Source organism: Pseudomonas sp. PICF6 (assembly GCF_009831705.1).
Lineage (GTDB): Bacteria > Pseudomonadota > Gammaproteobacteria > Pseudomonadales > Pseudomonadaceae > Aquipseudomonas > Aquipseudomonas rhizophila.
The window spans coordinates 159,352-211,559 of the sequence record NZ_WUUD01000022.1 but is presented as its reverse complement, the minus strand read 5'-3'; the positions used below and the strand labels follow the sequence as shown (position 1 = coordinate 211,559).

At 60.4% G+C, this 52,208-nt stretch carries 47 protein-coding genes and 1 pseudogene; 30 read left to right on the top strand and 18 right to left on the bottom strand.

Annotation, left to right across the window (positions count from 1 at the left end; genetic code table 11):
• The 7 genes and pseudogenes from GSM73_RS27380 to gcl all read right to left on the bottom strand — a co-directional run.
• Window positions 1-106, bottom strand: a pseudogene (locus tag GSM73_RS27380) (ion transporter); the annotation flags it as partial.
• A 21-nt stretch (window positions 107-127) separates the two neighbouring features.
• Window positions 128-1,030, bottom strand: coding sequence for an urea transporter (locus GSM73_RS15315; protein ID WP_076383803.1), 903 nt, complete (start codon window positions 1,028-1,030; stop codon window positions 128-130).
• Between the two features lie 124 nt (window positions 1,031-1,154).
• The gene (gene pyk / locus GSM73_RS15310; protein WP_160893120.1) at window positions 1,155-2,570 is read right to left on the bottom strand and encodes a pyruvate kinase; all 1,416 of its coding nucleotides are present in this window, start codon (window positions 2,568-2,570) and stop codon (window positions 1,155-1,157) included.
• Window positions 2,560-3,840 (bottom strand): glycerate kinase, encoded by a 1,281-nt coding sequence (locus GSM73_RS15305; protein WP_160893118.1) that lies wholly within the window; start codon window positions 3,838-3,840, stop codon window positions 2,560-2,562. The genes pyk and GSM73_RS15305 overlap by 11 nt, the downstream gene beginning before the upstream one ends.
• A gap of 150 nt (window positions 3,841-3,990) precedes the next feature.
• Window positions 3,991-4,881, bottom strand: a complete 891-nt coding sequence (locus tag GSM73_RS15300; RefSeq protein WP_047229608.1) for a 2-hydroxy-3-oxopropionate reductase — start codon at window positions 4,879-4,881, stop codon at window positions 3,991-3,993.
• 155 nt (window positions 4,882-5,036) lie between these two features.
• Window positions 5,037-5,819 (bottom strand): hydroxypyruvate isomerase, encoded by a 783-nt coding sequence (gene hyi / locus GSM73_RS15295; protein ID WP_160893116.1) that lies wholly within the window; start codon window positions 5,817-5,819, stop codon window positions 5,037-5,039.
• A 137-nt stretch (window positions 5,820-5,956) separates the two neighbouring features.
• Entirely contained in the window at window positions 5,957-7,732 is a 1,776-nt protein-coding gene (gene gcl, locus GSM73_RS15290; RefSeq protein WP_160893114.1) for a glyoxylate carboligase, read from the bottom strand.
• A 266-nt stretch (window positions 7,733-7,998) separates the two neighbouring features.
• Between gcl and GSM73_RS15285 the strand changes: the two genes are divergently transcribed.
• Window positions 7,999-8,436 carry a heme-binding protein gene (locus tag GSM73_RS15285; RefSeq protein WP_160893112.1) on the top strand — a complete coding sequence of 146 codons (438 nt, stop codon included), beginning with the start codon at window positions 7,999-8,001 and terminating at the stop codon, window positions 8,434-8,436.
• Between the two features lie 211 nt (window positions 8,437-8,647).
• Window positions 8,648-9,106: a transposase gene (locus tag GSM73_RS15280; protein WP_160893110.1), complete on the top strand. Its 459-nt coding sequence runs from the start codon at window positions 8,648-8,650 to the stop codon at window positions 9,104-9,106.
• A 216-nt stretch (window positions 9,107-9,322) separates the two neighbouring features.
• Here the strand turns inward: GSM73_RS15280 and GSM73_RS15275 are convergent, their stop codons facing one another.
• Entirely contained in the window at window positions 9,323-9,931 is a 609-nt protein-coding gene (locus GSM73_RS15275) for a TetR/AcrR family transcriptional regulator (protein WP_047229604.1), read from the bottom strand.
• Between the two features lie 131 nt (window positions 9,932-10,062).
• Here GSM73_RS15275 and GSM73_RS15270 point away from each other — a divergent pair, with 131 nt between their 5' ends.
• A complete protein-coding gene (locus tag GSM73_RS15270) occupies window positions 10,063-10,977 on the top strand; it encodes a DUF808 domain-containing protein (RefSeq protein ID WP_160893108.1) in 915 nt (304 codons plus the stop codon).
• Between the two features lie 133 nt (window positions 10,978-11,110).
• Here the strand turns inward: GSM73_RS15270 and GSM73_RS15265 are convergent, their stop codons facing one another.
• Both GSM73_RS15265 and GSM73_RS15260 read right to left on the bottom strand, forming a co-directional pair.
• Window positions 11,111-11,899: a VacJ family lipoprotein gene (locus GSM73_RS15265; RefSeq protein ID WP_076383809.1), complete on the bottom strand. Its 789-nt coding sequence runs from the start codon at window positions 11,897-11,899 to the stop codon at window positions 11,111-11,113.
• Window positions 11,892-13,190, bottom strand: coding sequence for a serine/threonine protein kinase (locus tag GSM73_RS15260; RefSeq protein WP_160893106.1), 1,299 nt, complete (start codon window positions 13,188-13,190; stop codon window positions 11,892-11,894). The genes GSM73_RS15265 and GSM73_RS15260 overlap by 8 nt, the downstream gene beginning before the upstream one ends.
• 440 nt (window positions 13,191-13,630) lie before the next feature.
• Here GSM73_RS15260 and GSM73_RS15255 point away from each other — a divergent pair, with 440 nt between their 5' ends.
• The 3 genes from GSM73_RS15255 to GSM73_RS15245 all read left to right on the top strand — a co-directional run bounded on the left by GSM73_RS15255 (window position 13,631) and on the right by GSM73_RS15245 (window position 16,759).
• Complete coding sequence (locus tag GSM73_RS15255) at window positions 13,631-14,485, top strand: glycine betaine ABC transporter substrate-binding protein (RefSeq protein ID WP_107321776.1); 855 nt, start codon at window positions 13,631-13,633, stop codon at window positions 14,483-14,485.
• A gap of 307 nt (window positions 14,486-14,792) precedes the next feature.
• A complete protein-coding gene (locus GSM73_RS15250; RefSeq protein WP_047229599.1) occupies window positions 14,793-15,104 on the top strand; it encodes a DUF485 domain-containing protein in 312 nt (103 codons plus the stop codon).
• Complete coding sequence (locus tag GSM73_RS15245) at window positions 15,101-16,759, top strand: cation acetate symporter (protein WP_047229598.1); 1,659 nt, start codon at window positions 15,101-15,103, stop codon at window positions 16,757-16,759. The genes GSM73_RS15250 and GSM73_RS15245 overlap by 4 nt, the downstream gene beginning before the upstream one ends.
• A gap of 306 nt (window positions 16,760-17,065) precedes the next feature.
• Here GSM73_RS15245 and gltA read toward each other — a convergent pair whose 3' ends face one another.
• Window positions 17,066-18,355 carry a citrate synthase gene (gene gltA, locus GSM73_RS15240; RefSeq protein WP_003204440.1) on the bottom strand — a complete coding sequence of 430 codons (1,290 nt, stop codon included), beginning with the start codon at window positions 18,353-18,355 and terminating at the stop codon, window positions 17,066-17,068.
• A gap of 364 nt (window positions 18,356-18,719) precedes the next feature.
• On the opposite strand from gltA, the gene sdhC reads away from it, so the two are divergent.
• The 11 genes from sdhC (at window position 18,720) to GSM73_RS15185 (ending at window position 32,685) form a co-directional block, all read left to right on the top strand.
• A complete protein-coding gene (gene sdhC / locus GSM73_RS15235) occupies window positions 18,720-19,094 on the top strand; it encodes a succinate dehydrogenase, cytochrome b556 subunit (RefSeq protein WP_024780620.1) in 375 nt (124 codons plus the stop codon).
• Complete coding sequence (gene sdhD / locus GSM73_RS15230) at window positions 19,088-19,456, top strand: succinate dehydrogenase, hydrophobic membrane anchor protein (protein ID WP_047230490.1); 369 nt, start codon at window positions 19,088-19,090, stop codon at window positions 19,454-19,456. The genes sdhC and sdhD overlap by 7 nt, the downstream gene beginning before the upstream one ends.
• Window positions 19,457-19,459: 3 nt before the next feature.
• Window positions 19,460-21,232, top strand: coding sequence for a succinate dehydrogenase flavoprotein subunit (gene sdhA / locus GSM73_RS15225; protein ID WP_047230489.1), 1,773 nt, complete (start codon window positions 19,460-19,462; stop codon window positions 21,230-21,232).
• 11 nt (window positions 21,233-21,243) lie between these two features.
• Window positions 21,244-21,948: a succinate dehydrogenase iron-sulfur subunit gene (locus GSM73_RS15220; protein WP_047230491.1), complete on the top strand. Its 705-nt coding sequence runs from the start codon at window positions 21,244-21,246 to the stop codon at window positions 21,946-21,948.
• Between the two features lie 262 nt (window positions 21,949-22,210).
• On the top strand, window positions 22,211-25,042 hold the full coding sequence (locus tag GSM73_RS15215) for a 2-oxoglutarate dehydrogenase E1 component (RefSeq protein ID WP_047230488.1): 2,832 nt from the start codon (window positions 22,211-22,213) through the stop codon (window positions 25,040-25,042).
• Between the two features lie 42 nt (window positions 25,043-25,084).
• Window positions 25,085-26,308, top strand: a complete 1,224-nt coding sequence (gene odhB, locus GSM73_RS15210) for a 2-oxoglutarate dehydrogenase complex dihydrolipoyllysine-residue succinyltransferase (protein ID WP_047230487.1) — start codon at window positions 25,085-25,087, stop codon at window positions 26,306-26,308.
• Between the two features lie 109 nt (window positions 26,309-26,417).
• The gene (lpdA, locus tag GSM73_RS15205) at window positions 26,418-27,863 is read left to right on the top strand and encodes a dihydrolipoyl dehydrogenase (protein ID WP_047230486.1); all 1,446 of its coding nucleotides are present in this window, start codon (window positions 26,418-26,420) and stop codon (window positions 27,861-27,863) included.
• Between the two features lie 196 nt (window positions 27,864-28,059).
• Window positions 28,060-29,226, top strand: a complete 1,167-nt coding sequence (gene sucC, locus GSM73_RS15200) for an ADP-forming succinate--CoA ligase subunit beta (protein ID WP_003179235.1) — start codon at window positions 28,060-28,062, stop codon at window positions 29,224-29,226.
• Window positions 29,226-30,110, top strand: a complete 885-nt coding sequence (gene sucD / locus GSM73_RS15195) for a succinate--CoA ligase subunit alpha (protein ID WP_014339581.1) — start codon at window positions 29,226-29,228, stop codon at window positions 30,108-30,110. The genes sucC and sucD overlap by 1 nt, the downstream gene beginning before the upstream one ends.
• A 316-nt stretch (window positions 30,111-30,426) precedes the next feature.
• Window positions 30,427-31,740, top strand: a complete 1,314-nt coding sequence (gene brnQ / locus GSM73_RS15190) for a branched-chain amino acid transport system II carrier protein (protein WP_047230485.1) — start codon at window positions 30,427-30,429, stop codon at window positions 31,738-31,740.
• A gap of 207 nt (window positions 31,741-31,947) precedes the next feature.
• Complete coding sequence (locus GSM73_RS15185) at window positions 31,948-32,685, top strand: DUF599 domain-containing protein (protein WP_160893104.1); 738 nt, start codon at window positions 31,948-31,950, stop codon at window positions 32,683-32,685.
• A 74-nt stretch (window positions 32,686-32,759) separates the two neighbouring features.
• On the opposite strand, the gene GSM73_RS15180 is transcribed toward GSM73_RS15185, so the two are convergent.
• Window positions 32,760-33,023 (bottom strand): hypothetical protein, encoded by a 264-nt coding sequence (locus GSM73_RS15180; protein WP_047230330.1) that lies wholly within the window; start codon window positions 33,021-33,023, stop codon window positions 32,760-32,762.
• Between the two features lie 158 nt (window positions 33,024-33,181).
• Here GSM73_RS15180 and GSM73_RS15175 point away from each other — a divergent pair, with 158 nt between their 5' ends.
• From GSM73_RS15175 to GSM73_RS15160, 4 genes are all read left to right on the top strand, one after another.
• Window positions 33,182-33,658, top strand: a complete 477-nt coding sequence (locus GSM73_RS15175) for a PaaI family thioesterase (RefSeq protein ID WP_047230331.1) — start codon at window positions 33,182-33,184, stop codon at window positions 33,656-33,658.
• Window positions 33,655-34,116, top strand: coding sequence for a PaaI family thioesterase (locus GSM73_RS15170; protein WP_047230332.1), 462 nt, complete (start codon window positions 33,655-33,657; stop codon window positions 34,114-34,116). The genes GSM73_RS15175 and GSM73_RS15170 overlap by 4 nt, the downstream gene beginning before the upstream one ends.
• An 87-nt stretch (window positions 34,117-34,203) precedes the next feature.
• Window positions 34,204-36,108 (top strand): molecular chaperone HtpG, encoded by a 1,905-nt coding sequence (htpG, locus tag GSM73_RS15165; protein WP_047230356.1) that lies wholly within the window; start codon window positions 34,204-34,206, stop codon window positions 36,106-36,108.
• A gap of 70 nt (window positions 36,109-36,178) precedes the next feature.
• The gene (locus GSM73_RS15160; protein ID WP_047230333.1) at window positions 36,179-36,907 is read left to right on the top strand and encodes a dienelactone hydrolase family protein; all 729 of its coding nucleotides are present in this window, start codon (window positions 36,179-36,181) and stop codon (window positions 36,905-36,907) included.
• A 160-nt stretch (window positions 36,908-37,067) separates the two neighbouring features.
• Here the strand turns inward: GSM73_RS15160 and GSM73_RS15155 are convergent, their stop codons facing one another.
• Window positions 37,068-37,928, bottom strand: coding sequence for a pirin family protein (locus GSM73_RS15155; RefSeq protein WP_160893160.1), 861 nt, complete (start codon window positions 37,926-37,928; stop codon window positions 37,068-37,070).
• Window positions 37,929-38,061: 133 nt separating this feature from the next.
• Between GSM73_RS15155 and GSM73_RS15150 the strand changes: the two genes are divergently transcribed.
• Together GSM73_RS15150 and GSM73_RS15145 are read left to right on the top strand one after the other, a co-directional pair.
• On the top strand, window positions 38,062-39,072 hold the full coding sequence (locus tag GSM73_RS15150) for an amidohydrolase family protein (protein WP_160893158.1): 1,011 nt from the start codon (window positions 38,062-38,064) through the stop codon (window positions 39,070-39,072).
• Window positions 39,073-39,223: 151 nt separating this feature from the next.
• The gene (locus GSM73_RS15145; RefSeq protein ID WP_047230336.1) at window positions 39,224-39,688 is read left to right on the top strand and encodes a DUF3859 domain-containing protein; all 465 of its coding nucleotides are present in this window, start codon (window positions 39,224-39,226) and stop codon (window positions 39,686-39,688) included.
• Window positions 39,689-39,877: 189 nt separating this feature from the next.
• Here GSM73_RS15145 and fabB read toward each other — a convergent pair whose 3' ends face one another.
• The 5 genes from fabB to GSM73_RS15120 all read right to left on the bottom strand — a co-directional run bounded on the left by fabB (window position 39,878) and on the right by GSM73_RS15120 (window position 46,870).
• Window positions 39,878-41,098: a beta-ketoacyl-ACP synthase I gene (gene fabB / locus GSM73_RS15140; RefSeq protein ID WP_047230337.1), complete on the bottom strand. Its 1,221-nt coding sequence runs from the start codon at window positions 41,096-41,098 to the stop codon at window positions 39,878-39,880.
• 11 nt (window positions 41,099-41,109) lie between these two features.
• Entirely contained in the window at window positions 41,110-41,625 is a 516-nt protein-coding gene (fabA, locus tag GSM73_RS15135; protein ID WP_047230338.1) for a 3-hydroxyacyl-[acyl-carrier-protein] dehydratase FabA, read from the bottom strand.
• A 248-nt stretch (window positions 41,626-41,873) separates the two neighbouring features.
• Window positions 41,874-43,781 (bottom strand): ATP-binding protein, encoded by a 1,908-nt coding sequence (locus tag GSM73_RS15130; RefSeq protein ID WP_076383815.1) that lies wholly within the window; start codon window positions 43,779-43,781, stop codon window positions 41,874-41,876.
• Entirely contained in the window at window positions 43,778-44,710 is a 933-nt protein-coding gene (locus GSM73_RS15125) for an ABC transporter substrate-binding protein (RefSeq protein WP_047230340.1), read from the bottom strand. The genes GSM73_RS15130 and GSM73_RS15125 overlap by 4 nt, the downstream gene beginning before the upstream one ends.
• Window positions 44,711-46,870, bottom strand: coding sequence for a TonB-dependent siderophore receptor (locus GSM73_RS15120; RefSeq protein ID WP_230682659.1), 2,160 nt, complete (start codon window positions 46,868-46,870; stop codon window positions 44,711-44,713).
• A 163-nt stretch (window positions 46,871-47,033) separates the two neighbouring features.
• On the opposite strand from GSM73_RS15120, the gene GSM73_RS15115 reads away from it, so the two are divergent.
• From GSM73_RS15115 to GSM73_RS15085, 7 genes are all read left to right on the top strand, one after another.
• On the top strand, window positions 47,034-48,059 hold the full coding sequence (locus tag GSM73_RS15115; RefSeq protein ID WP_047230341.1) for an NAD(P)H-dependent glycerol-3-phosphate dehydrogenase: 1,026 nt from the start codon (window positions 47,034-47,036) through the stop codon (window positions 48,057-48,059).
• A gap of 30 nt (window positions 48,060-48,089) precedes the next feature.
• On the top strand, window positions 48,090-48,437 hold the full coding sequence (locus tag GSM73_RS15110; RefSeq protein ID WP_047230342.1) for a DUF4389 domain-containing protein: 348 nt from the start codon (window positions 48,090-48,092) through the stop codon (window positions 48,435-48,437).
• Complete coding sequence (sixA, locus tag GSM73_RS15105) at window positions 48,434-48,886, top strand: phosphohistidine phosphatase SixA (protein ID WP_047230343.1); 453 nt, start codon at window positions 48,434-48,436, stop codon at window positions 48,884-48,886. The genes GSM73_RS15110 and sixA overlap by 4 nt, the downstream gene beginning before the upstream one ends.
• 54 nt (window positions 48,887-48,940) lie before the next feature.
• Window positions 48,941-49,384 (top strand): hotdog fold thioesterase, encoded by a 444-nt coding sequence (locus GSM73_RS15100; RefSeq protein WP_047230344.1) that lies wholly within the window; start codon window positions 48,941-48,943, stop codon window positions 49,382-49,384.
• A gap of 274 nt (window positions 49,385-49,658) precedes the next feature.
• Entirely contained in the window at window positions 49,659-50,453 is a 795-nt protein-coding gene (locus GSM73_RS15095) for an alpha/beta fold hydrolase (protein ID WP_047230345.1), read from the top strand.
• Window positions 50,450-51,301: an alpha/beta hydrolase gene (locus GSM73_RS15090; protein WP_047230346.1), complete on the top strand. Its 852-nt coding sequence runs from the start codon at window positions 50,450-50,452 to the stop codon at window positions 51,299-51,301. Before GSM73_RS15095 ends, GSM73_RS15090 begins: the two co-directional genes overlap by 4 nt.
• A gap of 143 nt (window positions 51,302-51,444) precedes the next feature.
• On the top strand, window positions 51,445-52,208 hold a 764-nt coding region (locus GSM73_RS15085; RefSeq protein WP_160893156.1), incomplete at its 3' end, for a DUF4892 domain-containing protein.

Sequence of the window (52,208 nt, the reverse complement as noted above, 5' to 3'; positions counted from 1 at the left end):
TGGCGAGGATGATCAACAGCAGTGTGCTGTCGAAGCGCCGGCCGGCCACGGTGTCGGTCTGGAAAATGATCACGTAGAGGCGTTCACGCCAGTTGCTGCTATCCATAACCTTCGCCTGAACCAATAGTCAGCGAAGCCTAGGGTGATTGCCCCGCAAAGCGCAAGGCGCAGTGTCCCGACTGGCCTGTTGCCACACTCGGTGGGTGGCATGAACCAGCCAGCAGGCCAGGATGAAGGGCGCGGTCAGCGGCGCCAGACCGAGGGCAAGAAAGCCCGGTGTGAGTATGAGCGCCAGCACAATACCCGCCAGCGGCAACCATCGCTGGCGGCGTTGTTGGCTGAGGGCCAGCGCCACCAGGGCCGGGTTATAACCGCCGAGCCCCGACAGGGCTTGGGTCGTGTCGTGATGCAGCAGGGAGAACCCCAGGCCAGCGGCTGAACCCAGCATCGCCCACCCGGCGGCGCGTGGATTGGCAATCAACAATCCCACAGCGATCAGCGCACCGGCGAATGGCTGGTCGAGAAACATGACCTGACCGAGTCCGCTCCAACAAGCGGCCAGCAAATTGGCCATCGTCAGTTCAACCGAAACGGGTGATGGCTGTGCCGGGGCAAAACTCAGCAGCAACCAGCCCAGCGCCACGAACGGCGCGGTGTAGGCGGGCAGGCACTGAGGGCCACGGCTGCGCTTGAGCCATTGCTCGGTCAACATCGCGCTGAGGCCGCCGCTGGCAATAATCAATGGCGGCAACACGGCTGACCAGGGTAACGCGAGGCTCAATAGCAAGCCCAGCAGGATGCCGTTGTAACTGAACAGTCCGGCCTGTCGATCAACCTTGGCATAACCGCGTCGCTGGGCGGTGAGCAACCCGGCCACGCCGCCGAGCAACGCACCGCCAAACAAGGCGGGTGCGGTGAAGAGAATCGCCAGCAGGCACAGCAGACCGCACAGCGGATGACGCTGGAGGAAAATCTGGCTGAAGCCGTTGAGCAGGGCGGTGGCCCAGTCGGGGCAGTGGGTGTAGGGCATGGCTAGGCGTGTCTGAGAGACCGAGTGGGTTTCATCGCGAGCAGGCTCGCTCCCACACTGGATCTGTGGTGTTCACAAAACCCCTGTGGGAGCGAGCCTGCTCGCGATGAGGCCGATACAGGCGCTAAATCAACGTCTCAATGCGCAGCGAATTAGTCGACCCCGGCTGCCCGAACGGCACGCCGGCTGTGATCAGTAGGGTGTCGCCCCGCTGGGCCATGCCCTGGGCCTGGGCGATTTCCAGGGCCGTAGAGCACACTTCGTCCACTTGGCGCAGCCGATCGTTGACCACCGAATGCACGCCCCAGGCCACCGTCAGACGGCGGGCTGCTTGCAGGTTGGGCGTGAGGTTGAGGATCGGCACCGTCGGCCGCTCCCGCGCCGCCCGCAGGCTGGAGCTGCCCGATTCGCTGTAGTTCACCAGCACCGCCACCGGCAGCACGTTGCTGATACGCCGGATTGCGCAACTGATGGCGTCCGACGCCGTGGCTTCGGCCTTCGGCCGGCTGACATCCAACTGCGCCTGGTAATCCGGGCCGTTCTCCACCTGGCGGATGATCTTGCTCATCATCTGCACGGCTTCGAGGGGGTAATCGCCCGACGCGGTTTCCGCCGACAGCATCACTGCATCGGCCCCTTCAGCCACGGCGTTGGCCACGTCGGTGACTTCGGCTCGGGTGGGTGCGGGAGAAAAACGCATGGATTCGAGCATCTGCGTGGCCACCACCACCGGTTTACCAAGGGCGCGGCAGGTGCCGATGATGTTCTTCTGGATCTGCGGCACGCTTTCGGCCGGCACTTCGACACCCAAGTCACCCCGGGCAACCATGATCGCGTCGCTCAGTTCGGTGATCTCCCGAAGCTGGGTCACCGCCGACGGTTTCTCGATCTTGGCCATCAGGAATGCCTTGTCGCCAATCAACGCACGCGCCTCGCGGATGTCCTCGGGGCGCTGCACGAACGACAGCGCCACCCAGTCCACGCCCAGCTCCAGGCCAAAGCTCAAGTCGCGACGGTCCTTGGCGGTCAGCGGGCTCATGTCGAGCACGGCCTGGGGCACATTCACGCCTTTGCGGTCTGACAGTTCGCCGCCGTTGAGCACTTGGGTGTCGATGGCATCGGCGTGTTTGGTGGTCACACGCAGGCGCAGCTTGCCGTCGTCCAGCAGCAGGTCCATGCCCGGCTCCAGGGCCGCGATGATCTGTGGGTGGGGCAGGTTGACCCGCTGTTCATCGCCGGGCGTGGCGTCCAGATCCAGGCGCAGGGCCTGGCCGCGTTGCAGCAGCACTTTGCCGTCGGCGAATGTACCCACGCGAAGTTTCGGGCCCTGCAAGTCCATCAGAATGCCCAGTGGGTAGTTGAGCTGCTGCTCGACGTCACGAATCCACTGGTAGCGCTGGGCGTGGTCGGCATGCTCGCCGTGGCTGAAGTTCAGGCGGAAAATATTCACGCCGGCTTGCACCAGTTCACGGATGTCATCGATCCCACGGGTTGCGGGGCCAAGGGTCGCGAGAATCTTGACCTTTTTATCAGGCGTCATGTTTGGGGTTCTCAAGAATCAGGATGGCGCGAAAGTCGTTGACGTTGGTGCGCGTCGGCTCGGTAACGATCAACGCCTCCAGCGCGGCGAAGTAGCCGTAGCCATTGTTATTGTCCAGCTCGTCGCTGGCGCTCAGGCCCAGTTCGGCGGCTCGGCGATAGCTGTCCGGGGTCATGATGGCGCCGGCGTTGTCTTCGGAACCGTCGATGCCGTCCGTGTCACCGGCCAGTGCGTAGATGCCGGGATGGCCCTTGAGGCTGTCGGTCAAGCTGAGCAGGAATTCTGCGTTGCGTCCGCCCCGGCCATTGCCGCGCACGGTGACCGTGGTTTCGCCGCCGGAAAGGATCACGCATGGCGCCGCCAGAGGCTGGCCGTGCAGGGCGATTTGCCGGGCGATACCGGCGTGGACTTTGGCCACCTCCCGGGATTCGCCTTCCAGGTCGCCGAGGATCAACGGGCTGAAACCGGCCTGGCGGGCTTTCACCGCTGCTGCTTCCAGTGATTGCTGGGGGCGGGCGATCAATTGGAAGTGACTGCGGGCCAGGCGCGGGTCGCCGGGTTTGACGGTTTCCGATTCCGGGCTTTGCAACCAGTTGCGCACCGAGGCCGGTACTTCAATGTTGTAGCGCTTGAGGATCGCCAAGGCTTCGGCCGACGTACTGGGGTCGGCCACGGTGGGGCCCGAGGCGATGACCGTGGCGAGGTCGCCGGGCACATCGGAAATCGCGTAGGTGTAGACCGTCGCCGGCCAGCAGGCCTTGCCCAGGCGCCCGCCCTTGATTGCCGAGAGATGTTTGCGCACGCAATTCATCTCGCCGATGGTGGCACCGGACTTGAGCAAAGCCTTGTTGATCGATTGCTTGTCGGCCAGGGTGATGCCTGCTGCCGGCAGCGCCAGCAACGCCGAGCCGCCGCCGGACAGCAGGAAAATAACCCGGTCGTCTTCGTTGAGGTTGCTGACCAGCTCCAGCACCCGTTGGGCCACCGCCAGGCCCGCCGCATCAGGCACCGGGTGAGCGGCTTCCACTACTTCGATCTTCTGGCAAGGCGCGCCATGGCCGTAGCGGGTCACCACCAAACCGGTGACGTCGCCTTGCCAGCAGCGCTCGACCACCTGCGCCATCGCCGCGGCGGCCTTGCCGGCGCCGATGACGATCACCCGGCCGCTGCGATCGCTGGGCAGATACTGTTCAAGGACATGCTGCGGATGGGCCGCATCGATGGCTGTGGCAAACAGCTCGCGCAGCAATTGTTGCGGATCGACCGACATGGCGGACTCCCGATTTTTATTATTGGATGAAGCGACTCGATTCCCTGTGGGAGCGAGCCTGCTCGCGATGGCGTTAATCCAGTCACTTTATGTGTTGAATGTAAGACCGCTATCGCGAGCAGGCTCGCTCCCACAGGGGTTAGTGCAGGTTTACTTGTCGCGAATCGAGAAATTCGCCATGTGCTCCAACCCCTTGATCAACGCCGAGTGATCCCAGTTGCTGCCGCCGATGGCCGCGCAGGTGCTGAAAACTTGCTGGGCGTTGGCGGTGTTGGGCAGGTTGATGTTCAGCTCCTTGGCGCCTTGCAGGGCCAGGTTCAGGTCCTTCTGGTGCAGGCTGATGCGGAAGCCCGGATCGAAGGTGCCCTTGATCATGCGCTCGCCGTGTACTTCCAGGATCTTCGAAGAGGCAAAACCGCCCATCAGCGCTTCGCGAACCTTGGCCGGATCGGCGCCGTTTTTCGCGGCGAACAGCAGGGCTTCGGCCACGGCCTGGATGTTCAGCGCGACGATGATCTGGTTCGCCACTTTCGCGGTCTGGCCGTCGCCGTTGCCACCCACCAGGGTGATGTTCTTGCCCATGGCCTGGAACAGCGGCAGGGCGCGCTCGAAAGCGCCGCTGTCGCCGCCGACCATGATGCTCAGTGTGGCGGCCTTGGCGCCGACTTCACCACCGGACACGGGGGCATCGAGGTATTGCGCGCCTTTTTCATTGATCCTGGCCGCGAACGCCTTGGTGGCGGTGGGGGAGATCGAGCTCATGTCGATGACCACCTTGCCCGTGCCCACGCCCGCCGCGACGCCATCGGCGCGAAACAGCACGTCATCGACCTGCGGGGTGTCCGGGACCATGACGATGATGAACTCGGCTTCCTGGGCGACTTCCTTCGGGTTGGCCAGCGCCACCGCGCCGCCGGCCAGCAGATCGGCGGGGGCCGGGTCGTGGTGCTGGCTCAGGAACAGACTGTGCCCGGCCTTTTGCAGGTTCATTGCCATGGGGTGGCCCATGATGCCGGTGCCGATGAATCCGATTTTAGCCATGAGAAAATCCTCTTGTTTTTATTGCCGCTTCAGCAAATGAGACTGCTTTTCTGTGGGAGCGAGCCTGCTCGCGATGTCGGTTTCACATTCAACGAATAGGTTGGCTGGACTACAGCTATCGCGAGCAGGCTCGCTCCCACAGGGAATTTTTTGGGTCAGACTGCGTTATGGCTTTTCAGCCACCCCAGACCCGCTTCCGTGCTGGTCAGCGGCTTGTATTCGCAGCCGACCCAGCCCTGGTAACCGATGCGGTCCAAGTGTTCGAACAGGAAGCGGTAGTTGATCTCGCCGGTTCCCGGCTCGTTGCGTCCCGGGTTGTCCGCCACTTGCACATGGTTGATCTGACCCAGGTGCGCCGACAGGGTCCGGGCCAGGTCGCCTTCCATGATTTGCATGTGGTAGATGTCGTATTGCAGGAACAGGTTGGCGCTGCCCACCTGCTCGCGGATCGACAGGGCCTGGGCGGTGTTGTTCAAGTAGAAACCGGGAATGTCGCGGGTGTTGATGGCTTCCATCACCAGCTTGATGCCTTTGGCCTGCAGCTTCTCGGCAGCGTATTTCAGGTTGGCGACGAAGGTTTTCTCCACCAGGGCCTTGTCGCAGTTCTGCGGACAAATGCCGGCCAGGCAGTTGACCTGGGTGTTGCCCAGCACCTGGGCATAAGCGATCGCCAGGTCAACGCCCGAGCGGAACTCTTCAACCCGGTCCGGCAGACAGGCAATGCCGCGCTCGCCCTTGGCCCAGTCGCCGGCCGGCAGGTTGAACAACACCTGGGTCAGGCCATTGGCCTGGAGCAGCGCCTTGAGCTCGGCGGAGCTGTAGTCATAAGGGAACAGGTATTCGACACCCGTGAAACCGGCCTTGGCGGCCGCTTCGAAACGGGCGAGGAAATCCTGCTCGGTGAACAGCATGGACAGGTTGGCTGCAAAACGCGGCATGGTGGTCTCCTATAAATAGTTGGCAGGCCCCCTGTGGGAGCGAGCTTGCTCGCGATAGCGGTGTGTCTGCTTGCATCCATGTTGAATGTAGCGCCGTCATCGCGAGCAAGCTCGCTCCCACAGGAGTGCGTCGGCATTCAATCGAGCAACGAAATCGCTGTCGGCGCATCGTTGCCCACCAGCGCCAGATCTTCGAATTCGTTGACGGCGTTGATCTCGGTGCCCATGGAAATGTTGGTCACCCGTTCCAGGATGATCTCGACGATCACCGGCACCTTGAACTCCTCGATCAGTTCCTGGGCCTTGCGCAGCGCCGGCTGGATGCCGGACGGTTCGAACACCCGCAGCGCCTTGCAACCCAGGCCCTCGGCTACGGCGACGTGGTCCACGCCATAACCGTTGAGTTCCGGGGCGTTGAGGTTGTCGAAGGACAGCTGCACGCAGTAGTCCATGTCGAACCCGCGCTGGGCCTGGCGGATCAACCCCAGGTAGGAGTTGTTCACCACCACGTGGATGTACGGCAGCTTGAACTGCGCGCCTACCGCCAGTTCTTCGATCATGAACTGGAAGTCATAGTCGCCCGACAACGCCACGACCTTGCGGCTCGGGTCGGCCTTGACCACCCCCAGTGCCGCCGGAATGGTCCAGCCCAACGGGCCGGCCTGGCCGCAGTTGATCCAGTGGCGCGGTTTGTAGACGTGCAGGAACTGCGCCCCGGCGATCTGCGACAGCCCGATGGTGCTGACGTAGCAGGTGTCCTTGCCGAAGACCTGGTTCATTTCTTCGTACACACGCTGGGGCTTGACCGGTACGTTGTCGAAGTGAGTCTTGCGCTGCAGGCTGGCCTTGCGCTGTTGGCAGTCCCGCAGCCAGGCGCTGCGGTTTTTCAGTTTGCCGGCGGCTTGCCATTCGCGGGCGACTTCGATGAACGCCGTCAGTGCCGAAGCGGCGTCGGACACGATGCCCAGGTCGGGGGTAAACACACGGCCGATCTGGGTCGGCTCGATGTCCACATGAATGAAGGTGCGGCCTTCGGTGTAGACATCCACCGAACCGGTGTGGCGGTTAGCCCAGCGGTTGCCGATACCCAGCACCACGTCCGATTTGAGCAGCGTCGCATTGCCATAGCGGTGGGAGGTTTGCAGGCCGACCATGCCGACCATCAGCGGGTGATCGTCAGGGATGGTGCCCCAGCCCATCAAGGTAGGGATGACTGGGATGCCGGTCAGTTCAGCGAACTCCACCAGCAGCTCGCTGGCATCGGCGTTGATGATCCCGCCGCCGGCCACCAGCAAGGGGCGCTCGGCCTGATCGAGCATGGCCAGGGCCTTTTCGATCTGTACGCGGTTGGCGGCGGGTTTGGCCAGGGGCAGCGGTTGGTAGGCGTCGATGTCGAACTCGATCTCGGCCATCTGCACGTCGAACGGCAGGTCGATCAACACCGGGCCCGGCCGGCCGGAGCGCATCTCAAAGAAGGCTTTCTGGAAAGCGTACGGCACCTGGCCCGGTTCCAGAACGGTGGTGGCCCACTTGGTCACCGGTTTGACGATGCTGGTGATATCCACAGCCTGGAAATCTTCCTTGTGCAGGCGGGCGCGGGGCGCTTGGCCGGTGATGCACAGGATCGGGATCGAGTCGGCCGAAGCGCTGTAGAGCCCCGTCACCATATCGGTCCCCGCCGGCCCCGAGGTGCCGATGCACACGCCAATGTTACCGGCCTTGGTGCGGGTGTAGCCCTCGGCCATGTGGGAGGCGCCTTCAACGTGGCGAGCGAGGACATGATCGATGCCACCCACCTTTTGCAGGGCAGAGTACAGCGGGTTGATCGCGGCACCCGGGATGCCGAAGGCGGTGTCCACGCCTTCACGGCGCATCACCAGAACGGCGGCTTCGATTGCTCTCATTTTGCTCATGATTTTGTGCCTCTTACGTTTTGTAATTGTATACAAGTGGCTTTGCGCTGAGTGTATTCACGGCGGACGGCGCAGGTCAATCCATTTCCTCAAGCACCTGTTTCATTCGTCGGAAGGCCGTAAATGCTGTGGCTTTTCGTCGATAAGGTTATGTTGTTGGATTTATTGTATACAAAAAATGTTATCATTGTGTTCTATTGTTTGCGTCTGGTTTTGCCAAAGGCAATGCCAGGAACGTTTCCCACAACAAAAAAAGGACAGCACCCATGAGCGCTTTAACCTTGAAAGTCGCCGTCAGCCTGACGGGGCAAGCCCTTGCCGCAGGCCGTGAAATCAGCGCTGCACCGCTGACCATTGCGGTCCTGGACAGCGGCGGCCATCTGATTGCCTTGCAACGCGAAGACGGCGCGAGCCTGCTTCGCCCTCAGATCGCTTTCGGTAAGGCTTGGGGCGCCATCGCCCTGGGCAAGGGCTCACGCCTGCTCGCCCAGGACGCCCAACAACGCCCGGCCTTCTTCGCCGCGTTGAACGGCCTGGGGCAGGGCAGCGTCGTGCCGGTACCGGGAGGCGTGTTGATCAGGGACCAGGAGGGGCGCGTGCTGGGCGCCATCGGCATCAGTGGCGATACCTCGGATGTTGATGAGCAGGTTGCGATCAGGGCCGTGGAGGGAGTGGGGTTGATGGCGGATGCGGGGGTGGCTTGATGTATTGACTGACCTATTGCTATCGCGAGCAGGCTCGCTCCCACAGGTGGACTTGGGCGGACACAATATGTATGGGCACCGCAAATCCCCTGTGGGAGCGAGCCTACTCGCGATAGCAATCCAGCAGACACATCCAGCTAAAAGTTTGCCTCCTATCCAGGCATGCACAGATCTAGCCTTCTTCATGAGTCAATCATCAAAGGGGCAAGGAATGCCTGGTTCACCTGCTTCACATAGACTGCGCCTCGGTCGCTCCGCCGAATCCAGTCGGGTCTATTTACTGACCACCAACACATTTGGCCGCATACCAATTTTTAAGGACGTTATCCTGGGTAGATTGGTCGTTGAGCAATTTCGAAAAGCTCAGGAGCAAGGCTGGGCCGACTCATTGGCTTGGGTGGTCATGCCTGATCATTTCCATTGGTTGATCGAGTTGCGAAGGGGATCTTTGAGTGAGTTGATGCAAAGGATCAAATCATTGAGTACCAAAGCTGTAAATCTGCGCCTGGGTAATAAAGTCAGCCTTTGGCAGCAAGGATTTCATGACCGCGCACTGCGGCGGGAAGACGAGTTGATCATAATGGCGCGCTATGTCGTTGCTAACCCGTTGCGGGCAGGTCTCGTGAAGCGGCTTGGCGATTATCCGCTGTGGGATGCCATTTGGCTTTGACTCGAAATCGAGTTGCCGCTATCGCGAGCAGGCTCGCTCCCACAAGGGATTTAGGTCGCTCGCAGAATCTACATTCACAGCAGAACCCTGTAGGAGCGAGTCTGCGCGAGAAAGCCCGTTCCCACAGGGTTTATGTGATGGGCACAAAATGTCTGAACACAGAAAATCCCCTGTGGGAGCGAGCCTGCTCGCGATGGCCGCGGCACGGTTCTGAGCCTAGCGATCCACCTCACACCCCTTCAACACCAACCGAATAATCGTCTGCGCCGCCGCTTCATAATCCGCTTCGTCCAGTTTCGCCTTGCCGGTCACTGCGGAGATCTGCCAGTCGAAGTCGGCGTAGGTCTGGGTGGCCGCCCAGATGCTGAACATCAGGTGGTTGGGGTCGATGGGGGCGATCTGGCCGCGGTCGATCCAGGTCTGGATGCAGTCGATGTTGTGCCGGGCCTGGGCGTTGAGTTGTTCCACCAGGTCGGCACTCAGGTGTGGGGCGCCGTGCATGATTTCGCTGGCGAAGACTTTTGAGGCGAAGGGCAAGTCGCGGGAGATGCGGATCTTGGAGCGGATGTAGTGGCTCAGCACTTCGCCGGGCACGCCGTCGGCGTTGAACGGGGTCGAGGCCTGGAGGATTGGCTCGATGATACTTTCCAGCACCTCGCGGTAGAGGTTTTCCTTGGACTTGAAATAGTAGTAGACGTTGGGTTTTGGCAGGCCCGCCTTGGCCGCGATATCGCTGGTTTTGGTCGCCGCGAAGCCCTTGTCGGCAAACTCTTCGCTGGCGGCACGCAGGATCAGTTCTTTGTTGCGCTCGCGGATAGTGCTCATAAACCCAGGGGTTCCTTGCCTGTTCTGGCGGTTGCGCATGGTAGCACCGGCCTCGCGAAGCGCTCAAGAATGCCCCGCGGCCACGTCGGGCGCGCTATGCTGCGCAGCATTATTGTTCAAGGAGTTCCTCCATGGCCGGAAGCAGTTTGCTGTTACTGATCGACGATATCGCCACGGTGCTCGACGATGTTGCATTGATGACCAAGATGGCCGCCAAGAAAACCGCCGGCGTGCTCGGCGATGACCTGGCGCTCAATGCCCAGCAGGTGTCAGGCGTGCGTGCCGAGCGGGAAATACCGGTGGTCTGGGCGGTGGCCAAGGGGTCGTTCATCAACAAACTGATCCTGGTGCCGTCGGCGTTGGCCATCAGCGCTTTCGTGCCCTGGCTGGTGACGCCACTGCTGATGGTGGGGGGCGCCTACCTGTGCTTCGAAGGGTTCGAGAAACTGGCCCACAAGTTCCTTCACAGCAAGGCGCAAGACCAGGCCGAGCATGCGCAACTGGTCGAGGCCGTGGCGAATCCGGCGGTCGATCTGGTGGCCTTCGAAAAGGACAAGATCAAAGGTGCGATACGCACCGACTTCATCCTCTCGGCGGAAATCATCGCCATCACCCTCGGCACCGTCGCTGATGCACCGCTGACCCAGCAGGTGATCGTGCTGTCGGGTATCGCCATCGTCATGACCGTCGGCGTCTATGGTTTGGTGGCCGGGATCGTCAAGCTCGATGACCTGGGGTTGTGGCTGACGCAGAAGCCGGGGCAATGGGCCAAGAGCGTCGGTGGCGCCATCCTGCGCGCCGCGCCCTACATGATGAAAGGCCTGTCGGTGATCGGCACGGCGGCGATGTTCCTGGTGGGCGGCGGCATCCTGACCCATGGCGTGCCGGTGGTGCATCACTGGATCGAAGGTGTGACGGCCAGTGCTGGCGGCGCCGGGTTCATTGTGCCGTTGCTGCTTAATGCGGTGGCCGGGATTGTGGCGGGGGCGCTGGTGTTGGCGGGAGTGATGGTGGTTGGCAAGGTCTGGAAGGCGCTGAAAGGCTGACTCTGACAACACATGACAACTGTGGGAGCGAGCCTGCTCGCGATAGCGGTCTACCAACCAACATAAATGTTGGATGGCAGGCCCTCATCGCGAGCAGGCCCGCTCCCACAGTGGGTTTTGGGGTGGCCGGGAGTTACTCGGCAATCTGCAACTTGCGCGACTCGGTATACACGTAACGCACCTTCTCATATTCGAATGGCGAGTTCAGTTGGCCATAGCGGAAGCTGGTCTGGTGGCGCTTGTCCACGGCGCGCAGGAGCAGCAGTTCCGGGTGGTTGCCGCTGACTTCTGAAACGTTGAGGAAGTTGATCGCCGATTCAGCCGTGTAGTCCACCAGCAATCCCGAGGTATCGCGAAGGTTCGAAGGGCCGAAGATCGGCAGTACGAAATACGCGCCGCCGGGCACGCCATAGAAGCCCAGGGTCTGACCGAAGTCTTCGCTCTGGCGCGGCAGGCCCATGGCGGTGGCCGGGTCCCACAGGCCGGCGATGCCGACGGTGGTGTTGAGCAGCAGGCGTGCCGTGGTTTCCATCGAACGCTTGCCCTTGAATTGCAGCAGGCTGTTCATCAGGTTCGGCACGTCTCCCAGGTTATTGAAGAAGTTGCTCACCCCGGTGCGCAGGAAGCCTGGCGTGATGTAACGGTAACCATCGACGACTGGCAGGAAGACCCACTGATCGAATCGATAATTGAAGTGGTAAACGCGGCGGTTCCAGGACTCCAGCGGGTCATAGACGTTCAGGGCGTTGAGGGTCGAGCGTTCGAACTCGCGCTGGTCCAGCCCGGGGTTGAACTTGAGCTTGCTCAACGGTTCCTTGAAACCGTCGGAGTCCACCACCACAGGCGCGTTGGCCTTGCTGTTATCGGCGTGGACCATGCCAGCACTCATTAACGCGGCGATAAGCAGGAGATATTTAGCCACGGAAGAACTCCAGCATGGCGTCGCTGTTGACGCGGTAGTTTAGGTTGCCGCAGTGGCCGCCCAATGGGTAAACCGTCAGGCGGTCGCCAAAGGTCTTGCGCAAGAAGCCCAGATCGCCCGGGCCGAGGATGACGTCGTCGGCGTTGTGCATGACGGCAATCTTCGGACTGTCGTGCAGGTAATCCTTGAGCGCATAAAGGCTGACCTGATCGATCAGTTGCAACAGGCTGCCGCCGTCGGTGCGCGCGCGCCACATCGGAATCACCTGCTCGGTGAGATAGCAGTCGAAATCGCATTGCAACGCGCGCTTGAGGAACGGCGTCAGGCTGGTGCTTTCGGTAATCGGGAATTTGGGCGGGATGATCAGGCCGCGACGGTTGATCAGGTCCGAGGTGAATGCAATATCGGCCGCCGAGAAGCGGAACGAAGTGCCGATCAGCATCGCCATCTGCTCGTTGGTCAGGTGCTGCTTGGACTGCTGGAAATCATAGAGCAGGGCATCGTTGAGATCGATGTAGCCTTTTTGCTGGAAATAACGAGTCAGCTTGTTGAGCACCAACTCATAAAAAGTGGTGGTGTTGTTGATGCCTTTGACCTCGGTCTGGACCAGTTTGTCCAGGTTGGTGATCGAGGTATAGAGGTTGACCGGCGGGTTGAGCAACAGCACTTTCTTGAAGTTGAAGCTGCGTCGGGTTTCGTCCAGATGGGCGACGAAAGCCGCGTCCAGGGCGCCGAGGCTGTAGCCGGTGAGGTAATACTCGGTCACGGGCAACTTGGGGTTTTGCGCGCGCACGGCCTGCATCACCCGGTACATGTCTTCGGCGTCTTCCTTGGTGATGCCGGGTGTGGCGAAGCGCGAAGCGGCACTCATGAAGTCAAAGCTGGTGGGCGACGACAGCTGCACCACGTGGTAACCCGCCTTGTAATAGAGGCGCTTGAGGTATTCGTTGAGGCTGCTGTCGTATCGCGCGCCGGTGCCGGCGATCAGGAAGATCAGCGGCGCGGGCTTGTCCTGGGTCGCCATGCGGTAGGTGAGGCTTTTCACCGGCCAGAAATTGTCTGGCAGGATGAACTCGCGTTCCGGGCGCAGGGTCAGGCTGTGGTCCGCCTGGTCGATATCTTCGATCGGGGGCAGTTCCGGGCGCAGGTCCGGCGGCGTGGTGGCGATGGTCGCCTCGAACGGGTTGGTCAAGGGGTAGCCATAGCTGGCGGCATCGATGTCCACCGCCAGCGCGGACGCACTCAGAATAAGGCCGCCGGCGAGGGCAGCGAAGCGCAAGGAATGGAGCATGACTGGATCCCTTAAAGGAAGATGCCGATTGAAGTTCGCAGGCTATGACCGCCGAAGTGAAGCCAAGTGCCATGATTGGCACAAAACAGGCACAAAACAGGCACAAACGGGGCGCGATAGTAGCGCGAAGATACACGTTCACGCGTGGTAGCGGCTAGTTATCTGGCGGTTTGCCGAATTCGGGCGTGACCGGCAGGAGAGCATTTTTGTTGGCCCGAATGGCGCAGGCAGGTAGCTGGCGTTCTGATGTCGTTTCTCGTTGCTTCAACGTCGCAGGCAGAGCAGGTTCCAGATCGGCGCAGGTTGATGATCAACGAGTCAGTACTCCACTGACGTTCGAACCGGTTTTGCAGGCGAGCGTGATGGGGGCGCTGTGCACCATAACAATACGTTGACGCCGCTCGGCATCCGTCGGGCGCAGCACTTTCGGGGAAGTAACGATGAGAATGCGACGACTCTTGGGCGCAGGTGCCGCACTGGTACTGGCGATCAGCTCCACACTGGCCAGCGCCGAAACCAAAACCCTGAGCATCGGTTATGTCGATGGCTGGTCCGACAGCGTCGCGACCACCCATGTGGCGGCCGAAGTCATCAAGCAGAAACTGGGCTATGACGTGAAGCTGCAAGCGGTTGCGACCGGGATCATGTGGCAAGGCGTAGCCACTGGCAAACTCGACGCGATGCTCTCGGCCTGGCTGCCGGTGACCCATGGCGACTACTGGACCAAGAACAAGGATCAGGTGGTCGACTACGGTCCGAACTTCAAGGATGCAAAAATCGGCCTGATCGTGCCGGAGTACGTCAAGGCCCAGTCCGTGGCCGACCTCAAGACCGATGACAGCTTCAAGAACCGCATTGTCGGTATCGACGCCGGTTCAGGTGTCATGATCAAGACCGAGCAGGCCATCAAGGATTACGACCTGACCGGGTATCAACTCAAGGCCAGTTCCGGCGCCGGCATGATTGCCGAGCTGACCCGTGCCGAGAAGAAAAAAGAATCCATCGCCGTCACCGGTTGGGTGCCGCACTGGATGTTCGCCAAGTGGAAACTGCGCTTCCTGGAAGACCCGAAAGGCGTTTACGGCGCGGCTGAAACCGTGAACAGCATCGGCAGCAAGGAGCTGGACACCAAGGCGCCGGAAGTGGTCGCGTTCCTGAAGAAGTTCCAGTGGAACTCGAAAGACGAAATCGGCGAGGTCATGCTGGCGATTCAGGAGGGCGCCAAGCCGGACGTCGCTGCCAAGGATTGGGTTGCCAAGCACCCGGACCGCGTGAAGGAGTGGACCGGCAAGTAATCCGCCCGGTTTAACATCCTCGAAACCGCATGACTTGGCGTCATGCGGTTTTTTTATGCCTGCGTTTTTTAGCCTCGCCCACGTCCTTATGGGAGCGAGCCTGCTCGCGATGACGACGGTACATTCGACAGGTGCACCCATAGACCCACCGCTATCGCGAGCAGGCTCGCTCCCACAAGGGGTAACGGTGCTCGTCATCAATCGATAAACGTCATGTCGTTCTAATACTAAGGTCGTCTGGAACCTGGCCTTCAGCCGCATAGAGTAGAGCTGTTCCAATTAAATCTGTGCTGCGAGGATAAAAACAATGAACGACAGCATTTACCTCTCGATTCAAAACAGCCCGCGCTTCAAGGAGCTGGTGAGAAAAAGAGAAAAGTTCGCCTGGATTCTCTCGGCGATCATGCTTGGGTTGTATTCAGGCTTCATTCTTCTGATTGCCTACGGGCCGCATGTTCTCGGGGCCAAGATTTCGCCCGAGTCCACCATTACCTGGGGTATCCCCATAGGTGTCGGCCTGATCGTCTCGGCCTTCATCCTGACCGGTATCTACGTGCGACGCGCCAACGGTGAGTTCGACGATCTGAACAATGCGATTCTCAAGGAGGCTCAGCAATGATCCGGCGTCTAATGGCTCTGTTGAGCATCGCAGCTTTCGCACCGGGGGCCTGGGCGGCTGAAGCCCTGACCGGTGCCGTGCAGAAACAACCGCTTAACGTTTCGGCCATTGTCATGTTCGTGGCTTTCGTTGGCGCGACCTTGTGCATTACCTACTGGGCGTCCAAGCGCAACAACTCGGCAGCCGACTACTATGCTGCGGGCGGGCGGATCACCGGTTTCCAGAACGGCCTGGCGATTGCCGGTGACTACATGTCGGCGGCGTCCTTCCTGGGGATTTCCGCGCTGGTGTTCACGTCTGGCTACGACGGTCTGATCTACTCCATCGGCTTTTTGGTCGGCTGGCCGATCATTCTGTTCCTGATCGCCGAGCGCCTGCGTAACCTGGGTAAATACACCTTTGCCGACGTGGCGTCCTACCGCCTGGGGCAAACCCAGATCCGCACCTTGTCTGCCAGCGGCTCGCTGGTCGTGGTGGCTTTCTACCTGATCGCGCAGATGGTGGGTGCCGGTAAGCTGATCCAGCTGCTGTTCGGCCTGGATTATCACGTTGCGGTGATTCTGGTCGGTATCCTGATGTGCCTCTACGTGCTGTTCGGCGGCATGCTGGCCACTACCTGGGTACAGATCATCAAGGCGGTGCTGTTGCTGTCGGGCGCTTCGTTCATGGCGCTGATGGTCATGAAGCACGTCAACTTCGACTTCAACATGCTGTTCTCCGAGGCGGTCAAGGTTCACGCCAAGGGTGAAGCGATCATGAGCCCTGGTGGCCTGGTCAAGGATCCGATCTCGGCGTTCTCCCTGGGTCTGGCGCTGATGTTCGGTACCGCTGGCCTGCCGCACATTCTGATGCGCTTCTTCACCGTGAGTGACGCCAAGGAAGCTCGCAAGAGCGTGCTGTACGCCACTGGCTTCATCGGTTACTTCTACATCCTGACCTTCATCATCGGCTTCGGCGCGATCCTGCTGGTCAGCACCAACCCGGCCTTCAAGGACGCGGCAGGTGCCTTGCTGGGTGGCAACAACATGGCGGCGGTGCACCTGGCTGACGCGGTGGGTGGCAGCATCTTCCTGGGCTTCATCTCGGCCGTAGCCTTTGCCACCATCCTGGCGGTAGTGGCGGGTCTGACCCTGGCCGGTGCCTCGGCGGTGTCCCATGACCTGTATGCCAGTGTCGTCAAGAAAGGCAAAGCCAACGAGAAGGATGAGATCCGCGTGTCGAAGATCACCACCATCGCCCTGGCGGTGCTGGCGATCGGCCTGGGCATCCTGTTCGAGAAGCAGAACATCGCGTTCATGGTGGGCCTGGCGTTCTCCATCGCGGCAAGCTGCAACTTCCCGGTACTGCTGCTTTCGATGTACTGGAAGAAGCTGACCACCCGTGGCGCCATGATCGGCGGCTGGCTGGGCCTGGTCAGTGCGGTGGGCCTGATGGTGCTCGGTCCGACCATCTGGGTGCAGATCCTGGGTCACGAGAAGGCGATCTTCCCGTATGAATACCCTGCGCTGTTCTCGATGGCCATTGCCTTCGTCGGCATCTGGTTCTTCTCCGTCACCGACAAGTCGGCTGAAGGTGTGAACGAGCGTGCACTGTTCTTCCCGCAGTTTGTGCGTTCGCAGACTGGCCTGGGGGCGAGTGGGGCGGTTAACCATTGATGTAGCGAGAAGTGCTTGAAGAAATACCCCGGTCGAGAGGCTGGGGTATTTTTTTGTGCCGGGTTTAAGGATGGCAGGGCTGCCGTCATCGCGAGCAAGCTCGCTCCCACAGGGGATTTTCAGTGAGTACAGGTTCTGTGTTCACAACAGGTCAACTGTGGGAGCGAGCTTGCTCGCGATGACGTCGGACCTGTCAATGCCGCTTCTGGATCAGATGAAAAGAGGCACAAACAAAACAGCCCCTGCTCTTATATAAGAAGCAGGGGCTGTTTCGGTGCAGCTCAAGACCTCATTGCAAGGCAGGTCTTACTTGCGGTCTTCCAGCTGGGTGATGTCACGCGACTCGTAGCCGGTGTACAACTGGCGCGGGCGGCCGATCTTGTACGGGCTGGAGAGCATTTCCTTCCAGTGGGAGATCCAGCCCACGGTCCGCGCCAGGGCGAAGATCACGGTGAACATGCTGGTTGGAATGCCGATCGCCTTGAGGATGATCCCCGAGTAGAAGTCGACGTTCGGGTACAGCGAGCGTTCGATGAAGTACGGGTCGGTCAGGGCGATCTCTTCCAGGCGCATGGCCAGTTCGAGTTGCGGATCGTTCTTGATCCCCAGTTCCTTGAGCACTTCGTCGCAGGTCTGCTTCATGACGGTGGCGCGCGGGTCGCGGTTCTTGTAGACCCGGTGACCGAAGCCCATCAGCTTGAACGGATCGTTCTTGTCCTTGGCCTTGGCGATGAACTTGTCGATGTTCGAGACATCGCCGATTTCATCGAGCATGGTCAATACCGCTTCGTTGGCACCGCCGTGGGCTGGGCCCCAGAGTGCGGCGATACCGGCGGCGATACAGGCGAACGGGTTGGCACCCGAGGAGCCGGCCAGGCGCACGGTGGACGTGGAGGCGTTCTGCTCGTGGTCGGCGTGGAGGATGAAGATCCGGTCCATGGCCTTGGCGAGCACCGGGCTGATCGGTTTGATCTCGCACGGGGTGTTGAACATCATATGCAGGAAGTTTTCTGCATAAGTCAGGTCGTTGCGCGGGTACATCATGGGCTGGCCCATGGAGTACTTGTAGACCATGGCTGCCAGGGTCGGCATCTTTGCCACCAGGCGGATCGCGGAGATTTCGCGATGCTGGGGGTTATTGATGTCCAGGGAGTCGTGGTAGAAGGCCGAGAGGGCGCCGACAACGCCGCACATGACGGCCATCGGGTGGGCATCGCGACGGAAGCCGTTGAAGAAGGTCTTCAACTGTTCGTGAACCATGGTGTGGTTCTTCACGGTGCTGACGAACTGGGCCTTTTGCTCTGCGGTTGGCAGCTCGCCGTTGAGCAGCAGGTAGCAGGTTTCCAGGTAGTCCGACTTTTCAGCCAGTTGTTCGATCGGGTAGCCGCGGTGCAGCAGGATGCCGTTGTCGCCGTCGATATAGGTGATTTTCGACTCGCACGAAGCGGTCGACATGAAACCCGGGTCAAAGGTGAAACGGCCCGTGGCCGTCAGGCCCCGTACGTCGATTACATCGGGACCAACGGTGCCGGTTAAAATGGGCAGCTCGACGGGGGCTGCGCCCTCGATGATCAACTGCGCTTTTTTGTCAGCCATGTGGCCTCCTATTAATGCTTGGAATCATCAGACAGACCCCCCACGCAGGGCCCGCACCACTATAGTGAGATAAATTCGAATGTCAATTTGCCTAAAGTCTTGCTCCAGAAGGCTTTAACCGGACTTTTTCCGCGAAATTGCCTGCCGTTTACGCCTTTTGCTTCATATGTGCAATGCGCTATTAGGGGAAGGTGAACGCGTTGTCATTAGTAGCCTAACTGTCTATACTCGGCCACCGACCGCCAGGGGCTTTTGGGCCTGCTTTCTTGGGGGTCGTCACTCCCTGGGTGGTGAGTACCTGACCAGTGCGCGCCCCAACAACTTTGCCCTGATTGTTAGGGGCTCTTCAGTGTGAAAAAAAGCCGTGAAAAGCCAACGACCTGTAAACCTAGACCTAAGGACCATCAAACTCCCAGTCACTGCTTACACGTCCATTCTTCACCGTATCTCCGGTGTCATTCTCTTCGTCAGCCTGGCCATCATGCTTTATGCATTGGACAAGTCGCTCGACTCGGAAGAAGGCTTCGGTCAGGTGAAAGCGTGTCTGACCAGTCCGCTAGCCAAGCTAGTGATTTGGGGCATCCTGTCCGCCTTGCTGTATCACCTGGTTGCCGGTGTGCGCCACTTGATCATGGACATGGGCATCGGTGAGACGCTGGAAGGCGGCAAGCTGGGCTCGAAAATCGTTATCGCCGTTTCCGTGGTGGTAATCGTTCTGGCAGGAGTCTGGATATGGTAACCAACGTCACGAACCTTTCCCGTTCGGGCCTCTATGACTGGATGGCGCAGCGTGTGTCTGCGGTCGTTCTCGCGGCTTACTTCATTTTCCTGATCGGATATGTCGTAGCAAACCCTGGCCTTGGCTATGCCCAATGGCACGAACTGTTCGCAAACAACTGGATGCGTATCTTCAGTCTGCTGTCGCTTGTCGCACTGGGCGCTCACGCCTGGGTCGGCATGTGGACCATCGCGACCGACTACCTGACGCCGATGGCGTTCGGCAAGTCGGCGACTGCCGTACGTTTCCTCTTCCAGGCAGTATGCGGCGTCGCGATGTTTGCGTACTTCGTCTGGGGTGTGCAGATTCTTTGGGGTATCTGATTCATGGCTAACATTCCTACGATTTCTTTCGACGCCATCATTATTGGTGGCGGCGGTGCCGGCATGCGCGCTGCGCTGCAACTGGCACAGGGCGGTCACAAGACTGCCGTGATCACCAAGGTTTTCCCGACCCGTTCGCACACTGTTTCCGCCCAGGGCGGCATCACCTGTGCCATCGCTTCGGCTGACCCGAACGATGACTGGCGCTGGCACATGTACGATACCGTCAAGGGTTCCGACTACATCGGTGACCAGGACGCTATCGAATACATGTGTCAGGAAGGTCCGGCTGCGGTTTTCGAACTGGACCACATGGGCCTGCCGTTCTCGCGTACCGAAACCGGCCGTATCTACCAGCGTCCGTTCGGCGGTCAGTCCAAGGACTACGGCAAGGGCGGCCAGGCTGCGCGTACTTGCGCGGCGTCCGACCGTACCGGTCACGCACTGCTGCACACCCTTTATCAGGGCAACCTGAAAGCCGGTACCACGTTCCTGAACGAGTACTACGCCGTTGACCTGGTGAAAAACCAGGATGGCGCTTTCGTCGGGGTGATCGCGATCTGCATCGAAACCGGCGAAACCACCTACATCCGCGCCAAGGCTACCGTGTTGGCGACTGGCGGTGCCGGCCGTATCTACGCGTCCACCACCAACGCCCTGATCAACACCGGTGACGGTGTCGGCATGGCGCTGCGTGCTGGCGTGCCGGTACAAGACATCGAAATGTGGCAGTTCCACCCGACCGGCATCGCCGGCGCCGGTGTACTGGTCACCGAAGGTTGCCGCGGTGAAGGCGGTTACCTGATCAACAAGCACGGCGAGCGTTTCATGGAGCGTTATGCTCCGAACGCCAAAGACCTTGCCGGTCGCGACGTAGTTGCCCGTTCGATGGTGAAAGAAATCATCGCCGGCAACGGTTGCGGTCCGAATGGCGACCACGTGATGCTCAAGCTCGACCACCTGGGCGAGGAAGTGCTGCACAGCCGTCTGCCAGGCATTTGCGAACTGTCGAAGACCTTCGCTCACGTCGACCCTGTCGTTGCGCCGGTTCCAGTAGTTCCAACCTGCCACTATATGATGGGCGGCGTTGCCACCAACATTCACGGCCAGGCGATCACCCAGAACGCCGAAGGCGTGGACGAAATCATCCCTGGCCTGTTCGCAGTGGGTGAAGTGGCTTGCGTATCGGTTCACGGTGCCAACCGTCTGGGCGGCAACTCGCTGCTCGACCTGGTGGTATTCGGTCGCGCTGCCGGCCTGCACCTGGAAAAAGCGCTGACCGAGGGTATCGAGTATGACGATGCCACCGACGCCAACATCGAAGCCGCCCTGGCGCGTCTGTCCGCTCTGAATGAGCGTACCGAAGGCGAAGACGTGGCGACCCTGCGTCGCGAGCTGCAAAACTGCATGCAAAACTACTTCGGTGTGTTCCGTACCGGCGAGTACATGCAGAAGGGTATCGCTCAGCTGGCTCAATTGCGTGAACGAATCGCCAACGTGAAGATCAACGATAAGTCGCAGGCGTTTAACACCGCACGTATCGAAGCGCTGGAACTGCAGAACCTGCTGGAAGTGGCCGAAGCCACCGCCATCGCGGCAGAAGTGCGCAAAGAGTCCCGTGGTGCCCATGCCCGCGAAGACTTTGAAGACCGTGATGACGAAAACTGGTTGTGCCACACCTTGTTCTTCCCGGGTGAAAAACGTGTCGCCAAGCGTGCGGTGAACTTCTCGCCGAAGACCGTTCCGACGTTTGAACCCAAGATCCGGACTTACTAAGGGTGGCCGCCATGTTGCAAGTCAGTGTTTATCGCTACAACCCTGATCAGGACGCCGCGCCGTTCATGCAGGATTTCCAGGTCGATACCGGTGGTAAAGACCTGATGGTGCTGGACGTGCTGGCCCTGATCAAAGAGCAGGACGAAGGTTTTTCCTACCGTCGTTCCTGCCGCGAGGGCGTTTGCGGCTCCGACGGCATGAACATCAACGGCAAGAACGGCCTGGCGTGCATCACGCCGCTGTCCGCCGTGGTCAAGGGCAACAAGCTGATCGTTCGTCCGCTGCCAGGTTTGCCGGTTATTCGTGACCTGGTCGTCGATATGAGCATCTTCTACAAGCAATACGAGAAGGTGAAGCCATTCCTGCAGAACGATTCGCCGGCTCCGGCCATCGAACGTCTGCAGTCCCCGGAAGAGCGTGAAAAGCTCGACGGTCTGTACGAGTGCATCCTGTGCGCCTGCTGCTCGACCTCGTGCCCATCCTTCTGGTGGAACCCGGACAAATTCCTGGGCCCGGCCGCTCTGCTGCAAGCGTATCGCTTCCTGGCAGACAGCCGCGACACCAAGACGTCCGAGCGTCTGGCTGCACTGGATGACCCGTTCAGCGTATTCCGCTGCCGCGGGATCATGAACTGCGTCAACGTCTGCCCGAAAGGCCTGAACCCGACTAAGGCCATCGGTCACGTACGTAACATGCTGCTGCAAAGCGGCGTGTGATTCAGCTGCTGTACCCGTAGAACCGCTGTACCCGTACAGGTCGGGGCGTGGGCTTCAACCCGCGTCCTGGCTATAACCAGAACCGCCGCTCACAAAGCGGCAGTTCTTATTTTGAAGAAATGAGACAAGCAGGGGCATCCGGGCTGGTACCCGGACTATCAGCGTGATCCTAAGTGGCTTGTTTTGGTCGCTGCATTCGGACTTCTGCAAGTTTGCTCGGTGTTTTCGCCGATGGTGTTCCCCAAATCGAGGGTGACCAAGCATGCAAGAAAGCGTGATGCAGCGCATGTGGAACAGTGCCCACCTCTCCGGTGGTAACGCTGCCTATGTGGAAGAGCTCTACGAGCTCTACCTGCACGACCCTAACGCTGTGCCAGAAGAGTGGCGCACCTACTTTCAGAAGTTGCCGGCTGACGGTAACTCTGCCACTGATGTTTCGCACTCGACAATTCGCGATCATTTCGTGCTGCTGGCAAAGAACCAGCGCCGCGCTCAACCGGTGTCTGCCGGCAGCGTGAGCAGTGAGCACGAGAAGAAGCAAGTTGAAGTGCTGCGACTGATCCAGGCCTACCGGATGCGCGGCCACCAGGCAGCCCAGCTGGACCCGCTGGGGCTGTGGCAGCGTCCTGCACCTGCAGACCTGTCGATCACTCATTACGGCTTGACCAATGCCGATCTTGATACGACCTTCCGTGCCGGCGACCTGTTCATCGGCAAAGAGGAAGCGAGCCTACGCGAAATTCACGAAGCGTTGCAGCAGACATATTGCCGCACCATCGGTGCCGAATTTACGCACATCGTCGATTCCGAGCAGCGCCAGTGGTTCCAGCAGCGTCTGGAAAGCGTTCGTGGCCGTCCGACCTTCTCCGCTGACGTCAAGAGCCACTTGCTCGAGCGCGTCACTGCCGCCGAAGGCCTGGAAAAGTACCTGGGCACCAAATACCCGGGCACCAAGCGTTTCGGCCTGGAAGGTGGCGAAAGCCTGATCCCGCTGCTGGACGAACTGATCCAGCGCTCCGGTTCCTACGGCACCAAGGAAGTCGTCATCGGCATGGCCCACCGCGGCCGTCTGAACGTGCTGGTCAACACCTTCGGCAAGAACCCGCGCGAGCTGTTCGACGAGTTCGAAGGCAAGAAGAAGGTCGAGCTGGGCTCCGGTGACGTCAAGTATCACCAGGGTTTCTCGTCCAACGTGATGACCACCGGTGGCGAAGTTCACCTGGCGATGGCCTTCAACCCGTCCCACCTGGAAATCGTTTCTCCGGTGGTCGAGGGTTCGGTCCGTGCCCGTCAGGATCGTCGCAACGACCCGACTGGCGAAAAAGTCCTGCCGATTTCCATCCACGGTGACGCTGCATTCGCAGGTCAGGGCGTGGTCATGGAAACCTTCCAGATGTCGCAGACTCGCGGCTTCAAGACCGGCGGTACCATTCACCTGGTGATCAACAACCAGGTCGGCTTCACCATCAGCAACCCGGAAGACTCGCGTTCCACCGAGTACTGCACTGACGTTGCGAAGATGATCCAGGCGCCGATTCTCCATGTGAATGGCGATGACCCGGAAGCCGTGCTGTTCGTGACCCAGTTGGCCATCGACTACCGCATGCAGTACAAGCGTGACGTGGTGATCGACCTGGTCTGCTACCGTCGTCGCGGCCACAACGAGGCCGACGAGCCAAGCGGCACCCAGCCTCTGATGTACCAGCAGATCGCCAAGCAGCGCACCACCCGTGAGCTGTATGCCGAGCGCCTGACCCAGAGCGGTGTGCTGGACGCTGAGCGCGTCCAGGAAAAAGTCGATGAATATCGCAATGCCCTGGACAATGGCCTGCATGTTGTAAAAAGCCTGGTCAAAGAGCCGAACAAAGAGCTGTTCGTCGACTGGCGCCCGTATCTGGGTCATGCCTGGACCGCTCGTCACGACACTCGTTTTGATCTCAAGACCTTGCAGGAACTGTCCGCCAAGCTGCTGGAAATTCCGGAAGGCTTCGTGGTTCAGCGTCAGGTCGCGAAAATCTACGAAGACCGGCAGAAGATGCAAGCCGGCGGCCTGCCGATCAACTGGGGTTATGCCGAAACCATGGCATACGCGACCCTGGCGTTCGAAGGTCACCCTGTGCGCATCACCGGCCAGGACGTAGGCCGCGGCACTTTCTCGCACCGTCACGCGGCGTTGCACAACCAGAAAGACGCCAGCACCTACATCCCGCTGCAACACCTGTACAAAGGCCAGCCACGTTTCGACCTGTACGACTCGCTGCTGTCCGAGGAAGCCGTCCTGGCGTTCGAATATGGCTACTCCACCACCGAGCCGAATGCGCTGGTGATCTGGGAAGCCCAGTTCGGCGACTTCGCCAACGGTGCCCAGGTGGTTGTCGACCAGTTCATCACCAGCGGCGAGCACAAGTGGGGCCGTCTCTGCGGTCTGACCATGCTGTTGCCACACGGTTATGAAGGGCAGGGGCCGGAGCACTCTTCGGCACGTCTGGAGCGTTACCTGCAGCTGTGCGCCGAGCACAACATCCAGGTGTGCGTACCGACGACCCCGGCTCAGATCTACCACTTGCTGCGCCGTCAGGTGATTCGCCCGCTGCGCAAGCCGCTTGTAGTGCTGACACCGAAGTCATTGCTGCGTCACAAGCTGGCGATCTCGACTCTGGAAGATCTGGCCGAAGGCTCGTTCCAGACCGTTATCCCGGAAATCGACGCTCAGGATCCGGCCAACGTCGGTCGCGTGGTTCTGTGCAGCGGCAAGGTCTATTACGACTTGCTGGAAAAACGCCGTGCCGAAGGCCGTGACGATATCGCCATCGTGCGTCTCGAGCAGCTGTACCCGTTCCCGGAGGACGACCTGGTCGAAATCCTGGCTCCGTACAAAAACCTGAAGCACATCGTCTGGTGCCAGGAAGAGCCGATGAACCAGGGTGCGTGGTACTGCAGTCAACATCACATGCGCCGCATCATCAGCGCTCACGACAAGTCGCTCGTACTTGAGTACGCCGGCCGTGACGCTTCTGCTGCACCTGCTTGTGGTTATGCATCGATGCACGCCGAGCAGCAGGAACAACTGCTGCAAGATGCCTTTACCGTTTAATGCCTTCGCGCACCTGAAACCGAATTTAAGGAACCACAGATAATGGCTATCGAGATCAAAGCCCCCACTTTCCCGGAATCGGTTGCCGATGGCACGATTGCCACCTGGCACAAAAAACCGGGCGACGCGGTCAAGCGCGACGAACTGATCGTCGACATCGAAACCGACAAAGTTGTCCTGGAAGTGTTGGCCGAAGCTGACGGCGTCCTGGGCGCCATCGTCAAGAACGAAGGCGACACCGTTCTGTCGGCCGAAGTGCTGGGCTCCATCGAAGCGGGCGGCGCTGCTGCCGCTGCTCCGGCTGCTGCTGCCGCACCGGCCGCCGCTCAGGCTGCTGCTCCTGCCGCTGGCGGCGAAGACGATCCAGTCGCCGCTCCCGCTGCTCGCAAGCTGGCTGAAGAGAATGGCATCAACATCGCTTCCGTTGCCGGCACCGGCAAGGGTGGTCGTGTGACCAAGGAAGACGTGGTTGCCGCGGTTGCCGCCAAGAAAGCCGCTCCGGCCGCTGCGCCAGCCAAGGCTGCCGCGCCTGCCGCTGCCGCTCCGGTTTTCGCTGCCGGTGATCGCGTTGAAAAACGCGTTCCGATGACCCGCCTGCGCGCCAAGGTTGCCGAGCGTCTGGTTGAAGCCCAGTCGAACATGGCGATGCTGACCACCTTCAACGAAGTCGACATGACCGAAGTCATGGCCCTGCGTTCGAAGTACAAGGACCTGTTCGAGAAGAGCCACAACGGCGTACGCCTGGGCTTCATGTCGTTCTTCGTCAAGGCTGCCACTGAAGCACTCAAGCGCTTCCCGGCCGTCAACGCGTCGATCGACGGTTCCGACATCGTTTACCACGGTTACGCCGACATCGGTGTCGCGGTCTCCAGCGACCGTGGCCTGGTGGTTCCGGTCCTGCGTAACGCCGAACTGATGAGCCTGGCTGAAATCGAAGGCGGCATCGCCACCTTCGGCAAGAAAGCCCGTGACGGCAAGCTGTCCATCGAAGAGATGACCGGCGGTACGTTCACCATCACCAACGGTGGTACATTCGGTTCGATGATGTCGACCCCGATCGTCAACCCGCCACAAGCGGCGATCCTGGGCATGCACAACATCCTGCAACGCCCGATGGCGATCAATGGTCAGGTCGTGATTCGTCCGATGATGTACCTGGCATTGTCCTACGATCACCGTCTGATCGACGGTAAAGAAGCCGTGACTTTCCTGGTAACCATCAAGAACCTGCTTGAAGATCCGGCTCGTCTGCTGCTGGATATCTGATTCGCCGCAAGGGCCGGTCGGTTGACCGGCCTCTTGCTGAAATAACCGGTTTCGTCCCACGACGGTCTCCACAAGTGACCGTCCGGTTTGATTCGAGAAGGAATGACTCATGACTCAGAAATTCGACGTGGTAGTGATTGGTGCGGGCCCTGGCGGCTACGTAGCGGCCATCAAGGCTGCGCAACTGGGCCTCACCACTGCCTGCATCGAGAAATACACCGACAAGGAGGGCAAACTGGCCCTCGGCGGTACTTGCCTGAACGTCGGTTGCATTCCGTCCAAGGCGCTGCTGGACAGCTCCTGGAAGTTCCATGAAGCGCAGGATGGCTTGGCCATCCACGGCATTGGCGGTGTCAACCGCGAAAACGTCACCATTGACGTACCTGCCATGGTTGGCCGCAAGGCCAACATCGTCAAAGGCCTGACCTCTGGCGTTGCCACCCTGTTCAAGGCCAATGGCGTGACCTCGATCCAGGGCCACGGCAAGCTGCTGATGGGCAAGAAGGTCGAAGTGACCAAGCCAGACGGCTCGGTTGAAGTGATCGAAGCCGAGAACGTCATCCTGGCACCGGGCTCGCGTCCGATCGACATTCCGCCGGCTCCGGTGGACCAGAACGTGATCGTCGATTCGACCGGCGCTCTGGAGTTCCAATCCGTACCAAAACGCCTGGGCGTGATCGGCGCGGGTGTTATCGGTCTGGAGCTGGGTTCGGTCTGGTCGCGCCTGGGCGCGCAAGTAACCGTCCTCGAAGCACTGGACACCTTCCTGATGGCCGCCGACACCGCGGTTTCCAAGGAAGCGCTGAAAACCCTGACCAAGCAAGGCCTGGACATCAAGCTGGGCGCTCGCGTGACCGGCTCCAAGGTCAACGGCGAAGAAGTCGTGGTGAACTACACCGACGCCAACGGCGAACAGACCATCACTTTCGACAAACTGATCGTTGCGGTTGGCCGTCGCCCAGTGACCACTGACCTGCTGTCCGCCGATTGCGGCGTGACCCTCGATGAGCGCGGCTTCATCGCGGTTGACGAGCAATGCGCAACCGACGTTCCGGGTGTCTACGCCATCGGTGACGTGGTACGCGGCATGATGCTGGCGCACAAAGCGTCCGAGGAAGGCATCATGGTGGTCGAGCGCATCAAGGGCCACAAAGCCCAGATCAACTACGACCTGATCCCGTCGGTTATCTACACCCACCCGGAAATCGCATGGGTCGGCAAGACCGAGCAAACCTTGAAAAACGAAGGTGTTGAAGTTAACGTCGGCACCTTCCCGTTCGCAGCCTCCGGCCGTGCCATGGCAGCCAACGATACCGGTGGTTTCGTGAAAGTCATCGCTGATGCCAAGACGGATCGCGTATTGGGCGTTCACGTGATTGGCCCAAGCGCTGCCGAGCTGGTACAGCAAGGCGCGATCGGCATGGAATTCGGCACCAGCGCTGAAGATCTGGGCATGATGGTCTTCTCCCATCCGACCCTGTCCGAAGCCTTGCACGAAGCGGCCCTGGCCGTAAATGGCGGTGCCATCCACGTGGCCAACCGCAAAAAGCGTTAATAGACAATAAGAAACCACGGCGGTATGGCCCGTCGTGAGCCTTGCGAGCAAGACTCACCGCGGAATATCCGCTGGACGCAGCCTTGCGTAGCGGCACCGGTCAACCGGAACGCTACGCAAGCAGCAGTCACAGGTGGTGCGGCACCATAACGGTGCAGCACCGAATGCGCAGTACCTAACGAAGACGGTAATAAGCATGAATCTTCACGAGTATCAGGGTAAGCAGCTGTTCGCTGAGTACGGCCTGCCAGTATCCACCGGCTACGCGGTAGACACCCCGGAAGCGGCAGCAGAAGCTTGCGACAAAATCGGCGGCAGCGAATGGGTTGTCAAAGCCCAGGTTCACGCCGGTGGTCGCGGTAAAGCGGGCGGCGTCAAGCTGGTTCGCAGCAAAGAAGACGCCAAAGCCTTCGCACAGCAGTGGCTGGGCAAGCGTCTGGTGACCTACCAGACTGACGCCAACGGTCAGCCAGTCACCAAGATCCTGGTTGAATCGTGCACTGATATCGCTAAAGAGCTGTACCTGGGCGCTGTCGTTGACCGTTCGAGCCGCCGTATCGTGTTCATGGCTTCCACCGAAGGTGGCGTGGACATCGAGAAAATCGCTCACGATACCCCTGAGAAAATCCTCAAGGCCACCATCGATCCACTGGTTGGCGCCCAGCCATTCCAGGGTCGCGAGCTGGCATTCCAGCTGGGCCTGGAAGGCAAGCAGGTCACTCAGTTCGCCAAGATCTTCGTAGGCCTGGCCAAGCTGTTCCAGGACCACGACCTGGCGCTGCTGGAAGTGAACCCGCTGGTGATCAAGGCCGACGGCGATCTGCACTGCCTCGATGCCAAGATCAACATCGACGCCAACGCCATGTACCGTCAGCCTAAGCTGAAGACTTTCCACGATCCGTCGCAAGACGATCCGCGCGAAGCGCACGCTGCCAAGTTCGAACTGAACTACGTGGCCCTGGAAGGCAACATCGGCTGCATGGTCAACGGTGCTGGCCTGGCCATGGGTACCATGGACATCGTCAACCTGCATGGCGGCAAGCCAGCCAACTTCCTCGACGTGGGCGGTGGTGCTACCAAGGAACGCGTAACCGAAGCGTTCAAGATCATCCTGTCCGACACTAACGTCGCTGCAGTACTGGTCAACATCTTCGGCGGCATCGTTCGTTGCGACATGATTGCCGAAGGCATCATCGGCGCCGTGAAAGAAGTCGGCGTGAAAATCCCGGTTGTTGTTCGCCTCGAAGGCAACAACGCTGAGCTGGGCGCTAAAGTACTGGCAGAAAGCGGTTTGAACATCATCGCTGCTACCAGCCTGACCGACGCTGCTCAACAAGTCGTTAAAGCTGCGGAGGGCAAATAATGAGCGTCCTGATCAATAAAGACACCAAGGTTATCTGCCAGGGTATTACCGGTTCGCAAGGTAGTTTCCACACCCAGCAAGCTCTGGAATACGGCACCAAGATGGTTGGTGGCGTAACGCCGGGCAAAGGCGGCACCGAACACCTGGGCCTGCCTGTCTTCAACACCGTCAAAGACGCTGTTGCTGCCACTGGCGCCACCGCCAGCGTGATCTACGTTCCAGCTCCTTTCTGCAAGGATTCCATCCTTGAAGCAGCGTTCGGCGGCATCAAGCTGATCGTCTGCATCACCGAAGGCATCCCGACCATCGACATGCTGGAAGCCAAGGTCAAGTGCGACGAGCTGGGTATCACCCTGATCGGTCCTAACTGCCCAGGCGTGATCACTCCAGGCGAATGCAAGATCGGCATCATGCCAGGTCACATTCACTTGCCAGGCAAGGTCGGTATCGTTTCCCGTTCCGGCACCCTGACTTACGAAGCCGTCAAGCAGACCACTGACGCCGGTTTCGGTCAGTCGACTTGCGTCGGCATCGGCGGTGACCCGATCCCGGGCTCCAACTTCATCGACATCCTGAAGCTGTTCCAGGAAGACCCGAAGACCGAAGCGATCGTCATGATCGGTGAGATCGGCGGTTCGGCTGAAGAAGAAGCGGCTGCCTACATCAAGGCTAACGTGACCAAGCCGGTTGTTTCCTACATCGCGGGTGTGACTGCTCCTCCGGGCAAGCGCATGGGCCATGCTGGTGCAATCATCTCTGGCGGCAAAGGCACTGCGGACGAGAAATTCGCCGCTCTGCAAGACGCAGGCGTGAAAACCGTGCGTTCGCTGGCAGACATCGGCAAGGCCCTGGCCGAGCTGACTGGCTGGGAAATGAAGAAGTAAGCTTCGGCTGACTTTTTTGTTCCAGCAACAAAGGCCACCTTCGGGTGGCCTTTGTCGTTTTCGGATGAGGGAATTGCAATCAGCAACCCATTTAGATGCAAAAACGCGACACGGAAATGTCGTGTATCGGATAGTTCGCCCTGTAACAGTGCGTTATTCGCACTAATTCGTTAGGCTAGCCGCCATTTTTGCGACTGTGGCTCACAAGGACGCGGTGCGCTAAACGGGTTGGTCTTATACGGATCGGCAGCATTTCCCTCCACCCTCAAGGGAAGTCCCTCTCTAAATTCCGATTCAGCAGTGTGGTTTCCTTAAAATGAAAGTGTTGAAAGGCCAGGACATCCTGGCGCTTGGTTTCATGACCTTTGCCCTGTTCGTCGGGGCTGGCAACATCATCTTCCCGCCGATTGTCGGTTTGCAGTCCGGGCCCCATGTCTGGATGGCGGCGCTGGGCTTTCTGGTCACGGCGGTCGGGCTACCGGTCATCACCGTCGTTGCGCTGGCCAAGGTCGGTGGGGCGATGGATGCCTTGAGCAGTCCTATCGGCAAGGTGGCCGGTGGCCTGCTGGCGGCTGTGTGCTACCTGGCCGTCGGGCCGCTGTTCGCCACTCCGCGCACCGCCACAGTCTCCTTCGAAGTCGGGCTGGCGCCGTTGACCGGTGAAAGCCCGCTGGCGCTGTTTCTCTACAGTGCGGTGTATTTCCTGCTGGTGTTCTTCATCTCGCTCTATCCCGGTCGCTTGCTGGACACCGTCGGGCGATTCCTTGCTCCGCTGAAAATCATCGCCCTGGCCGTGCTGGGCATTGCCGCGTTTGCCTTGCCCGCCGGCGATATCGGCGTGGCGACACCGCAATACGTGGCCGCGCCATTCTCCCAAGGGTTCATCAACGGTTACCTGACTATGGATACTCTGGGCGCATTGGTGTTTGGCATCGTCATCGTCAATGCGATCCGTTCCCGGGGCGTTGAATCGCCTGCCTTGATCACCCGCTACGCCATCATCGCCGGGCTGATCGCCGGGGTCGGGCTGGCGCTGGTCTATGTCAGTCTGTTCCGCCTGGGATCTGGCAGCCATGAAGTGGCTGCGGGCGCGACAAACGGCGCGGCTGTGCTGCATGCCTATGTGCAACACACGTTCGGCAGCCTGGGCAGCGGTTTCCTGGCGGTGCTGATTTCCCTGGCGTGCCTGGTCACTGCAGTTGGCCTGACGTGCGCCTGTGCCGAGTACTTCAGCCGTGTCTTGCCGCTGTCGTACAAAACATTGGTGGTCATCCTGGCGGCGTTTTCGCTGCTGGTGTCGAACCTCGGACTGACCAAGCTGATCGCTTTCTCGATCCCGGTTCTGACCGCGATTTACCCACCGTGCATTGCCTTGGTGGCCCTGAGCTTCTGCAAGGACTTCTGGCATGAGCAGGGGCGCATTGTCGGCCCGGTCATGCTGGTGTCGTTCCTGTTCGGCCTGATCGATGCGCTTAAAGGCGCCGGACTGGCGGATTGGATGCCGACGCAAATGGCCCACCTGCCATTGAGCGAGCAGGGCCTGGCCTGGCTCGTGCCGTCGGTGATGACCCTGGCGGTTGCGTTGGTGTGTGATCGTCTGCTGGGCAAGCGCAGCGAAGCCTTGGCCTGAGTTGCCGCGGCCTGCCACGAGTGGGCCCACCGGTAAAAAACCAATGCCCCGTATCCATCGATACGGGGCATTTTTTATGGCGCGAGTGCAGTGTCTTTTTCCTTGGACTAACGTCGAAGCATTGTCTTGAAAGGCTTGTGCCGGCCCTGTGGACTGAGCAAGGTCAATCGCAAGCTGCTCCATGTTCTTCGTCAGATAAGGAATTACATGTCATTCATCCAAGCCAATCTGATCCATCTTCTGGCCGCTGTCTGGTTCGTCGTCTGCTGGGGCGGCTACACCCGTTATGCGTCGTTGAAAGCTCGCGATACGGCCTGTCTGGCCAGCGTCATGCACTTGTATCGCGAAGACTGGATGCGCCGCATGTTGCTGCGCGAAAACCGTATCGCCGACGCCAGCGTGATCGGCAACCTGGAGCGCAACGCGTCCTTCTTCGCCTCCAGCACGCTGATCATCCTGGCGGGCATCCTGACGGTGCTTGGGGCGTCCGATCGTGCGGTGTCGTTGTTGGCCGATTTGCCGATGGTGCAGCAGGCGTCCCAAGGCATGTCCGAGGCCAAGTTGCTGTGCCTGGCGCTGGTGTTTGTGTATGCCTTCTTCACCTTTAGCTGGTGCATGCGCCAATACAACTTCGCGGCGGTTCTGGTGGGATCGGCGCCAATGATCGGCGAGCGACATGTATCGGCGCAGGAACGCAAGGCCTTCGCGCTCAGGGCGGCGCGGGTGATCTCCATGGCGGCTAACCAGTTCAATTTTGGCCTGCGCGCTTATTATTTCGGCATGACCATGTTGGCGTGGTTCGTCAGCCCCTGGTTGTTCATGTTGATGAGTGCAGGCGTGGTGTTGGTGCTGTACCGCCGGGAGTTTCACTCCGACGTGCTGCAGGTCATGGTTTACACCCCCACCGAGGCGCCATTGCCTGATGTAGGCAAGGACCCGGCCTGACAGAACGGTCACTACCAAATCGCAGACAAAAGAAAACCCGCGCTAGGCGGGTTTCTTTATATGCCCAAACCGTATTAGTTGGTTGCCGGTGCGGTGGCGGGCGCTGTTGCAGGTGCTTGTTCCTGTGTAGCAGCTTCGTTCGATTCGGCCTGATCTTTGGCGGCTTCGGCGTTTTCTTTCGCTGCGTCGTTCACTTTATCCTGTGCTTCGCTCATTTTTTCCTGAGCTTGCTCAGCGTGTTCGTTGGCATCTTGAGCTTTGTCCTCGGATTTTTTATCGCAGGCAGCGAGACCGAGGGAGGCGGCCAACATCAAGGCAATAGCTAAAGTCTTACGCATGGGGTGTTTCTCCTTATGGAAATAACTACTGGCCTTTTGAACGCCCCCCCTTGGATTAAGTTCCTCTTTTGCTACAGATATATAACTTTGTATGGGAACGGAACTTTACAGGGCATGCTTGTTACCGCGACTGCTCATTAATAAAGGCGTTAAATCCAATGGCGCAAGACCCCGTTTTTGAGCGTGCGACACGCTTTCTGTCCGCACTGCGACATTGTCAGGTGCTGGGCTTGAAGTTGCACAGTGCCAGTCCCGAGGGGCTGACTGTGATCCTGCCTTACAGCCCCCAGATCGTCGGCAACCCCCTTACGGGCATCATCCATGGTGGCGCGTTGACGTCGTTGATGGACACGGCGTGTGGCATGTCGACGTTGTGTGTGTTGCCGCAGTTCGAGGTCTGTCCGACTTTGGACCTGCGCATCGACTACATGCACGCCGCTGAACCGAACAAGGATGTCTATGGCTTTGCCCAATGCTATCGGGTCACTCAGGACGTGATCTTCAGCCGTGGATTTGCCTATCAGGACGACCCCGAACAACCTATCGCCCATGTGGTGGGCACCTTCATGCGCCTGGGCCAGCACGCCAAGGGAATCAAAAGGGGTGGCCCGCTGGCTGCCGTAGACAAGCCATGAGCGACATCACTCAGGAACAACTGCGCCACGCCTGCGAGCGGGGCGACTACGCGCTGCTGCTGGCCTCGATTCCTTATGCGCGGTTGATCGGCGTGGAATGCTCGCGTCAGGACGAGGAGCTGCTGTTTCGCCTGCCGGCCAACAAGGACAACATTGGTAACCCTTTATTGCCGGCCATCCACGGCGGCGTCATCGCCGGTTTCATGGAGTTGTCGGCCGCGGTGTATCTGTTGATTGCCACCCGTGCGACGGGCGTGCCGAAAATCATCGATTTCTCCCTGGATTACCTGCGCGCCGGGCAGTTTCGCGACACTTTCGCCAGATGTCAGGTCTGGCGGCAGGGGCGCCGGGTAGCCAATGTTGCGATCACCGCCTGGCAGGATCTCGAGGCCGAACCCATTGCCACCGCCCGGGCGCATTTCAAGATTCAGGAGTCTTCAAAAGCGCATAGCCCTTGAAATCATCAGCGTTGCCCCCACCTTGAGGACATCCCGCCGCCAATCTCAGCGAGGCGGACACCACCATCCACTTGGAGTTTGATGACCATGAGCGTGGAAACTCAAAAGGAAACCCTGGGCTTCCAGACCGAGGTGAAGCAACTGCTGCACCTGATGATTCACTCGCTGTATTCGAATAAGGAAATTTTCCTTCGCGAGCTGATTTCGAACGCCTCTGACGCTGTCGACAAATTACGTTTCGAAGCCCTGTCCAAGCCAGAGTTGCTGGAAGGCGGCGCCGAACTGAAAATCCGCGTGAGCTTCGACAAGGACGCCAAGACCGTCACCCTCGAAGACAACGGCATCGGCATGAGCCGCGAAGAGGTGATCACTCACCTGGGCACCATCGCCAAGTCCGGCACCGCCGATTTCATGAAGAACCTCTCCGGCGACCAGAAAAAAGACTCCCACCTCATCGGCCAGTTCGGTGTCGGTTTCTATTCCGCGTTCATCGTCGCTGATCAGGTCGAAGTGTTCAGCCGCCGTGCCGGCCTCGCTGCGAGCGAAGGTGTGCATTGGTCGTCCAAGGGCGAGGGCGAGTTTGAAGTCGCCACCGTCGACAAGGCTGATCGCGGTACCCGCATTGTGCTGCACCTCAAGTCCGGTGAAGACGAGTTCGCCGATGGCTGGCGCCTGCGCAACATCATCAAGAAGTACTCCGACCATATCGCGTTGCCGATCGAGCTGCCGAAGGAAGTCGCCGCTGCCGAAGGCGAAGAAAAGCCCGAAGTGGAATGGGAAACCGTCAACCGCGCCAGTGCCCTGTGGACCCGTCCGCGCACTGAGGTGAAGGACGAGGAATACCAGGAGTTCTACAAGCACGTTGCACATGATTACGAGAACCCGCTGAGCTGGAGCCACAACAAGGTCGAAGGCAAGCTGGAGTACAACTCACTGTTGTACGTGCCGGCCCGTGCGCCGTTCGACCTGTACCAGCGCGAAGCACCACGCGGCTTGAAGCTGTACGTGCAGCGTGTATTCGTGATGGACCAGGCCGAATCGTTCCTGCCGCTGTACCTGCGTTTCATCAAGGGCGTGGTCGATTCCAATGACCTGTCCCTGAACGTTTCGCGGGAAATCCTGCAGAAAGACCCGATCATTGACTCCATGAAGTCGGCGCTGACCAAGCGTGTTCTGGACATGCTGGAAAAACTGGCGAAAAACGAGCCCGAGCAGTACAAGAGCTTCTGGAAGAACTTCGGCCAGGTGATGAAGGAAGGCCCTGCCGAGGACTTCGCCAACAAAGAAAAAATCGCTGGCCTGCTGCGCTTTGCTTCGACCCAGGGTGATGATGGCGAACAGATCGTTGGCCTGGCCGATTACCTGGCCCGCGCCAAGGAGGGTCAGGACAAGATCTACTACCTGACCGGTGAAACTTATGCACAGGTCAAGAACAGTCCGCACCTGGAAGTCTTCCGCAAGAAAGGCATCGAAGTGCTGCTGCTGACCGACCGCATCGACGAATGGCTGATGAGCTACCTCAGCGAGTTCGACGGCAAGAGCTTTGTCGACGTGGCCCGTGGTGATCTGGACCTGGGTAACCTGGATTCGGAAGAAGACAAGAAAGCCGCAGAAGAAGTCGCCAAGAGCAAGGAAGGCCTGGTTGAGCGGATCAAGACTGCCCTGGGCGATGCTGTCAGCGAAGTGCGGGTTTCTCACCGCCTGACGGACTCCCCGGCGATCCTGGCCATCGGTGAACAGGACCTGGGCCTGCAGATGCGGCAGATCCTTGAAGCCAGCGGTCAGAAAGTCCCGGACTCCAAGCCGATCTTCGAATTCAACCCGGCTCACCCGCTGGTGGATAAGCTCGACAACGAGCAGAGCGAAGAGCGTTTCGGCGACCTGTCGCACATCCTGTTCGATCAGGCCGCCCTGGCGGCGGGTGACAGCCTGAAGGACCCGGCGGCCTATGTGCGCCGCCTGAACAAGCTGTTGGTTGAACTGTCAGCTTAATCAAGTGCAGGAAAAACCCGCTTCGGCGGGTTTTTTCATTTCTGGTGTTCCGTTTCAAGAGGAGTCCGTCATGAGTCAGGTTACGGTTAGTTCGCTGGAGTATCAGATCGATGGTCGAACCTATGAGGGCCGCCTGGCCTTCGACGTTAGCCAGCAGGGCTCGCGCCCGGGTTTGCTGATGGCGCCCAATTGGATGGGCGTAGGGGCGGGGGCCGAGGAAATCGCCAGGTCAGTGGCGGCCAACGGCTATGTTGTGTTGATCGCCGATCTTTACGGCCAGGACGTGCGCCCGACCAATGCCGATGAAGCCGGGGCTGCGATGATGCCGCTCAAGAATGATCGTGCCTTGTTGCGCAAGCGCATGCAGGCGGCATTCGAGCAACTGCAAAGTCAGGGTGAGGCGCAGGTCGATGCGTCGAGACTTGCTACGTTCGGTTTCTGCTTCGGCGGCTGCTGCTCCCTGGAGCTAGCACGCACAGGCGCACCGTTGAAGGCCGCTATTTCGTTCCATGGCACCCTGGACACACCCAATCCGGCGGATGCGCAGAACATCAAGGGGGCGGTGCTGGTCATGCATGGCGCCTCGGACCCATTGGTGCCCAAGGAGCAACTGCCGGCTTTCGAAGACGAAATGAACGCCGCCGGGGTGGATTGGCAACTGCTGAGCTACGGTGGTGCGGTGCATTCGTTCACCGATCCACAGGCCAATGTCCCGGGCAAGATGATGTACGACGCCAAGGTTGCCGCACGGGCGTTCCGGTCGATGCATAATTTGCTGGATGAAGTGCTCAGGGGCTGAGATTGGGCCTGGTGCTGAATAGGCTGTCGCCTGCCAGACTGCTATCGCGAGCAGGCTCGCTCCCACATTTGACCGAGGTGTTCGCGCCATTTGCGAATGGCAACGGTCCAGTGTGGGAGCGAGCCTGCTCGCGATGGCGGCCTGTCAGACACCGCTGAATTCAGGGCAATTCGATCCGCTCACTTTCCCCCGGCACGGTCGGCCAGTCCCCGGCCGCCCAACGCCGGCGGGCTTCGTCTATTCGCGCCGGATCGCTGGAGACGAAATTCCAGTTGATCCGACGTGGCCCATCCAGCGGCGCGCCGCCGAACAGCACCGCATGGCAGTCGCTGTCGGCGAACAGTGTCATTTGTTCCCCGGCCGGGAGCACCACCAACGAGTGGCGCTCCAGCGGTTCACCGTCCAGCTGCGCCTCGCCGCTGAGCACATACAGTGCCCGCTCTTCATGCTCGGTGGGAATCAGCAGGGTCGTTGCGGTTTGCAGGTTCAGTTCGGCGTACAGGGTCGGGGACAGCGTCGGCACCGGTGATTCCAGGCAAAAACCCGACCCGGCGATCATCCGGATCTTTACCCCCAGGTTATCGCTGACCGGCAGGGTGTGCGCCGGATGATGGCTGTAGTGTCCAGGCCCCTGTTCGTGGGATTGGGGCGAGGCCAACCAGACTTGCAAGCCGTGCATGACGAAGTCGCTGCCCAGCAGTGATTCGGGCGTGCGCTCGACATGGGCGATGGCGCTGCCCGCGGTCATCCAGCTGACGTCCCCGGCGTCCACCACTTGATCGGAGCCAAGGCTGTCCTTGTGCTGGAGCTGCCCTTCGAACAGATAGGTGAGGGTCGACAACCCGATATGGGGATGCTGACGAATGTTCATGCCTTGACCGGCTTTGTAGGAGGTTTGCAGCATGTGGTCGAAAAAAACGAACGGTCCGACGCTGCGACACTTGGCGGACGGCAGCGGGCGAAGAATCGGCTGGCCTTCCACATCTTCTGCGCGTGGGCGAATGGTCAGGGGCGTGATCATGATGTCTTCCAGGTTGAGCAACGGATGGGCAAAGCATAACCCGCCGTGACAACTGACGGCACATGCGCCGTGAACCCGGACGCGACGGTCGGGGTCTATCCTGTTCATAACTTTCTGGAGTCCGCCCGTGCCCATGACCCGTCTGATCTTCGCCTGGCTGCTGGCCGTTTCGAGCAGTGGCGTCATGGCCCGCGAATATGCCTACAGCGATGCACACCTGCATTACGTCGATTTCTTTCAGGAAACCGCCGGCATGCCCGAGTTACTGAAGGCGATGGCCGACAATCGCATCGAGCATGTGATGATTTCAGGCATACCGGTGGCCAAGAAATGGCATGAGGATGAGCCCAAGCGCCCGCGTTACTACGCCGGTGACGATGCGGACGCCTATTGGTACAGCGCCACCGATGTAATTGTCGCGGCGGCGGTGAGCAAGTTGACCGCTGAACAACGCCAGCACTTTCATCCTTTTTTGTCCGGTTTCAACCCCAACGACAAAAACTCCGCCATGCACATCCAGCGCATGCTCGATCTGTATCCGGGTTTGTGGCAAGGCATTGGTGAGGTGTTCACCCGCCATGACGACCTGACGGCACTGACGTCGGGGGACACCCCGCGGGCCAACAACGAGGCCATGACGCGGATCTATCACCTGGCGGCGGAGAACGATCTGCCGGTGCTGCTGCACTCCAACATCACCTCCAAGCGTGAGAAAAACGCGCTGTATTTGCCGGAAATTGAAGAGCCGTTGCGCAACCATCCTCACACGCGGTTCATTTGGGCGCATGCCGGCACCAGCATGGAGATCCATCGTCACCAGACGCGGCTGGATTTTCTGTTGCCGACACTGACCCGGATGCTGGAGACCTATCCGAACCTGTACATCGACCTGTCCTGGAGCGTGCTCACGCCTTACCTGCTGGACGAGGCGGGCAAACCCCGCGAGGCGTGGCTCAAGCTGGTGGAGCGCTTCCCGGAGCGTTTTATGTTGGGGTCGGATGTAGTGGGGCGTTTCGACAATGTCGGTAAGGAATTACGCAGCTTCGATCCGTTCCTGGATGCGTTGCCGGAAGAGGTGGCGAGGAACGTAGCTCGGGATAATTTCCTGGCGGTGTTGTGTGGGAGCAAGGCTTGCCCGCGATGAAGGTATTGCAATTTCGCAATTGAGGGCGCCTGCAGCGCGAGCAAGCTTTGCTCCCACAGAAGCTCTCAGTGCACAAGGTGACCATCGCCTTGTCATCAGCCTGTCACCGCCGCGTCATACCCTCGCGCTCATCACAATCAAGGAGCGCACTATGCACCTCACCCGTTCAAGCGCACTGGTCGCGCTGTTGTCGGTCTGCGGCCTGGCCCAGGCGGAAGTCCGTGTCGAAGGCCCGGTGGAGTACGGTATCTTCGAAGGGCCCCAAGCCGAACTGCAATCAGGGGAGCGGGTTCTGCGCCGCAGCAACGAGCAGATCCGGCAGACTGAAAGTGTACCGGCCAAGCTGGGCACCAAGTTCGGTCTGCGCTACCGCTTGGCGGACAAGGTGGCTGACGACCAGCCATTGACCCTGTTGTATTTCACCCCAGGCATTCGCACCCCCGATGGCGTGCGCCACGATAAATTCGAAGTCACCCAGAAACTGGTGCCCGGTGCACCGCAGGATGTGATGGCCTACGAGTTCACCGAAAGCCACGAAGTGGTGCCGGGGGAGTGGCGGTTCATGGTGTTCCAGGGCGATCGATTGCTGGCGCAGCAACGGTTTGTCGTGCGCTGAATCTGTGAGAGCGAGCCTGCTCGCGATAGCAATCTGTCAGCCAACATAGATGTTGAATGTCAGGGCCTCATCGCGAGCAGGCTCGCTCCCACAAGGGAATTATCCACAGGGAATGTGGTGTACAGAGTAGCCAAAAAAAAACGCCCCGAACCAGTCGGGGCGTTTTTGTGTGTGGCGTTGCGGCGGGGCTTACTTGCCCTGCCAGCGCTTCAATACCAGCGTGGCGTTGGTGCCGCCGAAGCCGAAGCTGTTGCTCATCACGGTGTCGATCTTGGCGTCTTCGCGAGTCTTGGTCAGGATCGGCAGGTCGGCCACTTCCGGGTCCAGTTCGTCGATGTTGGCCGAGCCGGCGATGAAGTTGCCTTCCATCATCAACATGCAGTAGATCGCTTCGTGAACGCCTGCGGCGCCCAGGGAGTGACCCGACAGGCTCTTGGTGGAGCTGATGGCCGGGGCGTTGGCACCGAACACTTCGCGCACGCCTTTCATTTCCGCGACGTCACCGACCGGGGTCGAAGTGCCGTGGGTGTTCAGGTAGTCGATGGGCGTGTCGACGGTGGACATGGCCATCTGCATGCAGCGGATGGCGCCTTCGCCGCTTGGGGCGACCATGTCATAGCCATCGGAAGTGGCGCCGTAGCCGACGATTTCCGCGTAGATTTTCGCGCCACGGGCCAGAGCGTGTTCCAGCTCCTCGACCACCACCATGCCGCCGCCGCCAGCGATGACGAAGCCGTCACGGTCGGCATCGTAGGCGCGGGAAGCTTTTTCCGGGGTGTCGTTGCGCTTGCTGGACAGGGCGCCCATGGCGTCGAACAGGAACGACTGGCTCCAGTGTTCTTCTTCACCACCGCCGGCGAACACGACGTCCTGCTTGCCCATCTGGATTTGCTCCATGGCGTTGCCGATGCAGTGCGCACTGGTGGCGCAGGCAGAGGCGATGGAGTAGTTCAGGCCCTTGATCTTGAACGGCGTGGCCAGGCAGGCGGAAACGGTGCTGCTCATGGTCCGAGTGACGCGGTACGGGCCGACGCGCTTGACGCCTTTTTCGCGCAGGATGTCCAGCGCTTCCATCTGGTTCAAGGTCGAGGCACCACCGGAACCGGCGATCAGGCCGGTGCGCGGGTTGGACACCTGCTCTTCGGTCAGGCCGGAGTCAGCGATGGCGTCCTTCATGGCCAGGTAGGCGTAAGCCGCCGCATGGCCGACGAAACGGTAGATCTTGCGATCGATCAGCTCTTCGAGGGGAAGGTCAATGGAGCCGGAAACCTGGCTACGCAGACCCATTTCGGCATATTCCGGATTGAACCGGATGCCAGGGCGACTTGCACGCAGGTTAGCGGAGACGGTCTCTTTGTCATTGCCCAGGCACGAAACGATGCCCAGACCAGTGATAACGACGCGGCGCATGCGGATAACCCTTAGAAGTTGTCAGTGGAGGTGAAAACGCCGACCCGAAGGCCTTCGGCGGTGTAGATCTCGCGACCATCCACAGCCACTGAACCATCGGCAATGGCCATGTTCAGCTTGCCCTTGAGGACGCGTTTGATATGAATGTTATAGGTAATCTTCTTCGCGCTCGGCAGAACCTGACCGAAGAACTTCACTTCGCCCGAACCCAGGGCGCGACCGCGGCCTGGCAGGCCTTGCCAGCCGAGGAAGAAACCGACCAATTGCCACATGGCATCCAGGCCCAGGCAGCCCGGCATCACCGGATCACCTTCGAAGTGGCAGGCGAAAAACCACAGGTCAGGAGTGATGTCCAGCTCGGCGACCAATTCACCTTTGCCGTACTTGCCACCCTCTTCGCTGATATGGGTGATGCGATCCACCATCAGCATGTTCGGGGCGGGCAGTTGCGCGTTACCTGGGCCGAACAGCTCACCGCGACTGCAGCGCAGCAGGTCTTCCCGAGTAAAGGCGTTTTGTTTGGTCATGCGAGCTCCTCAATAGTCCCATGCGGCAGGGTGGGGCAAATCTTCCCGGCCGATCGAAGCGTTCATGCCTCGAATCGACAGCCTACTCATAGACTATTGCGTTGTAGTGAAAGTCACAGCACACGGGAAATGAATGTACACCTGTGCACTGAAATTTTTATTCAAGCCCCAATCGGGACTTGTTCGGGTGGTTAAGACTGCCGCACTTTCGCCTTTCACGCCAGTCGCAGATGGTCGAAACGCCTGCACTAACGCACCCAGCGCTGCAGAATTTGCTGCAGGTCAGCTCTTTTGAACGGTTTGGCCAGGTAATCGTTCATGCCCGCCGCGAGACAGGCTTCGCGATCGCCCTGTAGCGCATTGGCCGTCAGAGCGATGATGGGCACCTCGCCGCAGCCGGGTAACTGGCGGATCTGTCGCGTGGCTTCGTAGCCATCGATGATGGGCAACCGGCAATCCATCAGAATCGCCTCGAAAATCAGACTTTCGGCACTGCGGATGGCTTGGGCGCCGTCGGCGGCGATGCTGACGGTGAAGCCCAGGCTGCGCAGCATGGCTTCGATCACGGTCTGGTTCACCGGATTGTCTTCTACCAGCAGCACGTTGCGGCCCTCGCCATGACCGCTGCCGATGCCGTCGGGGAGCTTTGGCGCCAGGGCTATCGGTGCCTTTTTCGACAGGGCCAGAGGGATCTCCAGGGTAAACACCGACCCCTGGCCTTCTTCGCTCTGGGCGCGCAATGTGCCCCCCATGCGCTCAGCCAGGGTGCGGGCAATCGGCAGCCCCAGGCCGGTGCCACCGTAGCGCCGGGAAATCGAACTGTCGGCTTGCTGGAAGGCATCGAACATGCGCTCCAGGCTTTCGGTCGCGATCCCGATGCCACTGTCGCGCACCGTGCAGGTAAACCACAGGAGTTCGTGATCCAGTGCCTGCCACTGGCATTGCACGGTGACGCGGCCTTGTTCGGTGAATTTCAGGGCATTGCCGATCAGGTTGACCAGGATCTGCCGGATCCGCGTCGGGTCGCCTTGCACCTGCAAGGGCTGCATGTCATCAGGGATCAGCAGGTCCAGGCCCAGCTTGCGTTGCGCGGCGCTGTGCTGGAACGACTGGGCGCAACTGGCGACCAGCTCCGCCAGATTGAACGGGATGTGTTCCAGCTCCAGGGCCGAGCGTTCGATGCGCGAGAAGTCGAGAATGTCGTTGATGACTTTCAGCAGGTGCTCGGTGGATTCGCTGGCCAGCGCCGTGTACTCGAATTGCTCCTCCGTCATTTCGGTGGTTTCCAGCAGTTGCAGCATGCCCAGTACACCGTTCATGGGGGTGCGCAGTTCATGGCTCATCATCGCCAGGAATTCGGACTTGGCGCTGTTGGCCTTCTCCGCTTCTTCCCGGGTTTTGATCAACTGCGCCATGGCCTGGTGCTGTTCACGGCTGGCTTGCTCGAGACCGTCGGCCAGATTGTTGATATGCCGCGACAAGGCCCCCAGTTCGGCATCGTCGACGATGGGCAGCGGCGTGCCGTAGTCGCCTTGCTGGATCGCCATGACTGCGTTGCCGATGTCGCGGATCGGCCGGGACAGGTTGGACGCCAGGCGACGCGCCACCAGGAAGGTGAACAGCAGGGCGAACAGCGCCAGGATCGCGGCCTTGAGGAGGATTTCCTGCTGCCGCTGGCTGAAGGCGTCACTGGACATGCCGACGATCACCCGGCCCAGGTAATCCTCATCGGGCGCCTCGATGGTCATGCTGTTGCCTTGCAGGAAATCATTGTTCAAGGCAATGCGCTGCAGGCGAACCGGCGCCTGGAAAACTTCGATCTGCTGGGAATGCTTGCGGCCTTGCGCGGGCTGCTCGACATACACCACAACCCGGTCCGTGCTGTCTTGCACCTCCAGAAAACGCACATGAGGCGTGGCCAGGGTGGCAGTGAGCAGATTTTCCAGCACCTCGTTATTGCCCGATATCACCCCATACTCCGTGGCCGGGGCCAGTTGGTTGGCGATCAACTGCCCGGTGTGGTTGAGTTCCTGGCGCAGGTCCTGGATTCGCACGAAGGTAAAGAAGCTGATCAACAGCACCGTCAGCAGCAAGGCCGGGCCGAGGGCGATAAGCTGGGTGCGGGTATTGATGTCCCAGCGGCGACGCAAGGTCATGGGCGTTGTTCTCCTTCGGCCAGCTGTGCAGCGACGGATTCGGCGTCAATCGGCTCGATCCCCAGTGAGCGGGCGACCTGCTGGTTGCTCAGGACTTTGAAGCGGGCCGGATACAGGGTGCGGGGCCAGGTGGCGGCGGGGCGGTCCAGCAAATCGTCGAGAATTGCCAGCCAGTCCTCCTGGTCGCTGTAGGTGCTGGCCAGGCTGCCGGCCTTGACGAAAGCGGCGTTGGGCCCGATCAGCGCACGTTGCCGGGCGTAGCTGCTGAGCAACAGATTCTTTACCGTCTTGGGGTTGTACAGATCGGGGTCGTCGAGCCCCAGCAGCACATCGCTGCGGCCCAACAGCTTTTGCAGAGGGCGACTGTCACTGGTGTCGTCCCAGCGTTCACTCACGATCTCCAGCCCCAACGGCGTCGCTGCCTGGCGGATTTCCTTGAGCAGGAACTCGCTGTGCCCGTCGAACAGCACGCCGACCCTGCGCATTTGCGGAAGGATCGCGCTAATCAGGCGCAATTGCCGCGTCAGCGGCGGATCGCTCCACAACAGGCTCAGGTGATCGGGCGTTGTCTCGCCCAGGCGGTCCCTGGCTTGTTGGCGGCTGATTCGCAGTACCAGGGTGGCGGGCCCGTGGGTTTCCTGCAGGCGCCAGTCAAGGCTGGGCAGGTCAAGCAAGATCAGGCGGACATTGCGGGGCAGTTTGCCGGGCGCCGGCAGGCTGGCCAGCGGAGTAAACCTGACGTTGTCCTCGGGGCGCAGGGCCTTCAGGGCCTGGGTGAATGACTGAGCGCCAGGGCTGTTATGGGCACCGGTCAATAGAATGTCGGCGGCGCGGGCCTCGATCGTTGCCAGCCAGCCTGCAAACACCAGGCACAGCGCCAGCGGCAGGCGGCCACGAAAGGGCGTCTTGCGCGATTGACCCCGGAACATCTAGAACGACAACTCCGCAGTGAAATACAGGACGTGACGGGAGTCGTAGTGGTTGTCGACAAACGTAGTGGGCTGGTTGTCGAGACGCTGCTGCAGGATGCCCGCCAGTTCCAGGTTGGCCTTGCCCAAAGAAATGCGTTTGGCCAGGCGGGTGTCGACTCGTTCAAAGCGATAGCCGTTAAGGTCGTCCGCGCCATAATAGAACACCGCACTGTTCCAGCCTCGGCCCCAGTCCCGCAGCCAGCCGGCCGAACCGCTATTGCGGGCGGTCGGCTGTTCGTCGAGGGCATTGCTGGCCAGCGCATCGACGTAGGCATAGGTCAGGCGCAGGCGGTCGGCGCTGGTGATGCGCCAGTCGAACTGGGTTTCGGCCCCGGAAAACTGTGATTCATTGGCGTTGCTGGCAATGTACTGATTGTTGCGCAGGGGTTCGCTGATCATGCCGGTGATTTCGTCATGGAACAGCTTCACATCGACGCTCAGCCCCAGGTTCATGAAATAACCGTTGTAGCCCAGTTCCCGGGAGCGCATGTGCTCCTGGTCCAGGTTTCCCGGCCCTCGGGTCTGGACAAAATAACGGGCACTGCTCTGGCCGAAGGCGGTGGGCTTGAGGTTGGTGACCTGATAACTCCAATTGACATTGTTCTCGAACATGTCCGGCGAGCGCACCGCCTCGGAGTACACCGCCCGCAGGCCATGGCGTGGTGTGATCAGGTAGTTGACCGCCACCCGCGGCGTCAGCGAGCTGCCGGTCAGGTGGGTGTCTTCGAACATCGCACCGCCCTGTACCAGCCAATGTTCGCTGGCCCGCCACTCCAGTTGGCCGAACAGGCGCCAAGTGGTGTCGTCCAGCGTGCCGTTGAAGTACGTCTCGGAGTCGGCCCGGTCGTAGCGATAGTTTGCCCCGGTGACCAGTCGCAGGCTGTCGGACAGGCTCAGGGTGTCCTGGATTTCCAGGTCGTAGCGCGACTCACGGGCGCTCTGGTCGATATCGCCGCACAAGGTTTGCGAGGCGCCGTTGCGCCATTGATCGAGCACCTGATTGGCCAGCGCCTGTTCTTGCGGGGTGCCGGGCGGCGCACCGGTGCCGGTGAAGCTGGGAATATTGCGCGCCAGCTTCTCGGCGTAGTTAGGGTTGAGCAACCACAGATCGGTCAACTGCGGGCTGAAGGAGACCTCGGCATCGCAGGCGCGCCAGGTCTGCTGGCGATCCCAATGCTGGAGCGAGCCTTGTACATAAAGGCTGTGGTTGGGGTTCAGGTCCAGGTTCCAGCGCAGCGAACCGGCGTAGTCCTTGGCGACGACATCGGAGTTATCCCCGGCGGCCGTAATCCCGGCGAACACTGGACGGTAGGTATAAGGCCGCTGATTGGTCCCGTCCTTGGCGTTCAGTTGCCAGTCGATGCTCTGCTGTTCGTTCAGGGTCTGGCTGACGGACAGGTTGAAACGGTTCAAGCGTCGACTGTCGCGGTAATCGGCGCCGGTGCGGTTGCTGTCAAAGCCGTCGTCTTCCTGGCCGGACAGTGACAGCCGCAGGTCACCGCTCTCCCAACCGCTGCCCTGGCTGGCGTACCAGTCGCTGATGCCACGCTGGCCTCGGGTGATTTTCAGGCGGGTGCCGTGGCTGTCGGCCGGAGCGCGGGTGATGATATTGACCACCGCCATCAGTGCATTGGCGCCGTAGCTGACGGTGTTGGGGCCGCGGAAAACTTCGATCCGCTCGATGTCTTCCATGGCCACTGGAATATCGCTCCAGTCCACCGTGGCCAGGCCGGCGCGATACACCGAACGGCCATCGATCAGCACCTGCATGCGCCGCGCTTCGGTGGCGTTGGTGCCGTGGTAGTTCACGGCGGCCTGGTTCCCGCTGATATTGCCGACCATCATGCCCGGCACCAGGCGCAGCAGTTCGCTGATGTCCCGGGCGCCACTGGCCTTGATCAATTCGCTGTCCAGCACGGTCATGCTGCCGGGGACCGCCGCCGGCGATTGTTTCAGGCGCGTGGCCGTCAACACTTGGGGCAGGGGCTGACTGTCGACGAACAAGTCGTCGGCCAGCACTGGCGGGCTGATGAACAGCGCCAATACGAGCGACGAACCTGAACGGGAAGGGCCAACGAACACGGCACAGCCTTTGATTAGGGAAAGGATGGCCGGCATGTTAACCGAGGTGAGTGACTTTTCCATTCACGTTGACAGCATTTTCCTAGGAATTGATGGTCAGCTTCCTACAACTGCCGGTAATTGTAGTCGGGGCTGGTCGCGGTGTGGCCGCTCCGTATAATGCCGGCATTGCCACTTGGTATGGATGAACGGATTGCATATGACTGAACAGCGCCCGATTGCGGTCCTGGGGGGCGGGAGTTTCGGTACCGCCGTGGCCAATCTGCTGGCCGAGAACGGCCACCCGGTGCGCCAATGGATGCGTGACCCGGAGCAGGCCGAGGCCATCCGGGTCAATCGCGAGAACCCGCGTTACCTCAAGGGCATCAAGATCCGCCCTGAAGTTGAACCGGTGACTGACTTGCAGGCCACCTTGCAGGACTGTGACCTGTTTTTCGTCGCCTTGCCGTCCAGCGCCCTGCGCTCGGTCCTGGCGCCCCATGCCGAACGCTTGAGCGGCAAATTGCTGGTGAGCCTGACCAAGGGGATCGAAGCCCAGACCTTCAAGCTGATGAGCGAGATTCTCGAAGAAATCGCCCCAAAGGCTCGAATCGGTGTGATTTCCGGGCCGAACCTGGCGCGCGAGATCGCCGAGCACGCGCTGACCGCCACCGTAGTCGCCAGTGAAGACGAAGAACTGTGCCAGCGGGTCCAGGCCGCGCTGCATGGGCGAACCTTCCGGGTCTACGCCAGTGCCGACCGTTTCGGTGTGGAACTGGGCGGGGCGCTGAAGAATGTCTATGCCATCATCGCCGGCATGGCGGTGGCGCTGGGCATGGGGGAGAACACCAAAAGCATGCTGATCACCCGGGCGCTGGCGGAAATGACCCGTTTTGCCGTCAGCCAGGGTGCCAATCCGATGACCTTCCTGGGGTTGGCCGGGGTCGGCGATTTGATCGTCACCTGTTCCTCGCCTAAAAGCCGCAACTACCAGGTCGGTTTCGCCCTCGGTCAGGGGTTGAGCCTGGACGAGGCTGTGTCGCGCCTGGGTGAAGTGGCCGAAGGAGTGAATACGCTCAAGGTGCTCAAGGCCAAGTCTCAGGAGTCCGGGGTCTACATGCCACTGGTCGCGGGGCTGCATGCGATTCTGTTCGAAGGGCGCACGCTGGAGCAGGTGATCGAACTGTTGATGCGTGGCGAGCCCAAGACCGACGTCGATTTCATTTCCACCAGTGGCTTCAACTGAGCCTCTATTGATCAGAAGCGGGAGCAAACCATGAGCGATCCAAAAGAGCAGGCCCGATACGAGTCCATCCTGCTGCGTGTGTTGTGGATGGTGATTTACCTGCTGGTCTGGCAGGTGGCGCAGTTCATCCTGGGCGCGGTGGTATTGGTGCAACTGATCTATCGGCTGATCTATGGCGCGCCCAGTGCCAGCCTGATGAACTTTGGTGACAGCCTGAGCCAGTTCCTGGCGCAGATCGGCCGTTTCGGCACCTTCCACAGCGACCAGAAACCCTGGCCATTCGCTGACTGGCCCACCCCGCGCACGCCGGAAGGTGAAGCGCCTCACGTGGTGGCGCCGGCTCCGCATCCGGTCCGGGACGAGGAGCCCAAGCTATGAAATTGTGGGTATTGCGTCATGGGGAAGCCGAGCCATACGGTGCCCGTCCCGACCCTGAGCGGGCGCTGACCGCTCACGGTCGCGAAGAAGCACTGCGCAGTGCCGCCGCGCTGATCGGCCAGCCGCTGAGCGCCATTTATGCCAGCCCGTACCTGCGCGCCCAACAGACCGCCCAACTGGTGCGCGAAGCCTTGGGCTTCGCGCCGGAGTTGATCACTGTTGATTGGCTCACGCCGGAAACCCGCCCGCAAAAAGTCCTGGAACAGCTGGTTGATCAGGGCGACGTGCTGCTGGTCAGCCATAACCCGCTGGTGGGCAGCCTGCTGGGCTTTCTGCAACACGGTCACCTGCAACAACCCGAACAGGTTAAAACGGCTGGCCTGGCCGAGCTGGAGGGTGACCTGCCGCTGGCCGGGGCGATGCAGCTCAAGGGCATTCAGCATCCCTGAGAGGTCTCTGGTCGCAGGGTTGAGCACAACAAAAAACATAAAGGAAGGACAACGATGAGTCTGTGGCGCACCACCCCCAACATCGAGCAACTGAACGCCGCCGGTAAAAACACCATCAGTGAAGTGTTGGACATTCGTTTCGAATCTTTCGACGACGAGTCCCTGACCGCCAGCATGGTGGTCGATCACCGCACCCACCAGCCATTCGGCCTGTTGCATGGCGGTGCATCGGTGGTGCTGGCTGAAACGGTCGGGTCCATGGCGGCCTATCTGTGCGTGGACACCAGCAAGTTCTATTGCGTGGGCCTGGAGATCAATGCCAACCACTTGCGCGCTGTGCGCAGCGGTCGGGTGACGGCCACGGCCCGGATGGTCCATCTGGGCCGCACCACCCAGGTCTGGGACATCCGCCTGACCAACGACGAAGGCAAAGTCAACTGCGTATCGCGCCTGACCATGGCCGTGGTGCCGCTGGGTGAACAGCCGCCGGCGCGTTGACGCTCTAGCTGGACGCAATCCTGCGGTGAGGGATCTTCTGTGGGAGTAAGGCTTGCCCACGATGGTGTCGACGCGCAACACCTGATCCACCCCAGCGCCTGCATCGCGGGCAAGCCTTGCTCCCACACGTCTCCTTCGCCACATGGGGCAGTGCTTACAGCTAGATAGCCCCATAGCCCAAGCCCGACTGTCATCATTGCTGTCAGTTACGGTCATTGCCGCGCCACCGGGATGTGCGGACAATCGGTTCCAGTTTCCCCATGGATCCACTGTCATGTCGCAACAGGTGTTTTTCGCCCACGCCAATGGTTTTCCCTCGGCCACTTACGGCAAGCTGTTCGCCGCGCTGGCGCCGCAGTACGAGGTCGCGCATCTGGAATTGCACGGCCATGACCCGCGTTTTCCGGCAGACGATAACTGGCACAACCTGGTGGACGAGCTCATTCATCATCTGGAACAACAACCTGAACCGGTGTGGGGCGTCGGCCATTCCCTGGGTGGCGTTCTGCATCTGCATGCCGCATTGCGCTGTCCACAGTTATATCGTGGCGTGGTAATGCTCGATTCGCCGGTGCTGACCCGCGCCGATCAGTGGGTGATCCTGGCCGCCAAGCGCCTGGGGTTCATCGATCGTCTGACTCCAGCGGGACGGACGTTGGGCCGGCGTGAAGAGTTCGCTGACCTGGAGTCGGCCCGGCAGTATTTTTCCGCCAAGACGCTGTTCCGCGGGTTTGACCCGGAATGCTTCGACGCCTACCTGCAACATGGCTTGCAGCAAGTCGGCGACCGCTTGCGGCTGCGCTTCGATCCGGCCACGGAGATCAGCATTTACCGCGGCGTGCCGCACACCAGTCCCGGCCGGGCCCGTATGCTCAAAGTGCCGCTGGCGGTGGTGCGCGGTCGGCAGAGTCGCGTGGTGATGCGCCATCACACCCGTTCGGTGGGTCGAATGCCCCATGGTGAATCCCTGAGCATGCCCGGCGGCCACATGTTTCCCCTGGAACGTCCGCAGGACACGGCCAGGTTGCTCAAGGATCTCTTTCAGCGCTGGGAAGGGCGCAGCTTATGAGTGGGGTTGAAGAAGTCCGTCTGAGCCTGCCCCACATTGAACTGGCGGCCCACCTGTTCGGGCCGGAGGATGGCCGGCCGGTCATCGCCTTGCACGGTTGGCTGGACAATGCGAACAGCTTCGCCCGGCTGGCTCCACGGCTTGAGGGCCTGCGGGTCATTGCACTGGACATGGCCGGTCACGGTCACTCCGGGCATCGCCCACCCGGTGCTGGCTATGCCCTGTGGGACTATGCCCATGATGTGCTGCAAGTCGCCGAACAACTGGGCCTGGCGCGTTTCGCCCTGCTGGGGCATTCCATGGGCGCCATCGTCTCGCTGGTGCTCGCCGGAGCCTTGCCCGACCGGGTCACGCACCTGGGGCTGATCGACGGGGTGATCCCTCCCACGGACAAAGGCGACAACGCCGCCGAGCGCATGGGCATGGCCCTGCAGGCGCAGCTGGATTTGCAACAAAAACGAAAACCGGTCTACAAAACCCTCGACCGGGCCATTGAGGCCCGCATGAAAGGCCTGGTGGCGGTCAGTCGCGAAGCCGCCGAATTGCTGGCCCAGCGCGGCCTGATGCCGGTGCCGGGAGGGTACACCTGGCGCACCGACAATCGCCTGACCTTGCCATCGCCGCTTCGCCTGACCGATGAGCAGGCCATGGCCTTCGTGGCGCGGGTCGCTTGCCCCGCGCATCTGGTGGTGGCTGCTGACGGCATGCTTGCCCGACACCCCGAGTTGCTGGAGCGTCTACCCTTCAGTCATGAACGGTTGCCCGGCGGTCATCATTTGCACCTGAACGACGAGGCTGGCGCCGCGCTTGTAGCAGACTGTTTCAATCGGTTCTTCACCGTTTCTTGACTTGCGCCTGGCAACTGTCGAGGCTGGGCGGGTTGAAAAAGGGAGACAACCATGACAGATCTCTGTTTAGCGGCCTCGCAGTGCATCGATGACACCGGCCTCACCCCAGAGACCCAGGCCATGCCGATCCGATGAAATTATCCATTCATTCACTCGCCTTGCTTACGCTGGCCTGCTTCAGCCCGGCATCGTTTGCCGCCGATGTTCCCGGCAGCCGGGACCTGGAGCGGGTGCCCCGCATGCCCGACGCGCAAATTGTCGATTACCGGCAAACCACTGACCTGGAGCGGATTTATCCCCTGGGTTCGATCCGCAAGATCAGCGGCCAGTTGCGCTTCGATGGGCAGGTCGATGCCCGTGGCAACACCACGTCGGTGACTTACGAACTGCCGCCGGAACACTCCGCCATCCAGGCCTTTACCGCTGCCCGCGAAGCCTTGCAGAAGCAGGACGCGCAACTGTTGTTCTGGTGCCAGGCTCGTGATTGCGGCGAAAGCAGCCTGTGGGCCAACGAAGTGTTCGGCAATGCCAAGCTCTATGGTGCCGATAACGGTCAGTCTTATCTGCTGCTGCGCCTGGCGCCGCCCGCGGATAACACACTGATTGCGCTGTATGGCATTACTCGCGGCAATCGTAAGGCTTACCTGCATGTCGAGCAGTTCGAGGCAAACGCCTCGCTGGGGAACCTGCTGCCCACATCGGCCACGCTGTTGCGCCAGCTCAAGGACACCGGCGTGCTGGACTTGCCGCGTCTGGTCGGCGAACCGGACGAAACCTGGTTGCGCCTGCTATCCCGGGCGCTGAACCTGGACACGGGTCTTCGAGTCACTGTCGCCGGACCCCAGGCCGAGGCCTGGCGGCAAGCATTGATCGATCAGGGGGTCCGGGCGGCGCGAATGGAGGCCGC

Bases quoted from the DNA above. Each gene is read 5' to 3' on its own strand.
- GSM73_RS15090 (WP_047230346.1), top strand. From the start codon at position 50,450: ATGAGTGGGGTTGAAGAAGTCCGTCTGAGCCTGCCCCACATTGAACTG.
- sdhA (WP_047230489.1), top strand. From the start codon at position 19,460: ATGGCTAACATTCCTACGATTTCTTTCGACGCCATCATTATTGGTGGC.
- GSM73_RS15215 (WP_047230488.1), top strand. From the start codon at position 22,211: ATGCAAGAAAGCGTGATGCAGCGCATGTGGAACAGTGCCCACCTCTCC.
- GSM73_RS15255 (WP_107321776.1), top strand. From the start codon at position 13,631: ATGAGAATGCGACGACTCTTGGGCGCAGGTGCCGCACTGGTACTGGCG.
- GSM73_RS15285 (WP_160893112.1), top strand. From the start codon at position 7,999: ATGAGCGCTTTAACCTTGAAAGTCGCCGTCAGCCTGACGGGGCAAGCC.
- GSM73_RS15280 (WP_160893110.1), top strand. From the start codon at position 8,648: ATGCCTGGTTCACCTGCTTCACATAGACTGCGCCTCGGTCGCTCCGCC.
- htpG (WP_047230356.1), top strand. From the start codon at position 34,204: ATGAGCGTGGAAACTCAAAAGGAAACCCTGGGCTTCCAGACCGAGGTG.
- sixA (WP_047230343.1), top strand. From the start codon at position 48,434: ATGAAATTGTGGGTATTGCGTCATGGGGAAGCCGAGCCATACGGTGCC.
- GSM73_RS15180 (WP_047230330.1), bottom strand. From the start codon at position 33,023: ATGCGTAAGACTTTAGCTATTGCCTTGATGTTGGCCGCCTCCCTCGGT.
- GSM73_RS15125 (WP_047230340.1), bottom strand. From the start codon at position 44,710: ATGTTCCGGGGTCAATCGCGCAAGACGCCCTTTCGTGGCCGCCTGCCG.
- GSM73_RS15120 (WP_230682659.1), bottom strand. From the start codon at position 46,870: ATGCCGGCCATCCTTTCCCTAATCAAAGGCTGTGCCGTGTTCGTTGGC.
- GSM73_RS15160 (WP_047230333.1), top strand. From the start codon at position 36,179: ATGAGTCAGGTTACGGTTAGTTCGCTGGAGTATCAGATCGATGGTCGA.
- sucD (WP_014339581.1), top strand. From the start codon at position 29,226: ATGAGCGTCCTGATCAATAAAGACACCAAGGTTATCTGCCAGGGTATT.
- hyi (WP_160893116.1), bottom strand. From the start codon at position 5,819: ATGCCGCGTTTTGCAGCCAACCTGTCCATGCTGTTCACCGAGCAGGAT.
- GSM73_RS15100 (WP_047230344.1), top strand. From the start codon at position 48,941: ATGAGTCTGTGGCGCACCACCCCCAACATCGAGCAACTGAACGCCGCC.
- GSM73_RS15315 (WP_076383803.1), bottom strand. From the start codon at position 1,030: ATGCCCTACACCCACTGCCCCGACTGGGCCACCGCCCTGCTCAACGGC.
- fabB (WP_047230337.1), bottom strand. From the start codon at position 41,098: ATGCGCCGCGTCGTTATCACTGGTCTGGGCATCGTTTCGTGCCTGGGC.
- sucC (WP_003179235.1), top strand. From the start codon at position 28,060: ATGAATCTTCACGAGTATCAGGGTAAGCAGCTGTTCGCTGAGTACGGC.
- gltA (WP_003204440.1), bottom strand. From the start codon at position 18,355: ATGGCTGACAAAAAAGCGCAGTTGATCATCGAGGGCGCAGCCCCCGTC.
- sdhD (WP_047230490.1), top strand. From the start codon at position 19,088: ATGGTAACCAACGTCACGAACCTTTCCCGTTCGGGCCTCTATGACTGG.
- GSM73_RS15115 (WP_047230341.1), top strand. From the start codon at position 47,034: ATGACTGAACAGCGCCCGATTGCGGTCCTGGGGGGCGGGAGTTTCGGT.
- GSM73_RS15110 (WP_047230342.1), top strand. From the start codon at position 48,090: ATGAGCGATCCAAAAGAGCAGGCCCGATACGAGTCCATCCTGCTGCGT.
- GSM73_RS15275 (WP_047229604.1), bottom strand. From the start codon at position 9,931: ATGAGCACTATCCGCGAGCGCAACAAAGAACTGATCCTGCGTGCCGCC.
- lpdA (WP_047230486.1), top strand. From the start codon at position 26,418: ATGACTCAGAAATTCGACGTGGTAGTGATTGGTGCGGGCCCTGGCGGC.
- GSM73_RS15170 (WP_047230332.1), top strand. From the start codon at position 33,655: ATGAGCGACATCACTCAGGAACAACTGCGCCACGCCTGCGAGCGGGGC.
- GSM73_RS15095 (WP_047230345.1), top strand. From the start codon at position 49,659: ATGTCGCAACAGGTGTTTTTCGCCCACGCCAATGGTTTTCCCTCGGCC.
- gcl (WP_160893114.1), bottom strand. From the start codon at position 7,732: ATGAGCAAAATGAGAGCAATCGAAGCCGCCGTTCTGGTGATGCGCCGT.
- GSM73_RS15260 (WP_160893106.1), bottom strand. From the start codon at position 13,190: ATGCTCCATTCCTTGCGCTTCGCTGCCCTCGCCGGCGGCCTTATTCTG.
- GSM73_RS15220 (WP_047230491.1), top strand. From the start codon at position 21,244: ATGTTGCAAGTCAGTGTTTATCGCTACAACCCTGATCAGGACGCCGCG.
- brnQ (WP_047230485.1), top strand. From the start codon at position 30,427: ATGAAAGTGTTGAAAGGCCAGGACATCCTGGCGCTTGGTTTCATGACC.
- GSM73_RS15250 (WP_047229599.1), top strand. From the start codon at position 14,793: ATGAACGACAGCATTTACCTCTCGATTCAAAACAGCCCGCGCTTCAAG.
- fabA (WP_047230338.1), bottom strand. From the start codon at position 41,625: ATGACCAAACAAAACGCCTTTACTCGGGAAGACCTGCTGCGCTGCAGT.
- GSM73_RS15300 (WP_047229608.1), bottom strand. From the start codon at position 4,881: ATGGCTAAAATCGGATTCATCGGCACCGGCATCATGGGCCACCCCATG.
- odhB (WP_047230487.1), top strand. From the start codon at position 25,085: ATGGCTATCGAGATCAAAGCCCCCACTTTCCCGGAATCGGTTGCCGAT.
- GSM73_RS15305 (WP_160893118.1), bottom strand. From the start codon at position 3,840: ATGTCGGTCGATCCGCAACAATTGCTGCGCGAGCTGTTTGCCACAGCC.
- GSM73_RS15130 (WP_076383815.1), bottom strand. From the start codon at position 43,781: ATGACCTTGCGTCGCCGCTGGGACATCAATACCCGCACCCAGCTTATC.
- GSM73_RS15150 (WP_160893158.1), top strand. From the start codon at position 38,062: ATGACCCGTCTGATCTTCGCCTGGCTGCTGGCCGTTTCGAGCAGTGGC.
- GSM73_RS15145 (WP_047230336.1), top strand. From the start codon at position 39,224: ATGCACCTCACCCGTTCAAGCGCACTGGTCGCGCTGTTGTCGGTCTGC.
- GSM73_RS15270 (WP_160893108.1), top strand. From the start codon at position 10,063: ATGGCCGGAAGCAGTTTGCTGTTACTGATCGACGATATCGCCACGGTG.
- GSM73_RS15245 (WP_047229598.1), top strand. From the start codon at position 15,101: ATGATCCGGCGTCTAATGGCTCTGTTGAGCATCGCAGCTTTCGCACCG.
- GSM73_RS15155 (WP_160893160.1), bottom strand. From the start codon at position 37,928: ATGATCACGCCCCTGACCATTCGCCCACGCGCAGAAGATGTGGAAGGC.
- pyk (WP_160893120.1), bottom strand. From the start codon at position 2,570: ATGACGCCTGATAAAAAGGTCAAGATTCTCGCGACCCTTGGCCCCGCA.
- GSM73_RS15175 (WP_047230331.1), top strand. From the start codon at position 33,182: ATGGCGCAAGACCCCGTTTTTGAGCGTGCGACACGCTTTCTGTCCGCA.
- GSM73_RS15185 (WP_160893104.1), top strand. From the start codon at position 31,948: ATGTCATTCATCCAAGCCAATCTGATCCATCTTCTGGCCGCTGTCTGG.